At 61.4% G+C, this 57671-nt stretch carries 43 protein-coding genes (2 of these 43 running past the window's edge); 27 read left to right on the top strand and 16 right to left on the bottom strand.

The genetic code is table 11. The features are described from left to right. Both ABV589_RS05875 and dsbG read left to right on the top strand, forming a co-directional pair. Nucleotides 1-166, top strand: partial view of a TlpA disulfide reductase family protein gene (locus tag ABV589_RS05875; RefSeq protein ID WP_003226672.1) — the end only. It extends 704 nt beyond the left edge of the window; 166 of the gene's 870 nt are visible here — the last part of the coding sequence; its start codon lies off the left edge, out of view; its stop codon occupies nt 164-166. Then, nucleotides 142-912, top strand: coding sequence for a thiol:disulfide interchange protein DsbG (gene dsbG / locus ABV589_RS05880; protein WP_367085242.1), 771 nt, complete (start codon nt 142-144; stop codon nt 910-912). The genes ABV589_RS05875 and dsbG overlap by 25 nt, the downstream gene beginning before the upstream one ends. A 63-nt stretch (nt 913-975) precedes the next feature. Here dsbG and ABV589_RS05885 read toward each other — a convergent pair whose 3' ends face one another. Both ABV589_RS05885 and ABV589_RS05890 read right to left on the bottom strand, forming a co-directional pair. Next, the gene (locus tag ABV589_RS05885; protein ID WP_367085243.1) at nt 976-1788 is read right to left on the bottom strand and encodes an alpha/beta fold hydrolase; all 813 of its coding nucleotides are present in this window, start codon (nt 1786-1788) and stop codon (nt 976-978) included. Nucleotides 1789-2016: 228 nt separating this feature from the next. Further along, nucleotides 2017-15015, bottom strand: coding sequence for a non-ribosomal peptide synthetase (locus ABV589_RS05890; RefSeq protein WP_367085244.1), 12999 nt, complete (start codon nt 15013-15015; stop codon nt 2017-2019). Nucleotides 15016-15382: 367 nt separating this feature from the next. On the opposite strand from ABV589_RS05890, the gene ABV589_RS05895 reads away from it, so the two are divergent. Then, nucleotides 15383-15937 (top strand): RNA polymerase factor sigma-70, encoded by a 555-nt coding sequence (locus ABV589_RS05895; RefSeq protein ID WP_003226680.1) that lies wholly within the window; start codon nt 15383-15385, stop codon nt 15935-15937. Between the two features lie 98 nt (nt 15938-16035). Here ABV589_RS05895 and ABV589_RS05900 read toward each other — a convergent pair whose 3' ends face one another. The 3 genes from ABV589_RS05900 to ABV589_RS05910 form a co-directional block, all read right to left on the bottom strand. Further along, nucleotides 16036-17049: a GNAT family N-acetyltransferase gene (locus ABV589_RS05900; RefSeq protein ID WP_367085245.1), complete on the bottom strand. Its 1014-nt coding sequence runs from the start codon at nt 17047-17049 to the stop codon at nt 16036-16038. Nucleotides 17050-17133: 84 nt separating this feature from the next. Beyond that, nucleotides 17134-17931 carry a transporter substrate-binding domain-containing protein gene (locus ABV589_RS05905; RefSeq protein WP_367085246.1) on the bottom strand — a complete coding sequence of 266 codons (798 nt, stop codon included), beginning with the start codon at nt 17929-17931 and terminating at the stop codon, nt 17134-17136. A 92-nt stretch (nt 17932-18023) separates the two neighbouring features. Next, on the bottom strand, nt 18024-18647 hold the full coding sequence (locus ABV589_RS05910; RefSeq protein WP_330206465.1) for a TetR/AcrR family transcriptional regulator: 624 nt from the start codon (nt 18645-18647) through the stop codon (nt 18024-18026). Nucleotides 18648-18830: 183 nt separating this feature from the next. Here ABV589_RS05910 and ABV589_RS05915 point away from each other — a divergent pair, with 183 nt between their 5' ends. The 8 genes from ABV589_RS05915 (at nt 18831) to ABV589_RS05950 (ending at nt 28188) form a co-directional block, all read left to right on the top strand. After that, nucleotides 18831-20621, top strand: coding sequence for an acyclic terpene utilization AtuA family protein (locus ABV589_RS05915; protein WP_367085247.1), 1791 nt, complete (start codon nt 18831-18833; stop codon nt 20619-20621). Nucleotides 20622-20633: 12 nt separating this feature from the next. Beyond that, nucleotides 20634-21503 carry an SDR family oxidoreductase gene (locus ABV589_RS05920; RefSeq protein ID WP_367085248.1) on the top strand — a complete coding sequence of 290 codons (870 nt, stop codon included), beginning with the start codon at nt 20634-20636 and terminating at the stop codon, nt 21501-21503. Between the two features lie 3 nt (nt 21504-21506). Further along, nucleotides 21507-23123 carry a geranyl-CoA carboxylase subunit beta gene (gene atuC, locus ABV589_RS05925; RefSeq protein ID WP_367085249.1) on the top strand — a complete coding sequence of 539 codons (1617 nt, stop codon included), beginning with the start codon at nt 21507-21509 and terminating at the stop codon, nt 23121-23123. Nucleotides 23124-23153: 30 nt separating this feature from the next. Beyond that, a complete protein-coding gene (atuD, locus tag ABV589_RS05930) occupies nt 23154-24311 on the top strand; it encodes a citronellyl-CoA dehydrogenase (protein ID WP_367085250.1) in 1158 nt (385 codons plus the stop codon). Beyond that, nucleotides 24308-25105, top strand: coding sequence for an enoyl-CoA hydratase-related protein (locus ABV589_RS05935; RefSeq protein ID WP_367085251.1), 798 nt, complete (start codon nt 24308-24310; stop codon nt 25103-25105). Before atuD ends, ABV589_RS05935 begins: the two co-directional genes overlap by 4 nt. A 109-nt stretch (nt 25106-25214) precedes the next feature. Then, nucleotides 25215-27176, top strand: coding sequence for an acetyl/propionyl/methylcrotonyl-CoA carboxylase subunit alpha (locus ABV589_RS05940; protein ID WP_367085252.1), 1962 nt, complete (start codon nt 25215-25217; stop codon nt 27174-27176). A 70-nt stretch (nt 27177-27246) separates the two neighbouring features. Then, nucleotides 27247-27789, top strand: coding sequence for an exonuclease domain-containing protein (locus ABV589_RS05945; RefSeq protein ID WP_367085253.1), 543 nt, complete (start codon nt 27247-27249; stop codon nt 27787-27789). A 114-nt stretch (nt 27790-27903) separates the two neighbouring features. After that, nucleotides 27904-28188 (top strand): pyrimidine/purine nucleoside phosphorylase, encoded by a 285-nt coding sequence (locus ABV589_RS05950; RefSeq protein WP_097088279.1) that lies wholly within the window; start codon nt 27904-27906, stop codon nt 28186-28188. Between the two features lie 72 nt (nt 28189-28260). Here the strand turns inward: ABV589_RS05950 and ABV589_RS05955 are convergent, their stop codons facing one another. Both ABV589_RS05955 and ABV589_RS05960 read right to left on the bottom strand, forming a co-directional pair. Continuing rightward, a complete protein-coding gene (locus ABV589_RS05955; protein WP_367085254.1) occupies nt 28261-29067 on the bottom strand; it encodes an MOSC domain-containing protein in 807 nt (268 codons plus the stop codon). A gap of 191 nt (nt 29068-29258) precedes the next feature. Beyond that, on the bottom strand, nt 29259-30194 hold the full coding sequence (locus ABV589_RS05960) for a chemotaxis protein CheV (protein ID WP_003226705.1): 936 nt from the start codon (nt 30192-30194) through the stop codon (nt 29259-29261). Between the two features lie 454 nt (nt 30195-30648). On the opposite strand from ABV589_RS05960, the gene ABV589_RS05965 reads away from it, so the two are divergent. The 3 genes from ABV589_RS05965 to ABV589_RS05975 all read left to right on the top strand — a co-directional run bounded on the left by ABV589_RS05965 (nt 30649) and on the right by ABV589_RS05975 (nt 33161). Beyond that, nucleotides 30649-31119 carry a hypothetical protein gene (locus ABV589_RS05965; RefSeq protein WP_367085255.1) on the top strand — a complete coding sequence of 157 codons (471 nt, stop codon included), beginning with the start codon at nt 30649-30651 and terminating at the stop codon, nt 31117-31119. A 492-nt stretch (nt 31120-31611) separates the two neighbouring features. Beyond that, nucleotides 31612-32505, top strand: a complete 894-nt coding sequence (locus tag ABV589_RS05970) for a sensor histidine kinase (RefSeq protein ID WP_367086174.1) — start codon at nt 31612-31614, stop codon at nt 32503-32505. Next, nucleotides 32502-33161 (top strand): response regulator transcription factor, encoded by a 660-nt coding sequence (locus tag ABV589_RS05975; protein WP_007969079.1) that lies wholly within the window; start codon nt 32502-32504, stop codon nt 33159-33161. Before ABV589_RS05970 ends, ABV589_RS05975 begins: the two co-directional genes overlap by 4 nt. Here ABV589_RS05975 and yegS read toward each other — a convergent pair. Further along, nucleotides 33145-34062, bottom strand: coding sequence for a lipid kinase YegS (gene yegS, locus ABV589_RS05980; protein WP_367085256.1), 918 nt, complete (start codon nt 34060-34062; stop codon nt 33145-33147). The genes ABV589_RS05975 and yegS overlap by 17 nt on opposite strands. A gap of 318 nt (nt 34063-34380) precedes the next feature. On the opposite strand from yegS, the gene ABV589_RS05985 reads away from it, so the two are divergent. Next, the gene (locus tag ABV589_RS05985; RefSeq protein WP_177325744.1) at nt 34381-34689 is read left to right on the top strand and encodes a hypothetical protein; all 309 of its coding nucleotides are present in this window, start codon (nt 34381-34383) and stop codon (nt 34687-34689) included. Nucleotides 34690-34746: 57 nt separating this feature from the next. Here ABV589_RS05985 and glp read toward each other — a convergent pair whose 3' ends face one another. Together glp and moaB are read right to left on the bottom strand one after the other, a co-directional pair. Further along, the gene (gene glp, locus ABV589_RS05990) at nt 34747-35973 is read right to left on the bottom strand and encodes a gephyrin-like molybdotransferase Glp (protein WP_367085257.1); all 1227 of its coding nucleotides are present in this window, start codon (nt 35971-35973) and stop codon (nt 34747-34749) included. Continuing rightward, complete coding sequence (moaB, locus tag ABV589_RS05995; protein WP_003226719.1) at nt 35957-36496, bottom strand: molybdenum cofactor biosynthesis protein B; 540 nt, start codon at nt 36494-36496, stop codon at nt 35957-35959. Before moaB ends, glp begins: the two co-directional genes overlap by 17 nt. Nucleotides 36497-36578: 82 nt before the next feature. On the opposite strand from moaB, the gene mobA reads away from it, so the two are divergent. Further along, complete coding sequence (gene mobA, locus ABV589_RS06000) at nt 36579-37178, top strand: molybdenum cofactor guanylyltransferase MobA (protein WP_367085258.1); 600 nt, start codon at nt 36579-36581, stop codon at nt 37176-37178. A gap of 78 nt (nt 37179-37256) precedes the next feature. Then, complete coding sequence (locus ABV589_RS06005) at nt 37257-37478, top strand: YgdI/YgdR family lipoprotein (protein WP_007908660.1); 222 nt, start codon at nt 37257-37259, stop codon at nt 37476-37478. A 76-nt stretch (nt 37479-37554) separates the two neighbouring features. Here the strand turns inward: ABV589_RS06005 and ABV589_RS06010 are convergent, their stop codons facing one another. The 3 genes from ABV589_RS06010 to ABV589_RS06020 form a co-directional block, all read right to left on the bottom strand. Next, nucleotides 37555-38445 carry a pseudouridine synthase gene (locus ABV589_RS06010; protein WP_367085259.1) on the bottom strand — a complete coding sequence of 297 codons (891 nt, stop codon included), beginning with the start codon at nt 38443-38445 and terminating at the stop codon, nt 37555-37557. 78 nt (nt 38446-38523) lie between these two features. Further along, nucleotides 38524-38841 (bottom strand): transcriptional regulator, encoded by a 318-nt coding sequence (locus ABV589_RS06015; RefSeq protein WP_003226726.1) that lies wholly within the window; start codon nt 38839-38841, stop codon nt 38524-38526. Between the two features lie 167 nt (nt 38842-39008). Beyond that, on the bottom strand, nt 39009-39245 hold the full coding sequence (locus tag ABV589_RS06020) for a glutaredoxin family protein (protein WP_007969085.1): 237 nt from the start codon (nt 39243-39245) through the stop codon (nt 39009-39011). A gap of 201 nt (nt 39246-39446) precedes the next feature. On the opposite strand from ABV589_RS06020, the gene ABV589_RS06025 reads away from it, so the two are divergent. After that, entirely contained in the window at nt 39447-41159 is a 1713-nt protein-coding gene (locus tag ABV589_RS06025; RefSeq protein ID WP_367085260.1) for a monovalent cation:proton antiporter-2 (CPA2) family protein, read from the top strand. Here ABV589_RS06025 and ABV589_RS06030 read toward each other — a convergent pair. Beyond that, on the bottom strand, nt 41156-42364 hold the full coding sequence (locus ABV589_RS06030) for an ammonium transporter (protein ID WP_367085261.1): 1209 nt from the start codon (nt 42362-42364) through the stop codon (nt 41156-41158). The two genes, ABV589_RS06025 and ABV589_RS06030, sit on opposite strands and share 4 nt — an antisense overlap. Nucleotides 42365-42669: 305 nt before the next feature. Here ABV589_RS06030 and ABV589_RS06035 point away from each other — a divergent pair, with 305 nt between their 5' ends. From ABV589_RS06035 to ABV589_RS06070, 8 genes are all read left to right on the top strand, one after another. Further along, nucleotides 42670-42984, top strand: coding sequence for a YqjD family protein (locus tag ABV589_RS06035; RefSeq protein WP_003226733.1), 315 nt, complete (start codon nt 42670-42672; stop codon nt 42982-42984). A gap of 2 nt (nt 42985-42986) precedes the next feature. After that, nucleotides 42987-43373 (top strand): phage holin family protein, encoded by a 387-nt coding sequence (locus tag ABV589_RS06040; protein ID WP_007969088.1) that lies wholly within the window; start codon nt 42987-42989, stop codon nt 43371-43373. Next, a complete protein-coding gene (locus tag ABV589_RS06045) occupies nt 43370-43708 on the top strand; it encodes a hypothetical protein (protein ID WP_027613426.1) in 339 nt (112 codons plus the stop codon). Before ABV589_RS06040 ends, ABV589_RS06045 begins: the two co-directional genes overlap by 4 nt. Nucleotides 43709-43832: 124 nt before the next feature. After that, nucleotides 43833-44996 carry an EAL domain-containing protein gene (locus tag ABV589_RS06050; RefSeq protein ID WP_007969090.1) on the top strand — a complete coding sequence of 388 codons (1164 nt, stop codon included), beginning with the start codon at nt 43833-43835 and terminating at the stop codon, nt 44994-44996. Between the two features lie 76 nt (nt 44997-45072). Beyond that, nucleotides 45073-46401, top strand: a complete 1329-nt coding sequence (locus ABV589_RS06055; RefSeq protein WP_003226741.1) for a deoxyguanosinetriphosphate triphosphohydrolase — start codon at nt 45073-45075, stop codon at nt 46399-46401. Between the two features lie 343 nt (nt 46402-46744). Further along, complete coding sequence (locus tag ABV589_RS06060) at nt 46745-47371, top strand: response regulator transcription factor (protein ID WP_007969092.1); 627 nt, start codon at nt 46745-46747, stop codon at nt 47369-47371. 8 nt (nt 47372-47379) lie between these two features. Next, nucleotides 47380-51024, top strand: a complete 3645-nt coding sequence (locus tag ABV589_RS06065) for a transporter substrate-binding domain-containing protein (RefSeq protein ID WP_367085262.1) — start codon at nt 47380-47382, stop codon at nt 51022-51024. Between the two features lie 48 nt (nt 51025-51072). Further along, nucleotides 51073-54018 (top strand): HD domain-containing phosphohydrolase, encoded by a 2946-nt coding sequence (locus tag ABV589_RS06070; RefSeq protein WP_367085263.1) that lies wholly within the window; start codon nt 51073-51075, stop codon nt 54016-54018. Here ABV589_RS06070 and ABV589_RS06075 read toward each other — a convergent pair whose 3' ends face one another. Continuing rightward, nucleotides 54019-54501 carry a GAF domain-containing protein gene (locus ABV589_RS06075; RefSeq protein ID WP_367085264.1) on the bottom strand — a complete coding sequence of 161 codons (483 nt, stop codon included), beginning with the start codon at nt 54499-54501 and terminating at the stop codon, nt 54019-54021. It lies immediately after the preceding gene. Further along, nucleotides 54498-55388, bottom strand: a complete 891-nt coding sequence (locus tag ABV589_RS06080; protein ID WP_367085265.1) for an ATP-binding protein — start codon at nt 55386-55388, stop codon at nt 54498-54500. The genes ABV589_RS06075 and ABV589_RS06080 overlap by 4 nt, the downstream gene beginning before the upstream one ends. A gap of 166 nt (nt 55389-55554) precedes the next feature. Here ABV589_RS06080 and ABV589_RS06085 point away from each other — a divergent pair, with 166 nt between their 5' ends. Then, nucleotides 55555-57671: the 5' portion of a response regulator gene (locus ABV589_RS06085; protein ID WP_367085266.1), read on the top strand. It continues 205 nt past the right edge of the window; only the first 2117 of its 2322 coding nucleotides appear in the window; its start codon is at nt 55555-55557; the stop codon falls past the right edge of the window.

The raw sequence follows: 57671 nt of genomic DNA on the forward strand, positions 1-57671 counted from the left end.
TACGCTGTTCTACAGCCCTGACGGTCGCTTGTTGAGCAGTCATCTGGGCGAACTGTCGAACGCCAGTCTGGCCCGCGCCTTGGAAAACTTCGACATCCCGAATCCAACCGCCGCACCGGCCACCTCTGCAAGGAAACTGCCATGCCCCGCCTCCGCCACCTGCTGACGCTGACTCTGGGCACTGCCCTGCTGCACCTGCCGTCGGTGCAGGCCGCTGAAGAATTGCCCGCCGCGATCAAGCAGATCGAAGCCAAGGGCGCAAAAATCGTCGGTCAGTTCGACGCCCCGGACGGCTTGCGCGGTTATGCGGCGCAGTACCAGAACCGTGGCATGGCGCTGTACCTGACGCCAGACGGCCAACACGTGCTGCTCGGCAATCTGTACGACGCCGACGGCAAGGATCTGAGCAGCGAGCCATTGCAGAAAATGGTTTATGCGCCGATGGCCAAGGAAATCTGGGGCAAGTTCGAAGCCAGCAACTGGATTCAGGACGGCAACAAGGATGCACCACGCACCGTGTACCTGTTCAGCGATCCGAACTGCCCGTACTGCAACATGTTCTGGGAACAGGCGCGGCCATGGGTCAAGGCCGGCAAAGTGCAGTTGCGGCACATCATGGTCGGGATCATCCGCGAAGACAGTCCGGCGAAATCCGCTGCGCTGCTGGCGGCGAAAGATCCGGCCAAGGCCCTGGAAGATCACGAGAAAGCCGGCAAGGCCAGCACCCTCAAGCCATTGAAAGACATTCCAAAAGCGGTGCAGACCAAACTGGCCGCCAACATGCAGTTGATGGAAGACCTGGAACTGCAGGCGACACCGGCGATTTTCTACATGGATGACAAGGGGGAGCTGCAACAGCAGCAAGGCGCGCCTTCGCCGGAGAAGCTGACGAAGATTCTCGGGCCGAAATAAGCTAGATCAAAAGATCGCAGCCTGCGGCAGCTCCTACAGGGGAATCGCAGGCTGCGATGTTTTTCAATGGCGCTCAGCCAGGAAGGCGAACAGCACCTCAGTAACAAACTGCGGGTTCTCCAGATTGGAAATATGCCCCGCCTCCGGCACCAGCACCCACGGGCAACCGATCAACTCAGCCATTTCCTGTGCTTCCGACGGCGGTCGCGGTTTGTCCTGATCGCCGCACAGCACCAGGGTGGTCGCAGCATTCAACTCGCGCAGACGCGGCAAGAGGTCATCCCGACTGAAGGTGATGCGCCCCATTGGCACGATGCTTTCGCGCAAGCGATCAGCGGTGTAGGCCGCGAGTTTGGCGCGGAAGTCCTGATACAGCGCCGACTGCGGATCGATGCCCGGGCGGAAGAAGATCGGTACCACGATGTCGAGCAATTGTTCGGAAATCTCGCCGCTTTCCTCGATCTGCCTGAACAGCGAGAAGTAGTACTGCCGGGTCGGCTCAGGCTCGACGCCGACGTAAGTGTCGAGCAGCACCAGACCGTTGATCCGTTGCGGTGCCGACAACGCCAGACGCACGCCCCACATGCCGCCGACCGACAGGCCCACCAGCGTGACCCGTTCGATCTGCAGATGATCGAGCAAGGCCTCGACCTGCCGCGCGATGTCATCCAGCGAGGTGGTGCCTGGCGGCAAGCGCCCGGATTCGCCATGGCCCCACAGGTCCAGCGCAATCACCCGATAGTGCGGCGACAATGCAGCGATCTGCGGCGCCCACATGGCCGTGTCCCACAGATAACTGCCCGCCAGCAACACGGCCGGGCCGGTGCCTTGATCAATGTAGTGCAGCGCTTGTCCGTCAACCGTGAAGAAAGGCATCGACCACCCCCCGAGACAAAAAAGAGAACCGGCAGACTGAGCTGCCGGTTCATGATCGTCAACCTTGGAAATGTACGTGAATATGCCGGTTTATTTGTGTTGAATTCACTGACGCCATCGCTGGCAAGCCAGCTCCCACAGGTTCTACGGTGAACACAAAATATGTGGACACATGGATCACTGTGGGAGCTGGCTTGCCAGCGAAGGGGCCGGTACAGACGCCGAAGATTACAAGCCTTCAAGCTCCGCCATCAGATCATTCAAGCGATCCACCTTGTCCTCGGTCATGTCTCCGGCCGCCAGGCCTTCGATGTACTCGGCCAGCTCCTGCACCGTGCTGCACTCGAACATCGCCCGCAGCGGCACATCGCGTTGCAGGGTTTTCTGCACCCGCGAAGCGATCTGCGTCGCCAGCAACGAATGACCGCCCAGCTCGAAGAAGTTGTCGCGCACCCCAACCTTGTCGACCTTGAGCACTTCGGCCCAGATGTCCGCCAGGGTCTGCTCCAGCTCGTTGCGCGGGGCCAGGTAATCCTGACTCTGCAACTGGCCGATCTCCAGCGCCGGCAAGGCCTTGCGGTCGAGTTTGCCGTTGGCGTTGTGCGGCAGTTGATCGAGCCACAACCAGTGCAACGGCACCATGTATTCCGGCAGTTCGCTGCGCAGGCGTTGCTTGATTCGCTCCAGACGCTCGCTCGGGTTGAGCGCCGAATCCGCCGCGACCAGATAGCCGACCAGGTGCTTGCCATTCACGCCTTCCTGCACGCCGACCGCCGCATCGCGGACTTCCGGTTGTTCGTGCAGACGCGCTTCGATTTCACCCAGTTCGATGCGGTAACCGCGAATCTTCACCTGATGGTCAACCCGGCCGACGTACTCCAGCACCCCGTCACTGCGCCGCCGCGCGAGGTCACCGGTGCGATACAGACGCTCGCCCGGCGCACCGAACGGGTTCGGCACAAACACCGGCGCGGTGCGCAACGGATCGCTGACGTAACCGCGACCGACGCCGGTGCCGGCCACGCACAACTCACCCACTGCACCCAACGGCACCAGCTCCAGCGCGCCATCGACCAGGTACAGCAAGTTGTTGTCGGTCGGCGTACCGATCGGCAAGTAACTGCCGCGAGTCGAGGCCATGTCCACCCGGAAGAACGCCACGTCATCCGAGCATTCCGCCGGCCCGTAGGCATTGACCAGACCGATGTCCGGGTAGCGCAGCAGCCATTGGTGCGCCAGTTCCGGCGGCATCGCTTCACCGGTCGGCAGCATCCAGCGCAGGCCGTCGAGGCTCAGGCGATCAGAAGCGAGCATGCCCTGAATCAGCGACGGCACGCTCTCCAGCACGGTGATGCCCTGCGCCTGTACATGCACCAGCAACCCCTGCGGATCGTGGGCGATGGTGTTCGGCACAATGTCCACCCGCGCCCCGAACAGCGGCGCGGCGAGGAACTGCCAGACCGAAATATCGAAGCTTTGCGAAGCGGTCTGCGCGATCACGTCGGCGTCGGTCAGTTGCAGGTACGGCACCTTGCTCAACTGGTTGTTGAGCATGCCGCGCTGCTCGACCATCACGCCTTTCGGCAAGCCGGTGGAACCCGAGGTGTAGATCACGTAGGCCAGGTTGTCCGGGCCGCTGTAAATGCCGAGGTTTTGCGCGGAGGTCGCCAACTCCTGCACCTCTTCCCAGACCAACAGCCGTGGGCGGTTGGCGCAGCTGAACTCATCGAGCAAGGTCTGCGCCTGGTCGCGGCAGGCTTCGCTGCACACCAGCACCGGCGTGCGGCTCAACTCGATGATGCGTTGCAGACGCTGGCTCGGCAGGCCCGGATCCAGCGGCAGGTAACCGGCACCGGCCTTGAAGCTGCCGATGATCATCCCCAGCAGATCAAGATTTCGTTCGGCCAGCAACGCCACCGGTTGATCCAGCTGCACCCCGGCCGCAACCAGTGCATGACCGAGACGGTTGGCATTCTGATTGAGCGCGGCATAGCTCAGTTGCTGATCAAGGCACGTAGCGGCGATGCGCTGCGGATGCGCCGCGACCTGCGCTTCGAACAGCGCCACGTAGCTCTGCTCGAGCGGATAGTCGTGCGCGCTCTGATTGCAACCGTGGAGCAGGAAGTCCTGTTCCTCGGCCCCCAGCAGCGGCAGATCAGCCATGTCGCCATGGAAGCCTTCGACCAACGCCAGCAGCAGGCGCTTGAACTCGCCGAGCATGCGTTCGATGGTCGACTCGTCGAAGTAGCGCTGGTCATACGACAGGTGCAGACCGAGGTCATCGCCCGGGTAGCACACCGCCGTCAGGGGGAAGTTGGTGTGGGTGCGGCCGGAGTCCGAGGTCGCATTGAGGCTCTGCGCACGGTCCAGCACCGAGACTTCCACCGGGGCGTTCTCGAACACGAACAGGCTGTCGAACAGCGGCTGGCCTTTGGGCAATTCGCTCTGCTCCTGGATGTTCACCAGCGGCAGGTATTCGTACTCGCGCAGTTGCATGTTGCTGTCGAGCAGGCCGCTCAACCACTGGCGCACACTGGCGCGCTGATCGTCCGCCGGGATCTGCACCCGCAACGCGATACTGTTGATGAACAGGCCGACGGTGCGTTGCATCTCCGGCATCTCCACCGGACGCCCGGCCACGGTCACGCCGAACAGCACGTCGCGATCACCGCTCAGGCGGCGCAGCACCAAGGCCCACGCGGCTTGAGCGAAGGTGTTGATGGTCAGTTGATGGGCCTGGGCCAGCTCACGTAGACGGGCGCCGTCCTCGACATTCAGTCGCGTGTAGCGGTCGCCAACGATCATGCCGCCGCTTTCGCCAGCGTGTTCACGAAGGAACGGTCGGTCGCTCGGGATCGGCGTGGTGCGTTCGAAACCTTGCAGGTTCTGTTGCCACCACTGCCGCGCCTCGGCCAGGCTCTGGCGTTGCAGCCAGCCGATGTAGTCGCGGTAACGCGGCGGCACCGACAACTGTGCTTCGCGTCCTTCACCAAGGGCGGTGTAGATCTCGAAGAAATCGTTCATCAGCAGCGAACGGCACCAGGCATCGATGAGGATGTGGTGGTTGCTCATCATGAACCAGTAACGCGCTGCGCCGACCTTGATCAGGCGCAGGTGGAACGGTGCCTGATTGAGCAGATCGAACCCGGCCTCGCGCTCGCTTTTCAGCAGCGCCTGCAGCTTCGGTTCTTGCTCGTCCTCGGCAACGGCGCTCCAGTCCAGATACTCGATCGGTGTGCGACCCGGGGTGTGGATCACTTGCAGCATGTCCTCGCCGACGTTCCAGCAGAACGATGCACGCAGCGCTTCATGACGGGCGACCACCGCTTGCCAGGCATGGGCGAAACGCTCGGGATCGAGCTCGCTGTTGATGCGGTAGCGATCCTGCATGTAGTACAGACCGGTGCCCGGTTCGAGCAAGGTGTGCAGCAACATGCCTTCCTGCATCGGCGTCAGCGGGTAGACGTCTTCGATGTGCGCCGCCGGTACCGGCAGTGCATCGAGTTGCGCCTGGGTCAGTTTCGCCAGCGGGAAGTCCGAAGGTGTCAGGCCGCCAGCAGTGTCTTGCAGGCAATGGCCGATCAGGCTTTGCAGCTCGCCGAGGTAGGCGTCGGCCAGATCGTTGATGGTCTGCGCGTCATAACGCTCGGCGCTGAAGGTCCAGCGCAGCAGCAATTCACCGCCGTACACCTGACTGTCGATGCTCAACTCGTTGGGCAACGGCGCCTGCGGATCGTGGGCCGCACCAACCGGCTCATCCAGCGGACGGAACAGCGCATCGCTGGCGAAACTCTGGTCGAACTGGCCGAGGTAGTTGAAGGTCACCGGTGCGTTCGGCAACGCCGCCATGCTGCGCTGGCTGAGGTCATCGGCCAGATAACGCAGCACCCCATAACCGAGACCTTTGTGCGGCACGGCGCGCAGTTGCTCCTTGATCGCCTTGATCGAAGCGCCCTGTCCGGCGGCCTCTTCGATGTTGTGCGGGGTCAGGCGTAATGGATAGGCGCTGGTGAACCAGCCGACGGTGCGGGTCAGGTCGATCTCGTCGAACAGGGTTTCGCGGCCGTGGCCTTCCAGTTGAATCAATGCCGACGGCTGCCCGCTCCAGCGGCACAGCACGCGGGCCAGCGCGGTCAGCAGCAGGTCGTTGACCTGCGTGCGGTAGGCGCGCGGCGCCTGTTGCAGCAGTTGTTGGGTACGCTCGGCATCCAGGCGCACGCTGACGGTTTGCGCGTGACGATTCTGCTGTCCGCCCTGCGGGTTTTCGCAGGGCAGTTCGGCGTTCGGCCCGGCCAGCTGCGTCTGCCACCAGTTCAGTTCTTCACGCAACGATTCGCTGCCGGCGTAGGCCTGCAAACGTGCCGCCCAATCCTTGAAGGCACTGGTTTTCGCCGGCAGTTTCACCGACTGTTCGGCTTCGAGCTGGCGATACACGGTTTGCAGATCGTCGAGCAAAACGCGCCACGACACGCCGTCGACCACCAAGTGATGAATCGCAATGAACAGGCGTTGCTGCCCTTCGGGACCATCCACCAGCAAGGCGCGCAGCAGCGGGCCGTTCTGCAGATCGAGACTGCGCTGGGCATCGGCGAACAGCGCTGCGCACTTGTCCATCGCCGCCACCCGCACTTGCCACAACACCTCGGCGTCGGACACCGGTTGATGCGTTGCCTGCCATTGATCGTTGGCCTGAGTGAAGCGCAGACGCAGGGCGTCGTGCTGTTCGATCACTGCCAGCAGCGCCTGCTCCAGACGATGCGGTTCCAGCGCCACGCTCGGCTCCAGCAGCAACGCCTGGTTCCAGTGCTGCCGCTCAGGAATATCAGTGTCGAAGAACCAGTGCTGAATCGGCGTCATCGCCGACTCACCGACCACCAGTCCCTGCTCGGCAGTGACTTGCTCGCTACGGCTGGCGACAGCGGCCAGGGTCTGCACCGTCTGATGCTGGAACAGATCCCGTGGACTGAAATGAATGCCCTGCTGTCGCGCACGACTGACCACCTGAATCGACAGAATCGAGTCGCCACCGAGTTCAAAGAAGTTGTCGTTGAGACCGACCTGCTCGACGTTAAGCACCTGGCACCAGATCTGTGCCAGAGTCTGCTCCAGCTCATTGCTCGGGGCGACATAGTGCTGACGGTTCAACTCCGGATCCGGTGCCGGCAAGGCGCGGCGGTCGAGTTTGCCGTTGGCGGTCAGCGGCATGCTCGCCAACAGGATCAGGTGCGTCGGCACCATGTAATCCGGCAATTGCGCCTTGAGGTGCGACTTCAGTGCTTCGCGCAATTCGGCTTGTTGCGCTTCGCCTTGTTCGGCGACGTCGCTGACCAGATAGCCGACCAATTGCTTGCCGCTCGGCGCATCCAGCGCCAGCACCACCGCTTCACGGATCGAAGCGTGATCGAGCAGACGGGTTTCGATTTCGCCCAACTCGATACGGAAACCACGGATTTTCACCTGATGGTCGATCCGCCCCAGGTACTCCACCAAACCGTCGGCACGCTGGCGCACCAAGTCGCCGGTGCGGTACATGCGCCCGCCATCGGCGGCAAACGGGTCAGCGACAAAGCGCTCGGCGCTGATGCCCGGACGGTCGTGATACCCCTGCGCCAGACCGGGGCCGCCGACGAACAATTCACCGGTCGCGCCTTGCGGCACCAACGCCAGATCGGCGTCGAGAATGTACGCCAGGCGGTCACCGATCACGCTGCCGATCGGCACGCTGCCCGCGCCCTCTTCCAACACTTCCGGTGCAAGACTGGCGAGCGGCATGACCACGGTTTCAGTCGGGCCATAGGCGTTGAAGAACAGGCTTGGTTTGAACGCTGCGCGAATCCGCTGCAGATGTTCGCCGGTCAACGCCTCGCCGCCGGTGATGATCATCCGCACCGGCAGGATGTCATTTTGCGTGGCGAGGAACTGCGCCAACTGGCTTCCATAACTTGGGGTGAAGCCGAGCACATTGATCCGATGAGTGCGGATCAAGCCGCAGATTTCTTCCGCGTCCCACTGCCCTTGCGCCCGCAGCACCACGTGCGCGCCGCTGAGCAGCGGCACCAGCAGACGTTCGGTGGCGGCGTCGAAGTTGATCGAATAGAAGTGCAGTTCGCAGTCGTCCGGGCGCATGCCGAAACGCTCGATCACCGCCTGGCAATGCATGGCGATTTCACCGTGCGACACCACCACGCCCTTCGGCTTGCCGGTCGAGCCCGAGGTGTAAATCAGATAGGCCTGATGCTGCGGCAGGCTGATAAAGGGCAACTCGCTGACCGGGTAATCCACCAGCGCCGCGCTGTCGTCTTCCAGGCACCAGCGCGCCACGTTCGACGACAGAGCGCCAAGCGCATTGAACATCGCGCGGTCGCTGAGCAGCAGACCGATGCGGCTGTCTTCGATCATGTAATGCAGACGGTCGAGCGGGTATTCCGGGTCCAGCGGCACATAAGCGCCACCCGCCTTGAGAATCGCCAGCAGACCGACGACCATTTCCAGCGAACGCTCCAGCGCCAGACCGACCCGCACTTGCGGGCCGACCCCACGCTCACGCAGGGCCCAGGCCAGACGATTGGCGCGGGCGTCGAGTTCGGCGTAGCTCAGGGTCTGTCCGGCGAAAGTCAGGGCCGGGGCATCTTTGCGCGCCAGCGCCTGCTCGGCGAACAGATGATGGAGGCATTGATCGAGACGACGTTCGCCCGGTTCAACGCCGAGGCTGTCAAGCAACTGCTGTTGCTCAGACGGGTCGAGCAGCGGCAACTGGCTCAAGCGCTGTTGCGGATCGGCGATCAACGCTTCCAGCAGGTTGCGCCAATGCTGGGCCATGCGCGCAATGGTCGGTTCGTCGAACAGATCGGTGCTGTAGGTCAGGCAGCAACCGAGGCGATGGTCGAGGTCGGTGACTTCCAGGTTGAGGTCGAACTTGGTCGCCCGCGCATCGTTGGCCAGGTACTCGACGGTCATCCCGGCGAGCATGCGGCTCTGCTGGAATTCCCAGCGCTGCACGTTGCACATCACTTGGAACAGCGGGTTGTACGCCGCGCTGCGTGGTGGTTGCAGCGCTTCGACCAGATGATCGAACGGCAGGTCCTGATGAGACTGGCCTTCGATCACCGTGTGGCGCACCTGCTCGAACAACTCGCCGACCGACATCTGGCCGTCGAGCTGGCAACGCAGCACCTGAGTGTTGAGGAATGCGCCGATCAGCCCTTCGCTTTCCGGACGAATACGGTTGGCCACCGGTGCGCCGATGCGCAGGTCGGTCTGGCCGCTGTAGCGGTAGAGCAAGGTGGCGAGCGCGGCAGTCATGGTCATGAACAGGGTCAGACCGTTTTGCGCATTGAACGCACGGACGCGAGCGGCGAGATCGTCGCTCAGATCGAAACGGAACAGTTCGCCCTGATGACTTTGCACCGGCGGACGCGGACGGTCGCCGGGCAGTTCCAGCAACGGATGTTCGCGACCGAGTTGCGCGGTCCAGTAGTCGAGCTGGCGCTGACGTTCACCAGACTCCAGCCACTGCCGTTGCCAGACGCTGTAGTCGAGGTACTGCACCGGCAATGCTTCCAGCGGCGAATCGCGGTCATCGACGAACGCTTCGTACAGCGCGCTGAGCTCGCGGGCAAAGATGTCCATCGCCCAGCCTTCGGTGACAATGTGGTGCAGGGTCAGCACGAAGTAGTGTTCGTGCTCGGCGGTCTTCACCAGACAGGCGCGCAGCAGCGGGCCGCTTTCCAGATCGAACGGCAGATGCGCTTCGTCATCGGCGAATTGCTGGACGTTCTGTTCACGCTGGTCAGCCGGCAGTTTCGAGAAATCTTTCCAGCCCATGCGCACGCCAGTCTCGGCATGCACCTGCTGACGGGCCACGCCATCGACGCTTGGGAACGTGGTGCGCAGGGTTTCGTGGCGCAGGATCAACGCCTGCAAGGCCGCCTCGAAATGCTCGACGTGCAACACGCCGCGCAGGCGCGCCATGCCACCGACGTTGTACGCCGGGCTGTCCGGTTCCATCTGCCAGAGGAACCACATGCGCTGTTGCGAATAGGACAGCGGCACCGCCTGGCGGCGGTCGACTTTGGCAATCGGCGGCTGTTGGTTGGTCTGGCCACTGGCCTGGATCAGGCGGATCTGTTCGGCGAAGTCACCGAGCTCGCTGTGCTCGAACAAGGCGCGCAACGGCAGCTCGACGTCACAGGCCTGACGGCTGCGGGAGATGATTTGCGTCGCCAGCAGCGAGTGCCCGCCGAGGGCGAAGAAGTCGTCGCGCAGACCGATCCGTGGCAGACCCAGCACTTCACGCCAGATCGCGGCGATCTGTTGTTCCAGCTCGGTGGCCGGTTCGACGTGCTCACGCACTTGCCACTGCGGCTCAGGCAAGGCACGACGGTCGAGTTTGCCGCTTGGGCTGAGGGGCATTGCGTCCAGGCGCATCAGTTGCGCCGGGACCATGTACTCCGGCAGCTCGGCGGCCAGTGCGGTTTTCAGGCGGGCGATCTGCGCGTCCTGATCTTCGCTCGCATCGACAGCGCTGAAGTAGCCGATCAGTTGCGCGCCGGCTGCGGTTTCCCGTACCAGCACCACGGCCTGGGCGACGCCATTTTGAGCCAGCAGGCGCGCTTCGATTTCTTCCGGTTCAACGCGGAAACCACGCAGTTTGACCTGCTGATCGAGACGTCCGAGGTATTCGATCACGCCGTCAGCGGTCCAGCGTGCACGGTCACCGGTGCGGTACAAACGTGCGCCCTGCTCGCCCAACGGGTCGACTACAAAGCGCTCGGCCGTCAGCGCCGGGCGACCGAGGTAACCCCGGGCCAGACCGATGCCACTGATGCACAGTTCACCCGGCACACCGGCCGGCACGGGATTGAGATCGGCGTCGAGCACGCGGCAAACCACATTGCCCAGCGGCCGACCAATCGGCGAGCGCTCACCATCGGCGCTGGTGCAGTGCCAATGGGTGACGTTGATCGCGGTTTCGGTCGGGCCGTAACGGTTGTGCAGTTGCACCGCCGGCAGTTGCGCCAGGACGCGGTTGCGCAGCTCCGCCGGCAGCGCTTCACCGCCGGAGAACACTCGGCGCAGGCTGGTGCATTCGGCGCTCAGCGGCTCGTCGATGAACAGCGCGAGCAGCGGCGGCACAAAGTGCAGCGTGGTCACACCGTATTCCTGCACCAGTTGCGCGATGCGATGCGGATCACGGTGTTCGCCGGGGCCGGCAATCAGCAGACGCGCGCCAGTGATCAGCGGCCAGAAGCATTCCCACACCGATACGTCGAAACTGATCGGCGCCTTTTGCATCAGCACGTCGGTTTCGTTCAGGCGATAGCTGTTCTGCATCCATTGCAGACGTTCGGCCAACGCGGCGTGGGTGTTGCCGACGCCTTTCGGTTGCCCGGTGGAGCCGGAGGTGTAAATCACGTAGGCGAGATTGTCGCCGTGCAGGTGCAGACCCGGTGCCTGGCTCGGCCAGTTTTCCAGGTGCAACGCGTCCATGGCGATCACGCTGACGCCGGCGCTGGCCGGTAAGCGATCGAGCAATGCGGTCTGGGTCAGTAGCAGTTCGACGCCGCTGTCGCTGAGCATGTAAGCCAAGCGCTCGGCCGGATAATCCGGATCCAGCGGCACATAAGCGCCACCGGCCTTGATGATCGCCAGCAGGCCGATCAGCAGTTGCGGCGAACGCTCGGCGGCAATCGCCACGCACACGTCCGGGCCGACGCCTTTATCGCGCAGATAGTGCGCGAGGCGATTGGCCTGGGCGTGTAATTCGGCGAAGTCGAGATTGCCACCGTCCCACAACAGCGCAGTGCGTTCCGGAGTTTGCCGCGCCTGTTCGTTAAGCAGTTCTGGCAGCCATTGTTGCGCCGGGGTGCACGGGGCGACACTCCATGCCTGTTGCTGCTCGTGCTCACACGGAGTGAGCAATGGCAGGTCGCCGATTGCCTGTTGCGGTTGCTCGCAGACGGCGCGCAGCAGGTTGCTGAAGTGTTCGGCCAGACGCTCGATGGTCGCCGCCTCGAACAGTTCATCGGCGTAGTCGAAGGACAGGGTCAGGCGCCCGTTACGATCTTCTTCACTGTGCAGTTGCAGGTCGAACTTGGCCTCGCGGCTGTGCCACGGCAACTCTTCGGCGAGCAGGCCCGGCAGGCGTTTGAGCCCACTCAAGTCGCGTTGCTGGTGGTTGAACATGACCTGGAACAGACCTTGTTCGCGAGCCTGCGGGAACGCTTCGAGCAGTTGTTCGAACGGCAGATCCTGATGGGCCTGAGCACCCAGTGCAGTCTCGCGGGTTTGTGCCAGCAACTCGATAAACGACAGCCGCGAATCAACCTCGGCACGCAGCACCTGGGTGTTGATGAAGAAGCCGATCAGGCCCTGGGTTTCCAGGCGCGGACGGTTGGCGTTGGGGATGCCGATGCGGATATCGCGCTGACCGCTGTAGCGGTGCAGCAGGCTTTGGAAAGCCGAAAGCAACAGCATGAATGGTGTCGATTGATGTGCCTGCGCAGTCTGCTTGATCGCATCACTGAGGCTGACGCCGAGGCGTACGCTGTGGCGCGCGGCGCTGTGCAATTGCTTGGCCGAACGCGGGTGGTCGGTGGCCAGTTCCAGCACCGGATGTTCGTCGCCCAGTCGGGCTTTCCAGTACGCCAGTTGCCGCTCGCCCTCACCTTGTGCCAGCCATTGGCGCTGCCAGCTGCCGTAGTCGGCGTATTGGGTCGGCAGTGGCGCGAGTTCCGCACGCTGGCCTTGGGATGCCGCAGCGTACAGGCGCGAGAATTCGTCGATCAGCACGTTCAGCGACCAGCCGTCGGCGATGATGTGATGCAGCGTCACCAGCAGCTGATGATCTTCGTCGTCGAGACGCACCAGCGTCACCCACAGCAGCGGGCCTTTTTCCAGGTCGAATTGAGTGCGCGCCTCGTCTTCGCGGATCTGTTGCGCGCGGGCTTCACGCTCGTGCGCCGGCAGGTCGCTGATGTCGATCAGTTGCAGATTGAATTGAGGTGCGGCGTCGACTTGTTGCAGCGCCACACCGTCGCGCTCGAAAAAGCGCGTGCGCAGCGATTCGTGGCGCTCGATCAGTTGCTGGAAGCTGGCGCGCAACGCCTCTTCGTCCAGCTCGCCGCGCAGACGCAGGGCGCCGGGAATGTTGTAGGCGCTGCTGTGCGGGTCGAGTTGCCAGGTGATCCACAGCCGGTTTTGCGCCAGCGATTGCGGCAGTGCTTGCGTGCGCGACAACGCAGTGATTGCGCCTTGGGCGCTGCCGCCGTCCTGTTGCTGCTGTGCCACGGCTGCGGCGAAGGCGGACAGGGTCGGGGCTTCGAACAACAGACGCAGGTTCAGCTCAAGACCCAGTTCTTCGCGTACCTTGGCGATCACCTGAGTTGCCGCAATCGAGTTGCCGCCGAGCAGGAAGAAATGATCGTCGGCGTTGACTTGTCTGACGCTCAGTTGCTCGGCCCAGATCTTGCCGATCAGCGTTTCCAGCTCGGAAGCCGCCAGGGTCGATTCGGTACCTTGCAGCTCGGCGGACGGGAACACCGCGTAGCTGTCGAGGCTGCCATCAGCCAGACGATTGCGGCACGCCGAGCGTTGCAGTTTGCCGCTGGAGGTCTTCGGCAACGCGCCCGGATTGAGCAGCACCACCACGCTCGGTGCCTCTTGGTACGCTTCGGCGACCGCTTGGCGAATGGCTTTGATCAACGCTTCGGGTGGCAGGATTTTCTGCACGCTGCGGCTGATTTCCGCGGCGATGCCGATGCCCTCTTCACCGTCCTGATTGACCGCGAATGCCGCGACACGCCCCTTGCGTACCACCTCCACTTCGTTCTCGACCGTCTTTTCGATGTCCTGCGGATAGAGGTTGTGGCCGCGCACGATGAGCAGGTCTTTCAGGCGCCCGGTGATGAACAGTTCACCGTCGCGGATAAAACCCAGGTCGCCGGTGCGTAACCAGGTGCGACCGGCGTGCTGGACGAAGGTCTTGGCGCTGGCCTCGGGGTTGCGCCAGTAGCCGTGGGCGATGCTCGGGCCGGCGGCCCAGACTTCGCCGACCGCATTGTCATTGAGTTCTTGCAGGCTGTTCGGCTCGACGATCAGCACCGCATGCTCCGGCTGGCTGATGCCGCAACTCATGATCGGGCTGCCGTCGCCCGGCTCGGCGCGGTTTTGCGCCAGCGCCTGATCATCGACGCGCAGCGCAGGAATGCCCGTGCCACGCGGTGTGCCGGCGACGAACAGGGTCGCCTCGGCCAGGCCATAGGAGGCCATGAAGTTGTCTTCGCTGAAGCCGCACGGGGTGAACTTCTCGGCGAAGCGCTCGAGGGTATCGAGACGGATCGGTTCGGAGCCGGAATAGGCCACGCGCCAGCGGCTCAGGTCGAGGCGCTCCAGCGCCGATTCGCTGACCCGCTCGCTGCACAAGCGGTAGGCGAAATCCGGCCCGCCGCTGATGGTGCCGCCGTATTGGCTGATCGCTTCAAGCCAGCGCAACGGGCGACCGAGGAAGTACGCCGGCGACATCAGGATGCACGGCACGCCGCTGAAAATCGGCTGCAGCAATCCGCCGATCAGGCCCATGTCGTGGTACAGCGGCAGCCAGCTGACGATCACGTCGTCGGGGTTCACGTCGATGCCGAAACCGTGGCGGATCAGCAGCTCGTTGGCCACCAGATTGCCGTGGCTGACCTGCACGCCTTTGGGCAGCGCGGTGGAGCCGGAAGTGTATTGCAGGAAAGCGATGTGGTCTTGCGGCAAAGTCGGTTCGACCCAGCGCTCGGCCAGGGTGTTGTCGAGGGTATCGACGCACAGCAACGGTGGCGCGCCGTCGATTTGCTGCAAGGCATCGCGCAGGTCGGCGCTGGTCAGCAGCAGACGCGGTTCGGCATCGGCAATGATCGACAGCAGGCGCTCCTGATGATGACGCCGGGCGGACTCCGGCGGATAGGCCGGCACCGCAATCACCCCGGCATACAGGCAACCGAAGAACGCCGCGACGTAATCCGGACCGCTGGGAAACAGCAGCACCGCGCGATCACCGAACTCAGCCTGGGCCTGCAATGCGCCAGCAATGGTGCGCGCGCGTTGATCCAGTTCGCGGTAACTGAGCACCACGCCCTGCTCCTCGGTTTCGGCGAGAAAGCGCAGGGCCAGGCGATCCGGCGTCTGTGCCGCACGGCGCTGGAGGGCTTGGACCAGAGTGCTGGGGAGTTCGAACGCGTCGGTCATGAGGTTTCCTGCCTGAATTCGGCTTGCTAGTGGAATCGGGTTGCTGCGTCACGCCGGTCGAGGGCGTGCAGGGCGCGGTCTGTGCCGACCGCGCAAGGCTGCGGAATGCTGTCTGGCCGGGGCTCGATACCCGGAACCATTCACCAATGAGAACGGATGACGTCTTGAAATAATTAGTCGACAGGCTGGATCGCCAACGGGGCTGGGGTGTGGCGGTGTGTCGCAGTTCTCGATTCGCACCTTTACAGAGCATTAGTTCTCTTTCTCAATTGACAATCATTATCATTCAACATAATTTGTCGCTCGATGTGTAGGACGGCCTCGTCCCCCGGCGTCCCACTAACCTATTGGCAGCAAGGTGATTTCCATGACGGAACAAGTATCCACAAGCAGGTGCGATTCACCGCTACTTCAGGCTTTTGTCGACAATCGACTGATTCTGGTGAAGATTGCAGCGCGCATTACCGGCTGCCGTTCGCGCGCCGAAGACGTGGTTCAAGATGCGTTCTTCCGCTTGCAGTCGGCCCCGCCGATCACTTCGTCGATCAAGGCGCAATTGAGTTACCTGTTCCAGATCGTGCGCAACCTCGCCATCGATCACTACCGCAAACAGGCGCTGGAGCAGAAATACGCAGGCCCGGAAGAGGAAGGGTTGAATGTGGTCATTCAGGGCGCTTCGCCGGAAACTTCGCACATCAATTTCTCGACGCTGGAACATATCGCCGACGCACTGACCGAACTGCCCAGCCGCACTCGCTACGCGTTCGAGATGTACCGCCTGCACGGGGTGCCGCAAAAGGACATCGCCAAGGAACTCGGCGTCTCGCCGACCCTGGTCAATTTCATGATTCGTGATGCGCTGGTGCACTGCCGCAAGGTGTCGGGCAGTCGCGGGGATGCGGCTTCGATGGGTCGTCGTTAAGCCCGGTTCATCGCAGAAAAAAAGATCGCAGCCTGCGGCAGCTCCTACAGAGGAATACATTTCGTGTAGGAGCTGCCGAAGGCTGCGATCTTTGGCTTTTACGCCAGCTTGCACCGATCAAAAAACCGCTCACGCCCCAGAATCATCAACGCCGCACGCTTGTGCGGAAAGTCGAATTCCTTCTCGCAGTGGAAGCACTGGTTCTGCATGTGGCCGATCATCTTCGCGTTGTCGGCACGCGGTTCGGCGACCACGCGCTGGGTACGCGGATCATCCAGAAACAGATAGTGCACCAGCGCCGACAACCAGCTCGCGACCTTGTGCGGGCCACGGTGATTCTCTTCCCCCACCAGCATGTGAATGCCACGGTCGTAACTGTCGGCGTCGTAGAACGGCGCGATCCGATCTTCCTTGGCCCAGTAGGCTTCGAAATAGGCAAACGGTTGATCATCGAAACAGCCGATCAGCGTCAGGGTGTGCGGATCGGCGTCGAGCTTGCTGAGGTATTCGCGATGCTGCTCAAGACTGCCCTCCTCCTGCCAGAAACTGGCGACTCGCGGACTGTTCTGCCAGCGATTGAATCGCGCCAGATCCTGCTCGATCTCCAGCGTACGCAGGGAAATCCACGCCCCGAGACGCGCATCGAAGCGTCGATAGACTTCACCGCGCGGCTTGACCGGACGCAGCGGATGGCGCTTGCCCTGGCTGATCACCATTTGTTGCGGATAACTGCCGCTCAGCGATGTACCGAGCCATGGCTGCGGCAGTTGCCAGAACAAGGTGCGCTCGCAACGGTATTCGCCGGCCACGTCGGTGCCAGCCAGCAAGCCGCTGCGCAAGGCTTCGGTGGGCGGCTGATCCAGTTGCCAGAGCAATTGCTGACGCTCCGGCTCACGGGCGAACAACCAGTAGCAGGCAGCCCATAGCGCCAGGCCCGGCGGCAGGGCAAAACGCTCATCGAGCTGAATCGGTCCGGTGCCGTCACGATTCAGACGCAGGCGAATCAGCGGTTGCCCGTCCAGGCTCAGGCTCAGACGGCTTTCAGTAGCATCGGCTACCAGTTCACTGCCCGAAGGCAAGGCCAGGGCAGTCAGGTCATTCAGATTGGACATGGGTCGGGCTCACGATAATCGGCGACAGTTCAACGATGGGACGTGAGCCAAGAGCGGAAATTTAGCCGCCGGGGCGAAAATTGCTCAGGAGTGCGGCACCGGCACCACGGCTATTTTGTACGGATCGAAGATCTTCAGCATCTGGCCGTTGTCGCGCAAACCCTGCAGCAACTTGCTGAACGCCTCGCCGGTGATCGGTGCGTTCGGGCGCAGAATCGCGTAATGGTGGTAGATCTGATCGATGCGCTGCGACACCAGCAGCTCGTCTTTGACCTTTTCGTTGCGCTTCAGATAATCGAACAGGTACGAGCGCGTCACCAGGGCTATGTCGGCCCGCCCGCGCAGGACCATCAGCAAGTTGCTGTCGTGGGAATAGGTCAGCGAGGCATTGAACGTATCAGCCAGGTATTTGGGATCGGCATTGAAGTTGGCGAACTCATAGTGATATCCACTGTACAGCGCCAGGCGCTTGCCCTTCAGATCGGCGAAATAGTTCTCCTGGCGAGCTTCTTTGCGTTGCGCGACGAAAATCTCGGCATCTTCCAGCCCCATATCGACCGTGGTGTGTGGAATGTCCTTCCAGCCCCACTCCGGGTTTTCGAAAATCGCCATGTCGGTGCGACCTTCCTTCAGGTCGCCGAAGCGCCGGGGAATCGAAGTCGGTACCAGGACAAACTGATACTCCGTCTGCAACGCATTCAGCGCTTCGACCAATTCCGGCAGCAGACCGGTGTCGGCACCGCTTTCCGGGCGGATGGTGTAAGGCGGAAAGTGCGCGGCGCCCACTCGAACCAGTTGCGCTGCCTGCGCGGGCAACACCCAAAATACCGTCAGCGCTACGAGCAAAAGCCCTGCGGTCGTCCGAATTGGCGAAGACTTCAAAACACCCCACTCCCCGAAAAAATACCGATCAATGCATTCAAGCTAGGCGGTTTCGCCCAGTTAGCCAGTTTCCTGACCTGTTGGAACGTGGGTTAACGCTCTTCGAGCACCAGAATCAGTGCTTCATCGGCCAACTGATCAAGGCTCAGGCTGCCGCCGGCACGAAACCAGGTGGTGGTCCAGGACAGCGCGCCAGTGAGAAAACGTCGGGTAACGAATACATCGCCACGGATAAAACCCGCCTCCTTGGCTTCGCCCAGCACCTGCAACCAGAGGTCTTCATAGACATCGCGCAGGGCCAGCACCCGGGCCTGACCTTCTTCGGACAGCGAACGCCATTCATAGACCAGCACCGCCATGGCTTCGCCGCTGCCGCCCATGATCGACTGCAACTCGCAGCGGATCAGCGCCAGCACCCGCTCGCGCACGTTACTGGCTTCGGCCAACGCGGCGCGCATCAACGCGGTGTTGTAACGGATGGTTTCTTCCATCACCGCCCGAAGGATTTCATCCTTGCTTTTGAAGTGATGAAAAATGCTCCCGGATTGGATCCCCACCGCCCCCGCCAGGTCACGCACCGTGGTGCGCTCGTAGCCTTTGTTGCGGAACAGGTGAGCCGCCACTTGCAGCAGTTTGCCGCGGGCGCTGTCAGGGTCGGTCAACTGGCCCTGGTCAACCAGTTCGCGCATGACCCTCAGGGCTTTTTGCTCGTCCACCCGTTCTCTCCTACAGTCGATCAGTCTGTTGCCCCCTGAACACGCAGGGTTGCGCGCAATTTAAGCCCGGGACCGCAACCAAGCAAGCGCTTGGGCAGAAGATATTTCAGCTGTTTACAAACCAAGCGCTTGCTTGGTAGCCTCCAGACACTTCTGTCGCAGGTCCCTGAGTCGGAGATAAAAATGCCAACCACCGTCCGCATCGGATGCGCCAGCGCATTCTGGGGTGACACCAGTACCGCCGCCGCACAACTTGTGGCCGGCGGACAGCTGGATTATCTGGTGTTCGATTACCTGGCCGAAATCACCCTGTCGATCATGGCCGGCGCCCGTATGAAGGACCCGCAGGCAGGGTTCGCCGGGGACTTCGTTGAGGTGCTCGCGCCGCTGCTGCCGCAACTGGCCGAGCAGAAGATTCGCGTGATCAGCAATGCCGGCGGGATCAATCCGAAAGCCTGTGCCGCCGCCCTGCAGGCTGCCTGCGACAAGGCCGGGGTCAGCCTGAAAATCGCCGTGTTGCTCGGCGATGACCTGCAACCGCAATTCAAGCAACTCACCGCCCTGGGCATCCACGAAATGTTCAACGGCGCGCCGCTGCCGCCGATGTGCGTCTCCACCAACGCCTACCTCGGCGCGCCGGGCATCGTCGAGGCTCTGCGCCTGGGCGCCGACATCGTCATTACCGGCCGGGTGGTCGACAGCGCGGTGGTCAGCGCGGCGCTGGTGCATGAGTTCGGCTGGGTCTGGCACGACTACGACAAACTGGCCCAGGCCGCGCTGGCCGGGCACATCATCGAATGCGGCGCGCAATGCACCGGGGGCAATTTCACCGACTGGCGCGACGTGCCGGATTACGAACACATCGGTTTTCCCATCGTCGAAGTCAGCGCCGACGGCCAGTTCATCGTCAGCAAACCCGAAGGCTCCGGCGGGCTGGTGACGCCGCTGACGGTTGGCGAGCAGATGCTTTATGAAATCGGTGATCCGCAGGCCTATCTGTTGCCGGATGTGGTCTGCGATTTCACTCAAGTGAAACTGCAGCAACAGGGCAAAAACGCCGTGCATGTCCACGGTGCCAAAGGCTTGCCTCCGAGTGACAAATACAAGGTCAGCGCAACTTACCCGGACGGTTTCCGCTGCACCGCCAGTTGCCTGATCGCCGGCATCGATGCGGTGGACAAGGCGCGGCGCGTGAGCCAGGCAATCATCGACAAGACCTCGGAAATGTTCAGCCAGCGCGGCTGGCCGCCCTACAGCGAAGTCAATATCGAACTGCTCGGCAGCGAAGCCACTTACGGCCCTCACGGCCAGCGTCGCGACAGCCGCGAGGTGGTGATCAAACTCGCCGTGCGCCATTCGCTGAAACCGGCGCTGATCCTGTTCTCCCGGGAAATCGCCCAGGCCGCCACCGGCATGGCGCCGGGGCTGACCGGCATCGTCGGCGGACGGCCGACGGTTTACCCGCTGATCCGCCTGTTCTCTTTCCTGATTGAAAAAACGGCCTGCGCCCTGCACATCGACATGGCCGGTGAACAACATCCCTGCGCCCTCCCCGCGCAGATGCCGCTTGACAGCCATGACCTGCCAATCCCCGAGCAGCCACCCAAACCCCAGGGCCGCGCCGACGCCAGTGTGCCATTGGTCAAACTGGCGGTGGCGCGTTCCGGCGACAAGGGCAACCACAGCAACATCGGCGTCTTGCCGCGCCGCCCGGAATACCTGCCATGGATCGCCGAAGCGCTGACGCCGGCGGTGATCGTCGACTGGATGCGCCATGTACTGGACCCGATTCACGGTCGGGTCGAACGCTGGTATCTGCCCGGCACCCACAGCCTGAATTTTCTGCTGGAGAACGCCCTCGGTGGCGGTGGTGTGGCAAGTCTGCGTATCGATCCACAGGGCAAAGCCTTCGCCCAGCAACTGCTGGAAATCCAGATCCCGGTGCCGCAGAGCATCGCCGAACAACTCGACTAGAGGTTGGGCTTCATGGCTTACGCATCGATTTTCAAAGCCGATCTGTTCAGCGGCCAGACCATCATCGTCACCGGTGGCGGCAGCGGCATCGGCCGCTGCACCGCGCATGAACTGGCTGCGCTCGGCGCCACTGTGCTGCTGGTCGGGCGCAAGCCGGAAAAACTGCAAAAGGTCGCCGCCGAAATCGCCGAAGACGGTGGCAGCGCTCACTGGCAAGCCTGCGACATCCGTGACGAAGACGCGGTAAAGGCACTGATTGCCGAACTGATCGCCGAACACGGGCCGATCCACGGTCTGGTCAACAATGCCGGCGGCCAGTACCCGTCGCCACTGGCCTCGATCAATCAGAAAGGTTTCGAAACCGTGTTGCGCACCAATCTGGTCGGCGGCTTCCTGATGGCCCGAGAAGTGTTCAACCAGTCGATGAGCAAGCACGGCGGTAGCATCGTCAACATGCTCGCCGACATGTGGGGCGGCATGCCCGGCATGGGCCACTCGGGCGCGGCACGCTCGGGGATGGACAACTTCACCAAGACCGCCGCGTTCGAGTGGGGTTACGCCGGGGTGCGGGTCAATGCGGTGGCGCCGGGCTGGATCGCGTCCAGCGGCATGGACACTTATGAAGGCGCGTTCAAAGCGGTGATTCCGATGCTGCGCGAACACGTACCGCTCAAGCGCATTGGCACCGAATCGGAAGTCAGTGCGGCGATCGTTTTCCTGCTCAGTCCAGCGGCGGCGTTCATCAGCGGCAGCACCTTGAAAATCGATGGCGCCGCCAGTCTTGGCAGCCGCGCATGGCCGTTGCACAAGGCGAGCCACAGCGAGTCGTTCAACGGTTTCCATCGGGCGTACCTGCCCGACGTGCTCAAGGACAAGGAGTAAGCCATGCCGCAGATCCAGTCCCAACTCGATCCGCACAGTGAAGCTTTCGCCCGCAATTGCGCGGCGATGCTCGCGGCCATCGAGCATGTCCAGCAACTGGAACAGAACCTGCTGAACAAGGCTGCCGAAGCCAAGACGAAATTCGACAAGCGCGGGCAACTGCTGCCCCGTGAACGCCTGAACCTGCTGCTCGACCCCGGTGCACCGTTCCTTGAACTGGCGAGCCTGGCCGGTTACAAACTGCACGACGACAAGGATGGCAGCGCTGCCGGTGGCGGTCTGATCGCCGGCATCGGTTACGTGTCGGGAATACGGGCGATGGTGGTGGCCAATAACAGCGCGATCAAGGGCGGCACGATCTCTCCCACCGGACTGAAAAAGTCCCTGCGCCTGCAACAGATCGCCCTGGAAAACAAACTGCCGGTGATCACCCTCGCCGAAAGCGGTGGCGCCAACCTCAACTACGCTGCCGAAATTTTCGTCGAAGGTGCGCGCAGCTTTGCCAATCAGGCGCGGATGTCGGCCATGGGTCTGCCGCAAATCACCGTAGTGCACGGCTCGGCGACGGCGGGCGGCGCCTATCAACCGGGGCTGTCGGATTACGTGGTGGTGGTGCGCGGCAAAGCCAAGCTGTTCCTCGCCGGGCCGCCGCTGCTCAAAGCCGCGACCGGCGAAGTCGCCACCGACGAGGAGCTGGGCGGCGCCGAGATGCACGCGCAGGTCGCCGGCACCGCCGAGTACCTGGCCGAGAACGATGCCGATGGCGTGCGCCTGGTCCGCGAGATCTTGCGCATGCTGCCGTGGAACGAGCAACTGCCGTGGCTGCCGGAGCCGCAATACAAGGCGCCGCTGTACCCGATCGACGAGCTGCTCGGGCTGATTCCCGATGACCCGAAAAAACCCTACGACGTGCGCGAAATCATTGCGCGGATTGCCGACGAATCGGAGTTCCTCGAATTCAAGGGCGAGTTCGATCAGCAAACCATCTGCGGCCAGTTGAAAATCCAGGGCCGCGCCTGTGGCCTGATCGGCAACAACGGCCCGATCACGCCGGCCGGGGCGAGCAAGGCCGCGCAGTTCATTCAACTGTGCGATCAGAGCCAGACGCCGCTGCTGTTCTTCCACAACACCACCGGGTTCATGGTCGGCACCGAGTCCGAGCAGCAAGGCGTGATCAAACACGGCTCGAAACTGATTCAAGCGGTGGCCAATGCGCGAGTGCCTAAACTGACGATTGTCGTCGGTGGCTCCTACGGTGCCGGCAACTATGCGATGTGCGGGCGCGGTCTCGATCCACGCTTCATTTTTGCCTGGCCCAACAGCCGCACCGCGGTGATGGGCGGCGCGCAGGCCGGCAAGGTGCTGCGCATCGTCACCGAGGCCAAACAGCTCAAGGAAGGCCTGGTGCCGGATCCGAAGATGCTCGACATGCTCGAACAGGTCACCGCGCAGAAACTCGACAGCCAGTCCACCGCGCTGTACGGCAGCGCCAACCTGTGGGACGACGGCCTGATCGACCCACGCGATACGCGCACCCTGCTCGGTTATCTGCTGGATATCTGCCACGAAGCCGACATCCGCACGCTGCAACCCAACAGCTTCGGCGTCAGCCGCTTCTGACTGCCACGGATCCCCAGGAGAACAATAAAAATGATCTTCACCCCGGAACACGAAGCACTGCGCCGCACCGTCCGCCAATTCGTCGAGCACGAAATCAACCCGCACGTCGAGGAATGGGAAAAGGCCGGGCGCTTTCCGATCCACGAGATTTTCCGCAAGGCCGGCGACCTTGGTCTGCTGGGGATTTCCAAACCGGAAAAATTCGGCGGCATGGGCCTCGACTACAGCTATTCGGTTGTCGCCGCCGAGGAGTTCGGCACCATTCATTGCGGCGGCATTCCGATGTCGATCGGCGTGCAGACCGACATGTGCACCCCGGCGCTGGCGCGCTTCGGCTCCGATGAATTGCGCGACGAGTTCCTCCGTCCCGCGATTAGCGGCGAGCAGGTTGGTTGCATCGGCGTCTCGGAAGTCGGTGCCGGCTCCGACGTCGCCGGGCTCAAGACCACCGCGCGAAAGGACGGCGATGACTACGTGATCAACGGCAGCAAGATGTGGATCACCAACTCGCCCAGCGCCGACTTCATCTGCCTGCTGGCCAATACCTCGGACGACAAGCCACACATCAACAAGTCGCTGATCATGGTGCCGATGAACACCCCGGGGATCAGCCTCAGCTCGCACCTGGACAAGCTCGGCATGCGCAGCTCGGAAACCGCCCAGGTGTTTTTCGACAACGTGCGTGTGCCGCAGCGCAACCGCATCGGCCACGAAGGCGCCGGGTTCATGATGCAGATGCTGCAGTTCCAGGAAGAACGCCTGTTCGGCGCGGCGAACATGATCAAGGGCCTGGAATATTGCGTCGACAGCACCATCGAGTACTGCAAGGAGCGCAAGACTTTCGGCAATGCGCTGATCGACAATCAGGTGATCCACTTCCGTCTCGCCGAATTGCAGACCGAAATCGAATGCCTGCGAGCGCTGGTCTATCAGGCCACCGAGCAATATGTGAAAGGTCAGGACGTCACGCGCCTGGCGTCGATGGCCAAACTCAAGGCCGGCCGTCTCGGCCGTGAAGTCAGCGACAGTTGCCTGCAATATTGGGGCGGCATGGGCTTCATGTGGGACAACCCGGTGGCCCGCGCCTATCGCGACGTGCGGCTGGTATCGATTGGCGGCGGCGCCGACGAAATCATGCTGGGGATCATCTGCAAACTGATGGGCATCCTGCCGGGGAAAAAGAAATGAGCCCCCTGCCCGATTGCCAGACCTTACTGCTGGAACAGCACGGCGGCGTGCTGCACATCACCCTCAATCGCCCGGACAGCCGCAATGCGATGAGCCTGCAGATGGTCAGCGAACTGCGTGCGGTGCTGGCGGCAGTGCGTGATGACCGCGGTGTTCGCGCTCTGGTCCTCAGCGGTGCCGGTGGGCATTTCTGTGCGGGTGGCGACATCAAGGACATGGCCAATGCCCGTGCCCAAGGGGCCGACGCTTACCGCGAGTTGAACCGCGCCTTTGGAGCCCTGCTGCAAGAAGCTCAGGGCGCACCACAAGTGCTGATCACCGTTTTACAGGGCGCAGTGCTCGGTGGTGGTTTCGGGCTGGCATGTGTCAGCGATATCGCGATGGCCGATCATCAGGCGCAGTTCGGTCTGCCGGAAACCAGCCTCGGTTTGCTGCCAGCGCAGATCGCTCCGTTCGTGGTGCAGCGCATCGGCCTGACCGAGACTCGCCGTCTGGCACTGACCGCCGCGCGCTTCGATGGCCATCAGGCGCGGCGGCTGGGACTGGTGCATTTTGTCGAGCAGGATCCGCAGGCATTGGCAGAACGACTCGACGAAGTGCTCGACCACGTTCTGTGCTGCGCGCCCGAGGCGAATGCGGCGACCAAAAAATTGCTGCTCGCCAGTGCCGGGCAGCCCTCGAATGAATTGCTGGATGATGCGGCGCGTTGGTTCAGCGAAGCGGTGACCGGTGCCGAAGGGATCGAGGGCACCATGGCCTTCGTGCAAAAGCGTAAACCGACGTGGGCGCCTTAACAGCTTCGCGATCGGGCTCGCTCCCACAGACGGAAAGCGTTCCAAATGTGGGAGCGAGCTTGCTCGCGAAGAGGCCAGCACCTACACCGCAAATTCCGAGGGAACAGCCATGCCCGCCATCCACAAAATCCTGATCGCCAACCGCGGTGAAATCGCCTGCCGCATCCAGCGCACCGCCCAGGCCCTCGGCTACCGCACCGTCGCCGTGTTCAGCGATGCCGACGCCGATGCCCTGCACGTGCAAATGGCTGATCAAGCCGTGAACATCGGCCCGGCTCCAGTGCAGCAGTCTTACCTGAACATCCCGGCGATCCTCGACGCCGCCCGGCGCAGCGGTGCAGATGCGATCCACCCCGGCTATGGCTTCCTCTCGGAGAATGCCGGATTCGCCCGCGCCTGCGCTGAGGCCGGCCTGACTTTTATCGGCCCGAGCGCCGAGGCGATTGAACTGATGGGCAGCAAACGCCTGTCGAAAATCGCCATGCTCGACGCTGGTGTTCCCTGCATCGCCGGCTATCAAGGTGCCGCGCAGGACGACGCAACGTTGTTGCGCGAAGCCGAGCGCATCGGCTACCCGTTGATGATCAAGGCCAGTGCCGGCGGCGGCGGGCGTGGCATGCGTCTGGTGCACAGCAGCGAAGATTTACCAGCGCAATTGCGCACCGCCCGCTCCGAAGCGCTGAACGGTTTCGGCAGCGACGAACTGATCCTCGAACAGGCGCTGATCGAACCACGCCACGTCGAGGTGCAACTGTTCGGCGACTGCCACGGCAACCTGATCTACCTCGGCGAGCGCGACTGCTCGGTGCAGCGCCGCCATCAGAAAGTCATCGAGGAAGCCCCCTGCCCGGTGATGACCCACGAGTTGCGCCAGGCCATGGGCGAAGCGGCATTGAAGGCTGGCCGCGCGGTGAATTACGTCGGTGCCGGCACCGTCGAGTTTCTGCTCGATGCCCGAGGGCAATTCTACTTTCTGGAAATGAACACGCGTCTGCAGGTCGAACATCCGGTGACCGAACTGATCACCGGGCAGGATCTGGTCGCCTGGCAACTGGCCGTCGCCGAAGGCCAGCCGCTGCCGCTGACTCAGAATCAGGTCACGCTGAACGGCCACGCCATGGAAGTGCGCTTGTATGCCGAAGATCCGACGCAGAATTTCCTGCCGCAGACCGGTCGTGTACAGGCCTGGGAACCGGCAGTCAGTCCGGGCGCGCGGATCGATCACGGCTTGGGCGAAGGTCAGTGGGTCAGCCCGTTCTACGATCCGATGCTCGGCAAACTGATCGCCCACGGCGCCACCCGCGAAGAGGCGCGCCGCAAGCTGTTGCGCGCGGTGCAGGACAGCGTGCTGCTCGGCGTCCAGAGCAACCAGCGTTTGCTGGTCAGCCTGCTGCAACATCCGCAGTTCATCAGCGGTGAATTCAGCACCGCGTTCATCGCGCAGCATTTCACTGACCATCCCTGCCTGCAGACTTACGCACCCGGCGCCGAAGAACTGGCGATTGCCGCCGTGCTGTTCTATCAGGCCGGCGCACAGGCGCATCGTGCGCCGCTCAAAGGCTGGCGCAACAATGTCGGCGTACCCCTCGATTACCGCCTCGGGCTTGAACAGCAGGACTGGAGCGTGCAACTGCACACGGGCGGCGATAACCGCTTCACCGTGAACGTGATGCAACGCGCACTGGCGCTGACCGTCATCGAGTGCGACGAGCGCGCGGTGACGCTGGAAGTCGACGGCCTGCGCCAACGTCACGCCTACCGGATCGATGGCGAAGAACTCTGGCTGTTCACCCACCCCGGCAACCTGCGCCTGGAGGATCGAACTCATGCGCTGATCAGCAGTCAGAGCAGCGTCAGCTCAGGGACACTGAAGGCGCCGATGGACGGTGCCATCGTCGACGTGCTGGTCAGCGAAGGCAGTCCGGTCAGCAAGGGTCAGTTGCTGGTGGTGCTGGAGGCAATGAAAATGGAGCACCCGCTCAAGGCCGGCATCGACGGCGTGCTCAAGCGGGTGCAGGTCAAGGTCGGCGATCAGGTAAAAAATCGTCAGGTTCTGTTGCAGGTCGAGTGAGTCGCCAGGCGCAAACGCAAGGTTTGACTACGCTCTGATCTATCAGGACGCGTAAATCAGGAAACCTGCGATGCCCCATTGGCTGGTCATTGATCTGGAAGCCACCACAGATGAAGGTGGCTGGCCGGTTACGGAAATGGAAATCATCGAAATCGGCGCGACGCTGGTCGATCGCGCCGGTCGCGAGCAGGATCACTTTCAGCGGTTCGTCAAACCGACCCGGCGGCCGTTGCTGACGCCGTTTTGCCGTGAACTCACGCACATCACCCAGGCCAACATCGATGCCGCACAGCCATTGAGCGAAGTCTGGCCGGCGTTTGAACGCTGGCTTGGGCAACATCAGACGCGCCTCGAAGGCTGGGCCAGTTGGGGCGATTACGACCGCAAGCAGTTGCTCCAGGAATGGCAGCGCCTGCAACTCGACAGTCTGCTCAGCCGGGTACCGCACATGAACCTCAAACAGCGCTTCGCCAAAGCCCGCCGCCTGGAGCGGCCACTGGGCCTGAACGGTGCGTTGCAACTGGCCGGCATGCAGTTCAGCGGTCAACAGCACCGGGCCCTGGAAGATGCGCGCAATACCGCGCGGTTGCTGCCGTTGGTCTTGCCACTCTGAAGTCAGGGCGAGAACCCGCCGGACACGCTCCGGGCAGGTGACGGCGCCGGGAGCCTTGTGCATACTGGCCAGCCTTTTTTAACCCTTTTTTGCCCTTTTCGAGAGGAATCGCCCATGTTCAAAGTCAACGAGTACTTCGACGGCACCGTCAAGTCGATCGCTTTTGGCACCGCTGAAGGTCCGGCGACCATCGGCGTCATGGCCCCGGGCGAATACGAATTCGGCACCGCTCAGCGCGAGATCATGCACGTGGTTTCCGGCGCGCTGACTGTCAAATTGCCGGACAGCAGCGACTGGGAAACTTTCGCCGCCGGCAGCCAGTTCAACGTTCCGGCCAACAGCAAGTTCCAGCTGAAAGTCGCCGTTGAGACTGCTTACCTGTGCGAATACCGCGGCTAAGCCCACGGTTTTTCCCGGTGCAAAAAAATGCCCGTGTCCATGGACACGGGCATTTTTCATTTCTGGCCTCGGTTATTCGAGAATTTCCACCGGCATTCCGACTTCCAGACGACCATTGCTGTCGTTGACCAGGTTCTGGCCGAACATCGCGCCATCGGCTTGGGCGCGGTATTTCTGCAAGGTCGCCAGTGGCTCGCGATCGGCACTGCGTTTACCGGTCTGCGGATCGATGGTGGTCAGGATGCAGCGCGAGCAAGGCTTGACCACCCGGAACTCGACATCGCCGATGCGAATGCGCTTCCAGCCATCTTCGGCGAACGCCGTACTGCCCTCGATCACCAGATTCGGCCGAAAGCGCAACATCTCCAGCGGTCGTCCGACCTTTTGCACCAGATCCTCAAGTGACGCCTCGCCGATCAGCAGCAACGGGAAACCGTCGGCGAATGCCACCTGATCATCCTCGCGGCCGTAACCGGCCTGCGTCATACGCGCGCGATCCAGGGGAACCTGCACCAGACGGGTCGGCTTGCCGATGAAATCGCTGACCCAGCGGGCCGCTGCATCACCGGCATCCGGCACGCGCAAGGTGTCACGCCAGATGGTCACGCCGCGCAGCTCGGCATCGTCCTCCGGCAACGGAATATCCAGCGCGGCGTGGTCGGGCGCACTGAGGGTCAGACCGCCCTGCGCATTCCACAGCGCCGACAGCTGGCTCATTTTCGCCTCAGCCCTTTGGGTCAGGAAGCGGCCGCTGACCTCGTCCACGAGCATCCAGCGTCGGTCACCTTCAAGGCCGAGTTTGTCCAGGCCAATCGATTGCAGAATCTCGGGCTTGCCGGATTTCAACGGGTAACGATAAAGCGCGCTCAGCCGCAGCATGTCCAGCTTCCTGATGGGCAAAAATGCCACCCTATACGAGCTTTATCGGCGAATCAAAGCCTGAGTTCGAGCACTGCACGACAAGGTAGGAGCTGCGGCACGCTGCGATCTTTTGACTTTGGCTTTAAAGATCAAAAGATCGCAGCCTCGTTTCACTCGACAGCTCCTACAGGGGCGGCGTGGCTTTGTGGTCAGGCTGGCACTTCATCGAGCATCAGACGCTGACGCACCACATCGACCAGTTTGTCCGGCTGGAACTTGGAGAGGAAGTTGTCGCAACCGACCTTCTTCACCATCGAGTCGTTGAAGCTGCCGGACAGCGAGGTGTGCAACACCACGTACAGACCGCGCAGGCGCGGGTCGTTGCGAATTTCGGTGGTCAGGCGATAACCGTCCATTTCCGGCATCTCCGCGTCGGTAAACACCATCAGCAGCTTGTCGGTCATGTTCACGCCGGTATCGGCCCAGGCCTTGAGCATGTTCAGTGCCTTCAGGCCATCACTGGCGATGTGCATCTTCACCCCGAGCTGGCCGAGGGTGTCGCGCAGTTGCGAAAGCGCCACGTTGGAGTCGTCCACCAGCAGCACTTCGCGGCCACGGGCACGCTCCAGCACCGGATCGTCAAGCTTGTCGCGCGAGACCTTGGCGTTGTACGGGACGATTTCGGCGAGGACTTTCTCGACGTCGATGATTTCCACCAGTTGATCGTCGACCTTGCTGATCGCGGTGAGGTAATGCTGGCGTCCGGCGCTGGTTGGCGGCGGCAGGATGGCTTCCCAGTTCATGTTGACGATGCGGTCGACACCACCGACAAGGAAGGCCTGCACCGAACGGTTGTACTCGGTGACGATGATGGTGCTGTTCGGACCCGGCACCAGCGGACGCATGCCGATCGCCTGGGACAGGTCGATCACCGGCAGCGTCTGCCCACGCAGGTTGACCACGCCGCAGACAAACGGGTGACGCTGCGGCATCAGGGTCAGCTTCGGCAACTGCAGAACTTCCTGAACCTTGAACACGTTGATCGCGAACAATTGGCGTCCGGCCAGGCGAAACATGAGAATTTCCAGGCGATTCTCACCCACCAGTTGCGTGCGTTGGTCTACCGTGTCGAGAATGCCGGCCATCAATGACTCCTGGGCTTGTTCTGATGAATTCACTATTGAGGGGTTATCGGCTGTTTATGGCGATTCTTGATCCCCAAAAAATTCACCATCAAAATGCCACATACGGGCATTGATGTCACATTAACATCATGGTTTACTGGCCCGGTGTTTTCATCTGCTACATTCTCTTCTGGCGCGACCACGGTTTGCGCCACAGGTTCCCGCGCGTAAGGGAATCCCCTAGTAACAATCAGGCCCAACCTGATGTTCGCAATATCCAATAGCCATTAATGTGACGCCATTCTCATTGCATGAACGGAGTCAGGCTATTGTGTGCGATCGCAGGTCAGTGGAACCCCACCCTCTGGAAAACCTCAGCCAGTGCACTTGCACGGCGGGGCGCGATCTCCCGACGGTGCATGATCGTCGACACACACGGCATTCCCTCATCAGACATGACGCTGTGGAGATAAGCATGCCAATCGACCGTAAAGACTGGGCACAACGCTTTCCCGAATTTCTCGTCGAAGCTGAAACGCTCCTGGCCAAGTCCGAAGAATGCCTGAGCCATCTGCAACTGATCAGCAACGACAAGGACGCCATCGACTGCATGCGCAGCACTCTGCTCAAACTTGCGAGCCGGGCTGAAGCACTGGCACTGGAGGCGATCTCCGAATTCTCCCTGCATATTCACAGCCTGCTCGATCACGCGCCGGATCCTGTCGATCTGCATGCACAGGCCCTGGATGCGCTCAAAGACTGCTTCACCCTGATGGCCTGGCAGATCGAACTGGTCGATCACAACACCGGCCAGTTGAGCCTGGACACCAGCGAGCAGACCTCCCTGATCGAAGCCTTCGCATTCCAGGTCGGTCAGAGCGAATTTCGGCCGCCACTGGCGACTCGAACGCTACCACTCATGTCTTATTCGGAACGTCAGGCCTGATTCAGGGCTGGCCCTGAACACGTCAAGGTCATTGATCCGACGCGCAGAATGTCGCAAATGAATAGTTCATACCTGCCAGCGACAATTCGAATTAAATAATCACACCTGACACCAGCGGAAATTTTCCCGCGGCCTCAGGGTTTACCTGTGTCCGAGTAATGATCAACTTCGAGTAACATCGATATCTGTCGAACACAATAAAGCGCCTTTTTTCCATTATGGAACCCACGTCCAACATGGCGTCTTTCCTGACTCATTGGACATATATGGCAAACGCGACCAACGGTATCTTAAGTGGTATTATGCCGGCCATTAGTTGCTTTCAATTAATGGCACAGTGATTCACTGACAGTCACCCACCGAAGTTGGCGGTCAAACATCGTTCACTGAACCTGGTTAAAACCAACAACATAATTGACAGCATTTTCAGACAGAGATCGGCCCGCCACCGGCCGGTCTACCCGCAGCGAACATCCATTGGCTCCATCCGTTATGTACGCCAGCCTCAAGTCAATCACCACATGGCCACCGTCCCGGGAAAATGCACGCCGGTTCACACTCGTATTGTGTGTCACCGCCACCGTCGGCTGCCTGCTGACCTATGGTTTTTCGGCACCACTTTCACTGGGGCTGTTGCTGCTGAATATCGCCGCCACCGCTTGCGTCTGGGTGCAATATCGACTGTCGCGCAAATCGATCAAGTTCCAGCCTCAGGAACTCGCCGACCGTTTGCTGGAAGTCCAGGAAAACGAACGCCACCGTCTCAGCCGGGAACTGCACGACGACATCGGGCAGTTACTGACAGCGGCCAAGCTGCAAAGCGAATGGCTGAAAAAACGCCTGCCACCCGACTTGCAAGCGCAATGCTCGACACTCTGCGACACCCTTGAAGAAACCCTCAACAAGGTGCGCGACGTTTCCGCCATTCTCAATCCGCGCCAACTGACCAGTCTCGGGCTGGAGGCCAGCCTGCGAGCGCACCTGCTCAAGACCCTGGCGAACACGTCGGTGCACTGGAGCCTCGATTGCCAGCAGCGGCTCAACGGTATTCCGGAAGAAATGGCGGTCGCCGCCTTTCGCATTGCTCAGGAAGCGGTCACCAACATTCTGCGCCACGCACAGGCCAGCAACCTGCTGATCCGCGTGCAACGCCTGCCAAAAGGTCTGACGCTGCTGATCAGCGACGATGGCCAAGGCTTTGCGCCTGCCGCGGATCCGGGTCGCGAAGGACAACGCGGGATGGCCGGGATGGCCGAAAGGATCGAACAGTTGGGCGGCACGCTGAACGTCATCAGCGAGCCGGGCAAAGGCACTCAAATCGAAGCACTGTTCCCCTGGGCGCCCCGTGCACTCGAACGGGCCAGTACGAATAAGGTTATGCGTTGACTTGTAACTTACTTCTGGTGGATGACCACTCGCTGATCAGGGCCGGCGTGCGCGCTCTGGTGCTCGACATTCCCGGTTACGCGGTCGTTGGCGAAGCCAGCGATGGCTCGCAGTTGCTCGAAATGGTCGAGCAACTGGCGCCCGACATCGTGCTGCTGGATATCTCGATGAAGGAAACCGGTGGCCTGGAAGCCCTGCAACGGCTCAAGCGGGTGCGCCCGCAAAGCAAGGTGCTGATTCTGTCGATGCACACCGATCCGGCGTTGATCATGCAGGCGCTGGAGTCCGGCGCACATGGTTATCTGCTCAAGGACACCACGGCCACCGAGCTGGAACATGCCCTCGAAGCCCTGCGCAACAACGAGCGCTACCTGAGCCCGGCGATCGCCCACACCGTGATCAATCAGGCGCTGACCCGCACGCAGAAAAACCAGCCGGAAGTGGCCGACTCTCACAACCTGACGGCCCGTCAGCTGGAAATCCTGCGGTTGATCGTACGCGGCAAATCCACCCGCGAGATCGCCAACGGCCTGGGCCTGAGCATCAAGACCGTCGAAACCCACCGCTCGCAGATCATGAAGCGCCTGCAGATCTACGATGTGGCGGGCCTGGTGCTGTTCGCGGTGCGCGAGCAGATCATCAGCCTGGACGATTGATCGAGCGGTTACCGCCCAACAGCGGCGAATGCTCGGGCAAGTGCACCCGCAAGGCTCCCGGACGCGCCTCGAAGCGCAGGCTGTCGCCCTCCAGCGGCTCGCCGTCAAGATTGATGCTCAGGCCTTCGGCGACCTTGATTTCGACCCAGGGCAGGCGGGCCCGGACAAACATATTGTCGAGGCCGAAACCGTCGCTTAGCAGGGTCTTCAGTGTCCCCACCAACTCCTGCGGAGCCGGCAGAATGCTGATATCCAGCAGGCCATCATCGGCCAGTGCCTGCGGACACAACTCATGTCCGCCACCCGCCTGGCGGCCGTTGCCGATCCCCAGCGCCAGCAGCTCGCCACTCCAGTGAAAGTCCGGCCCCTGCAGTTCGCCGTAGGCCGCGTGCAACTCACTGAAGCGCGACAGACCGGTGAACAGATAGGCGGCCCCACCGAGCACTTTTTTCAGTTCCTCCGACGTATTGGCCGTGACCTGGCTACCGAAACCGCCGGTCGCCATGTTGAGGAAAATCTGTCCGCCGACAGCGCCCAGATCAATGTCACGCGGCGGTACATCCAGAAGCTCAAGCGCCTCGGCCGGCTCCAGCGGGATCCCCGCCGCACGGGAAAAGTCGTTGGCCGTGCCCAGCGGCAACAGCACCAGACTGGCCTTGTGCGCATGCGCGGCAAGGGCTTCAGCAATATCGCGCAAGGTGCCATCACCGCCCCCGGCGATGATCTGCCGATAGCCACCCGCCAGTGCCTCTTCCACCAGGCGCTGAGCGTCACCGGCCTCCCAGGTCAGACGTACCGCCAACTCCCAGCCTTGTTTGCGTTTCGCTTCGACGGCGGCGCGAACCGCCTCGTTGAGTGCCTGCTTGCCATGCAGAATCAACAGCGCCCTGCGTTCACTCATAACGGTTACTCCCCACGATTGAATCGGTATGAAACATCTTGACCACTGGCGCACGCAAAAAAGCCGCAATAATTCCATTTAATTCAGGCGACTGGTCTCTCGCGTCCTACACGGCGGTATTTTTTCTTACAACATGTGAGGAATCGGCTCAATTGACCGGGCCCGCTCATTGATTCACCGTGTGCAGGCGGTATCAATTTTCGATTTAACAACACAAGGATGTGCAGGTAATGAGTGGATACACCCTCGGAGCTAGTAACAGCTGGAAGGACGGGAAGGCCGACGCGCTTACATTTACAACCGCCAATGGACATTCCGATGCTCAGCCATGAAGCCAGAGTTCACACCAGTTCGGTCCCCCCGCTCAATGAAAGTCGCGCCAGTCACAAATCCGATTTCAAGAAAAGCGCCAGAACCGCTGGAGAAGTTGATATGGAACCGCGTGTGACCGAGCTGGAAACCCACCTCAAATACATTCGTCGCGATATGGACGAAGTGCGTGGTGATGTAAAGACCATCAAGCACCGTCTCGCCTATTCGGCAGGTGCAACGGCAGTGGTGTTGGGATTGCTGGGGTGGGTTGCCAATAGCCGGTTCGACCAGCTGGTCACGCTGATGAGCCATTGACAGAGAAATGCAGGCATCGACGCAGTATCGGTCGAGCCTGCAGTTACCAGCCGCGCGTCAGCCGAGCAGGTCACTCAGTGGAATGAATCCAACCTCATCACCCTTTACCAGCGTACGGCCCTCCAGCACTTCCACCAGGCCATCCGCCCAGGCCGCGCTGCGCAGCACGCCGGAGCTTTGATTGCGGTAGATAATTGCCCGCCCCTGCTCAAGACGACCGCGCAGATATTCGCGACGATTGCCGGCAACGGGCCAGACAAAATCTGCCGGAACCGTAAACTTCAGAGGTTCGACATCCTGTACACCCTGACGCCGCAACAAGTAAGGCCGCGTGAGCAGAGCAAAGGTCACCAGTGTCGAAGCGGGGTTACCCGGCAAACCGATGACCGGCACCTTGCGAAAATGACCGAATGTCAGCGGCTTGCCCGGTTTGATGGCCAGTTTCCACAGCGCCAGCTCGCCCTCTTCCCGCAACGCGATGCCAAGAAAATCCGCTTCACCGACCGATACGCCTCCGGTCGAGAGAATCAGGTCGACACTCTGCAAGTCGCCCAGACGTGCCCGTGTGGTCGCCAGATCGTCCGGGAGAATACCGGCATCAATCACTTCACAACCCAGGCGCTGCAACCAACTGCACAACACCACCCGGTTGCTGTTGTAAATCTGCCCCGCTCCCAACGGCTGGCCCGGCTCGACCAGCTCATCGCCGGTGGACAGCACCGCCACTCGGACCTTGCGCACCACATTCAGCCCGGCACATCCCAGCGACGCCGCCAGACCTTGTTCGATCGGTCCCAGCCGGGTACCTGCAGCCAGAATCAACTCACCCACGATGGTTTCCTGGCCCTGCGGACGAATGTTCTGGCCAACGCTCATGGTTTCAATGAAACGCACACTGCCGTCGGCTTGAACCTCGGCGTTCTCCTGCATTTCCACGCAATCGGCTCCGGCGGGCACTGGCGCGCCGGTGAAGATTCGCGCGCAAGTGCCGGGCTTCAAGGGTACAGGCGCCTGCCCGGCAAAGACTTTCTGGCTGACCGGCAGCGGTTCGCCGGTCCAGTCGGCCAGATTCAGGGCATAACCATCCATGGCGCTGTTTGGCCAGGGCGGCAGATCCAGGGTCGAAACCAGGTCTTCGGCGAGCACCCGCCCTTGCACCTCGGCCAATGGCAGAAACTCGCGCTCGACAATCGGCGTGGCCTCGGCCATTTGCAACAGACGGGCCAGCGCTTCCTCGACAGGCATCAGGCTGCCGGTCTTGCCCGGCTTACCCACGGGATTCACAAGGCGCCGCCTGTTTCAAGTGAGGAACGAAGTTGCACGGGCGATGCCGTGAATCCAGCTGTTCGGCCAGAATCCCGTCCCAACCGGTGCGCACCGCATTGGTCGAACCTGGCAGGCAGCACACCAGCGTGCCATTGGCCAGACCGGCCAGTGCCCGCGACTGCACAGTCGAGGTGCCGATATCGGCCACCGAAATCTGCCTGAACAGCTCACCAAAACCGTCGACCTGTTTGTCGAGCAGGCAAGCGACTGCCTCCGGCGTGCTGTCACGTCCGGTGAAGCCTGTGCCACCGGTAATCAGCACAACCTGCACCACGTCCTCGGCAATCCAGTGGGCAACTTGCGCGCGAATCTTGTAGAGATCATCTTTGAGCAAGACCCGCTCGGCCAGACGGTGACCGGCAGCCGTCAGGCGGTCGACGAAGACCTGGCCTGAGGTGTCGGTTTCCAGGGTTCGGGTATCGCTGACAGTCAGCACCGCAATGTTCAGCGGCGCAAAAGGTACATCGGCCTTGGCTTTCATCAGGCTCGTCCAGTTGTAGGAGAAACAGCTCGGTGTTATATCACAGCGCCTGAATTTTTCGCCGCCCTGCCGGAGAACTGCCATGACCAAAAGTACACTGCTCCCTTGTTCCATTCTGCTCCTGGCGGGCGGACGCGGCCAGCGCATGGGCGGCCAGGACAAGGGGCTGATCGAATGGCAGGGCGAGCCGCTGATTGCGCACTTGCACAGCAAGGTGCGGCCGCTGACCGACGACCTGATCATCTCCTGCAATCGCAATCGCGAGCGTTATGCAGCGTACGCCGATCAACTGGTGAGCGATGAACAGAGCGATTTCCCCGGTCCGTTGGCGGGGATTCTTGCCGGCCTCAGGGCCGCCCGTCTGTCACACTTGCTGGTCTTGCCCTGCGACGTTCCGCGAATTGACGCAGCGCTATTGCGGGACATGCGTGAAACCGCCAGCCAGTTTCCTGAAAAACCTTTAATGTTGCGTCACGACGACCACTGGGAACCCCTGCTTTGCGTGATCCCTGTCGCGCTTCTGCCCATGTTCGAAAACGCCTGGAGCGCCGGTGAACGGAGCCCCGGAAGGGTCATGCGCAACCTCGGTGCGACTGCCCTGCAATGCCCGGACAATGACCCGCGACTGGCCAACCTGAACACCCCCGAACTGTTAAATACACATAACACTGTGTCAGACTGACAGCATTCAAGGAACTCTCACGCCTTGTACACGTCTCAAGCTCAGTAACCAAAAGTATTCCCATTCGGAGACACACTCATGACTCAACGGACCCTCGCCACTTTCATGCTCGCACTGGGCCTGGCTACCCTCGCTGGTTGCTCGTCGCCAACAGTGATCACCTTGAATGACGGTCGCGAAATCCAGGCCGTCGACACCCCGAAATACGATGACGATTCGGGCTTCTACGAGTTCAAGCAACTGGACGGCAAAGAGACCCGCATCAACAAGGATCAGGTTCGTACCGTTAAAGAGCTGTAATCTTTACGTCGACACCGGATACAGAAAAGCCCGCATTGATGCGGGCTTTTTCATGGGCGCTGCAAAGTGAGTGGCGTCACCATTGCAAGGTGATCTGGCTCTCGAATTCGCGCTCCTCGCCGGTCACCGGGTCGATAAAGCGCAACCCCTGCGCCAGCAGCTTGAGCGGATTGGCGTAATCATCCTCAACGTCTTTCAACACATCCGGGTAGAACGGATCGTTGCAGATACTCGCCCCCAGCGCGGTCATGTGTACGCGTAGCTGATGCTTCTTGCCAGTCACCGGATACAGGCCGTAGCGCCACAGATCACCGTTCTTTTCCCGGACTTCCACAGCCGTTTCAGTATTGGCGACGCCTGGCCCTTCCTGCATGCGGAAGAACGGTTCGCCATCGATCAGACGGCTTCTGTGTACAAGGGGAAATTCCAGCTCCGGCAGCGCAGGGGCGATCGCCTCATAACGTTTATCGATCTGCCGCGTAGGGAACAGCGACTGATAAGCGGAGCGGGTTTGTGGGTTAGCCGAAAAGATCACCAAGCCTGCCGTGTGCCGGTCAATGCGGTGCAGTGGCACCAGATGCGGATTATCGAGGCGGCGGATCAGACGACGCAGCAATGTTTGCTCAACGTATTCACCGGCCGGTGTCACCGGCAGGAAATGCGGCTTGTCCGCCACCACCAGATGCTCGTCCGCATACAGGATCGACTCATGCACCGGGATCGGCTTTTCATCCGGCACTTCACGGAAGTAATGAATACGCAGCCCTTCCTTGTACGGCAGATCCAGCGCAATCGGCTGTCCCTGCCCATCCAGCACCCGGCCCCGGGCGATCCGGTCCAGCCATTGCTCGCGACTGATCGCACTGAAATGCTCACACAGGCAATCCAGTACGGTAAGCCAGGCCCCCGGCGGCAGGTAAAGGGTGCTGGCCTGATTCTGCGCAGCGGAAAACGTTGGTGTGGACATACGGAAATCGAACCCTCAATGCAGGACGGCATTATCCAACACTGAGCGCAACGAACCTAGTGCGGAATCCGGCCCGTCTCAGGCCGGAATCGATTTGAGCGCCGCAGCCTCGGTGAACTCCTTGAGCCAGCGCAGCACATCGACCGCCTCCCAGCGTCCCGGGTCATACAAGGCGTACAACAAGCCCTGATAACCGACCACATCCAGTTGCTTGTGATAACCGGCACGCTGGAACAGCGCTTCGATCTCGGCAAAACAGGTGTTGAAATGCAGTTTGTTGAAAGGCGTCTTGCCCTCCGTGACCAGCCCGTCCAGGCGCAACTCGAGGACCGCCTCGCGCACCACGTCAACCGACATCCGGTTCACGCTGTTCTTCAACTGTTCGACATTGACCACGGTTCGTCCCTCTGACTGCCGGATTCACCTGCTCAAGTCATCAAAAGCAGCAGGCGCATCCAATTACTGTATGCACATACAGTAACCGAATAATCCGCAAAGTGCCAAGGGAAGGATGCGCGCTCGCGACCGGCGGAAAGCAATGCCGCATCACCGAAGAAACAAGCTCAGCGCAGGAAGGCCACCACCTGATCGGCACTGAAAGGCCAGCTCAGCTCCGCGCCGGTGTCAACTCGGCGCAGCACCGGAATTCGCAGGCTGTAAGCCTCGAACCAGGACTCATCGTCGGCAATATCCACCAGTTCGACCAGCAGACCGTGCTCGACAAAAGGCATCAACTCGGCCTCTGCCACCTCACACAAATGGCATCCCAAGGTGCCGAACAACTGACATTCAGGAGGCATGATCGCTCAACCGGAAAAGTGAGCGTTCATTCTAGGCCTGCCTCGAAAACCCGTCGAGCGACAGCTGCCCAAAGACCCAGGCATGGCCGGAAACTCGCAAAACCCTGACGCAAATCAGCCCGCAAAAAAGCCAATCAGGCGATGCTCCCGGACTTTTTGCCTCTACGCTTGAGAAGCCTGAGCCTGACATCGGAGTGTCTTGTGTTTGCCAACCTGTTGATCATCCTCGCCTCATCCCTGGTGATGATTGCCCTGTTCCGCCGACTGCGCTTGCCGCCGGTGCTGGGCTATCTCTGCGTGGGCCTGATGGTGGGGCCGACCGCTTTCAACTGGGTCAACGAGAGCGAACACCTGCCGGATGTGGCCGAGATGGGCGTGGTATTCCTGCTGTTCTCGCTGGGCCTGGAGTTTTCCCTGTCGAAAATGATCGCACTGCGTCAGGTGGTGTTTCGCCTGGGCAGTCAGCAGGTATTGCTCAGTACCGGAGTGCTCGGGCTGGTGCTGATTCTGCTGGGTATGCCGCTGGCCCCGGCGCTGTTGCTTGGCGCCGGGCTGTCGCTGTCGTCGACGGCAATTGTCACCAAGGAGTTGAGCAGCCTGGGCGAAGTGTTCAGCAGTCACGGGCAGAACGCGGTCGGGGTCTTGCTGTTTCAGGACGTGGTCGCGGTGTTGCTGCTGACCCTGGTGCCGGTGTTCGCCGGGAGCAGCGCGCAAGCCTGGTACTGGGCCTTGCCGCTGACGCTGGTGAAGACCGTGGTGCTGTTTTTCGGTCTGCTGCTGGCCAGCCGCTGGTTGCTGCCACGGCTGTTCCATGAAGTGGCCGCCTCGCGCTCGGCGGAACTGTTCGTGCTGCTGGCGCTGGTGATTGTGCTATTGACCGCCTGGCTGACGCACCTGCTGGGCCTGTCCCCTGCCCTTGGCGCATTTCTGGCCGGGATGCTGCTCGGCGAGAGCCACTATCGCCATCAGATCGAGGCCGATATCCGGCCGTTTCGCGACATCCTGCTCGGGGTGTTTTTCGTCAGCATCGGCATGCTGATCGACCTGCAACTGTTCGTCAGTCACAGCCTGTTGATTCTCGGCCTGAGCCTCGGCCTGATGCTGATCAAAGGCATTGTCGTCGCGCTACTGGTGAAGTGGCGCGGCAGCGATCACGAAACTGCCTGGCGCAGCGGCCTGGCCCTGGCGCAGGGCGGGGAGTTCTGCTTCGCGTTGATGGCGCAGATGCAACAGAACCAGATGCTGCCTGCCGAGTTGGGCGCCCTGCTGCTCGCGGCCACCTTCTGTTCGATGCTGCTGACGCCAATGCTGTTGCGCGCCGCGCCGCGCATTGCCGCGGGCCTGCACCGCAAGCCGAATCAGGAGGCGCAAATCGAGGAAATCAGCGCCCTCAACGCCGGGCTGGATCAGCACGTGGTGATCTGTGGCTACGGCCGTGTCGGCCAATCCATCGGCCGCTTCATGCGCAATGCCAAGCAGCCTTATATCGCGCTGGACAACGATCCGGTGCGCGTGCAGGAAGCCGCGTCCGGCGAAAGCGAGGTGCATTACGGCGACTCGTCGCGCGGCGACCTGCTGACCGCGGTCGGATTGTTGCGCGCGCGGCTGCTGGTGATTGCCGTGGATCAGAGCGATGTCAGCCTGCGGATCCTCAAGGAAGCGCGCCGGCTTCATGCGCGGATACCGATCCTGGTGCGCACCCGCGACGACAGCCAATGGGCCGAACTCAAGGCCGCCGGCGCCACCGAAGTGGTGCCGGAGCTATTGGAATCGAGCCTGATGCTCGCCTCCCACGCCTTGATCATGCTCGGGCTGCCGGCGCATCAGGTGCAGGAGAAGATCGATCAAGTGCGCATCGACCGCTATCGCCTGTTGCATGGGTTCTATCCAGGTGCCGAAGACAAGGAAGCCTAGTCCTGACTGACCGCGCCGATCTTGTGCAGCGAAAGGTCGGCGCCGTAATACTCTTGCTCCTGACTCAGGCGCAGGCCGTGCAAGGCCTTGATCAAACCGTAGACGGCGAATCCGCCGATCAGCGCGACAACCACACCGAGCGTAGTGCCGATCAACTGACTGATCACGCTGACACCGCCCAGACCGCCGAGCGCAGTCTGGCCGAAGATGCCGCACGCGATCCCGCCCCACACCCCGCACAAACCATGCAACGGCCACACGCCCAGAACATCGTCGATGCGCCATTTGACTTGCGCGGCGGTAAAGCACCAGACGAACAGCGCACCGGCAATCGCGCCAGTGACCAGCGCACCCACCGGGTGCATCAGGTCGGAACCGGCACAGATCGCCACCAGCCCGGCCAGCGGGCCGTTGTGCAGGAAGCCCGGGTCATTGCGCCCGACGATCAACGCCGCCACCGTGCCACCGACCATGGCCATCAACGAGTTGACCGCCACCAGACCGCTGACGCCTTGCAAGGTCTGCGCGCTCATCACGTTGAAGCCGAACCAGCCGACAATCAGAATCCACGAACCCAGCGCCAGAAACGGAATGCTCGACGGCGCGAACGCCACCAGACGCCCGTCGCGATAACGACCGATACGCGGGCCGAGCAGCAATACCGCCGCCAGCGCCAGCCAGCCGCCCATCGCATGCACCACCACCGATCCGGCGAAATCATGGAACGCCGCGCCAAAGCGCGCCGTCAGCCAGGCTTGCAGACCGTAGTTGCCGTTCCAGATCATGCCCTCGAAAAACGGGTAGATGAATGCCACGATCAGCGCCGTCGCACACAGCTGCGGAACGAATCGCGCACGCTCGGCAATCCCGCCGGAAATGATCGCCGGGATCGCCGCAGCAAAGGTCAGCAGAAAGAAAAACTTCACCAGACCATAACCGTGATCGGCACTCAGCACCGCCGCCGGTTGCATGAAGGTCACCCCGTAGGAGATCCAATAGCCTATAAAGAAATAGGCCAGGGTCGAAACGGCAAAGTCACTGAGAATTTTCGACAGCGCGTTAACCTGATTTTTCTGACGAACCGTGCCGACTTCAAGGAAGGCGAAACCGGCGTGCATCGCCAGCACCATCACCGCACCGATCAGAATGAACAACGTGTTGGAGCTGTGAACCAGCGTGTCCACAGCGCTTTGCAGATTTTCCATAAAGAGGCAGACCTGAAGGCTAAAAAGGCACCAAACCGGTTCGTGCGGACAATTCATGCACCAAGTTGCGACCGCTCGGTCCGCGCAGTGAAGCTGCGATGAACCGCTTTGGCGCACAAGGTTGATGTCGTGACACTAACCAGGATTATTTGAGTTAAGGTTTTGCTGCATGCACGCCCGCCAACAGCGCACGGGGGCAACAGGACGCACCACGACATAGCAAAAGCTGTACCAGTCATTTGTACTGAACCTTCGCGCAAGGCTCATACTCGAACGCTTCAGACGTCACTTACGGAGATCCACCCATGGCCAGCATCAAGGCAAAGACTGCTCAAGAAATCCTGATGAACGACTTCCAGACTCTGGTCGCCGACACCGAGCGGTTGCTCGAACACACTGCGTCCCTGGCGGGCGATCAGGCCGATGAGCTGCGTGATCAGATCCACGACAGCCTGCTGCGCGCCCGGGAAACCCTCAAGCTGACCGAAGACACCCTGCGTGATCGCGGTCAGGCTGCCGTCACCGCCACCGAAGACTATGTGTCGGCCAACCCTTGGCAATCGGTGGGCATCGCTGCCGGGGTAGGCTTTCTGATTGGCCTGCTGGCCACGCGGCGCTGATCATGTCGATCGGCGAATCCGGCCTGGGGTCGGGCACTACTTCCTCCACGCGGCGTCTGGGCGCCGCTGTTCTCGGCTTGCTGCACAGCCATGTCGAACTCTTCGGCATCGAATTGCAGGAGCAGAAAGCACGCACCGTCAGCCTGTTGTTGTTCGCTGGCCTGGCGCTGGTGTTTGCCCTGCTGTTGCTGGTCGGTCTGTCGACGCTGGTGCTGATCGTGTTCTGGGATACCTATCGTCTGGCCGCGATCATCGGCCTGTGCGTGTTCTACACCCTGGCGGCCGCTTTCTGCGGGTTGCGCCTCAAGGCAGCAGTCTTCGATGAATCCTCGCCCTTCCACGGCACGCTGGAAGAATTGGCCAATGATCGGGAGCGCCTGCTGCCATGAGCCTGCCTGAACTGCCACACAACAGCTCGCGCCGGGAAATGCGCAAGGCGCTGATCCGCCTGCGCATGGAAATGCATCGTCAGGAAATCCGCCACGAAGCCGGGCAAGTGCTGCAACCCTTGCAGCGCATGCGCGGCATGACGCAAAACCTGCAAGGCGGCTTCGGCATCAAACACGCGCCGCTGTGGGGCGTGGCCGCCGTCACCCTGCTGGGTTTCATCACCGGCAAGGGCGCAAAAAGCGGCGGTGTCGGCGGCCTGACACGACTGATTCGGCTAGGCACCAGCCTCGGCCCGCTGATCAAACTGGTGATGCAGAGTTCGGGCAAACGCTAAGCCGGCGCATCTGGCTGCATTCTTGCAATATCCGCGGGATTGAACCTCTTCACCAAGAGGTTCAATCCCGCGCGCCTACCCGGTCGGCGGGTTCATCCAGAACAACAACGACTAAGGAGGCCCCGTGATCGACGGGCAACCGCTCGCCTGCTTTCAGCCTTTCATCGATACCGCTACCGGACGTATCGCAGGCGTCGAAGCATTGGGTCGCCTGCGCCAGCCCGACGGCCAACTGGCCTCGGTCGGGCCGTTGTTCGCCGACCCGCGCACACCTGCCATCGGCCTGCGCCGCCTCGACCGCCAGATTCGCGACAACGCCCTGAGTCGACTGCATGAAGCCCCCGCCGAGTGGTTTCTCAGCCTGAACATGTCGCCGCGCTGGATCAGCCGCCTGCGCGCCGATCAGCCATTGCCCAGCCTCAAACAAATGCTCCGACACGGCGTCGATCCGCAACGCATTGTGTTCGAGATCACTGAACTGGGTGGCAACAGTCAGCGTCTGGCCGAGGTGGTGGCGCGCTACCGCGAGGCCGGCGCGCGGATCGCCATCGATGACTTCGGCGCCGGTTATTCGCAGCTCGATCGGGTGCTGGCGTTACAGCCGGACATTCTCAAACTCGACATGCGCCTGTTCCAGGCTGCCGCATTGGGCGGGCCGAGCAGTGACGTGGTCAAGGCACTGGCGCAGATGGCCGAGAAAACCGGTTGCTGGATCATTGCCGAAGGCGTGGAAACCGAAGCCCAGCTCAATTTCGCCCTGGAATGCGGCTCGCGCTTCGTTCAGGGCTTCCTGTTCGCCCGGGCGCAGGAGGCGTTCTATCCAACCGATGCCTTCGTGCAGCGCTTCGCTGAACTGCGCCAGCGTTACGTGCGGCAGAAACTGGCCGAACGCGGGCGCTTGATGCAGATGCGTCAGCAGCTCGGCGAACTGATGGCGATCCTCCAGACCTGGGCTCAGGCCCACGCGCCGCTGAGTGCGCTGCCGCAACTGGAGGCTTTTCCGTGGTTGCTGCGGTTCTACCAGTGCGACCGCCATGGCACCCAACTCACACCCAACCTTGAGTGGCGGCATAACCGTTGGGTCGCCGACAACCGCTACCTGGGCCACAACTGGTCATGGCGTCCGTACTTCTATCATTTGCTCGCCGAAGGCTGGGAAGAACGACGCCTGACCCTGTCCAGTACCTATCGCGACGCGACGAGCAACCAGTATTGCCTGACCGCCGGCCAGTTCTTCGATAACGGCGAACGCCTGCTGCTGATCGATATCGATGCCGCGGGTTTGTAGTTCCGCTTGCAGGGGCGTGGCTGAACCGGGAAGCTAGGGCAACAGTCATCCCAGTCACCGACGGAGAGAACCAGCCTTGGATTGGCAGACCCTGCTCAACCGCGAACGCCTTGGAAAACCGCTGCATAGCCCGCAAGAGCTGGGCCGCAGCCCGTTCCACAAAGACCACGACCGCATCATCTTCTCCGGCGCCTTCCGCCGTCTGGGCCGCAAGACCCAGGTGCATCCAGTATCGAGTAACGACCACATCCATACCCGTCTGACCCATTCGCTGGAAGTCAGCTGCGTCGGGCGTTCGCTGGGCATGCGCGTCGGTGAAACCTTGCGCAGCGCCCTGCCCGACTGGTGCGACCCGAGCGATCTGGGCATGGTCGTGCAATCGGCCTGCCTGGCCCATGACATCGGCAATCCGCCGTTCGGCCACTCCGGTGAAGACGCGATTCGTCACTGGTTCCAGCAGGCAGCCGGGCGCGGCTGGCTCGACGGCATGAGCGAAGCCGAGCGCGGTGACTTCCTCAATTTCGAAGGCAACGCGCAAGGCTTCCGGGTGCTGACTCAGCTTGAGTATCACCAGTTCGACGGCGGCACCCGCCTCACCTACGCCACCCTCGGCACCTATCTGAAATATCCGTGGACCGCACGTCACGCCGACTCGCTGGGTTACAAGAAACACAAGTTCGGCTGCTACCAGAGCGAATTGCCGCTGCTGGAGCAGATCGCCCACAAGCTCGGCCTGCCGCAACTCGAGGACCAACGCTGGGCGCGCCACCCGTTGGTGTACCTGATGGAGGCGGCCGACGACATCTGCTATGCGCTGATCGACCTAGAAGATGGCCTGGAAATGGAGCTGCTGGAGTACGCTGAGGTTGAATCACTGCTGCTCGGTCTGGTCGGTGACGATCTGCCGGAAACCTATCGCCAGCTCGGCCCGCAGGATTCGCGTCGACGCAAACTGGCGATCCTGCGCGGCAAGGCCATCGAGCACCTGACCAACGCCGCCGCCCGGGCATTCGTTGAGCAACAGGATGCGCTGCTGGCCGGCACCCTGCACGGCGACCTGGTTGAACACATGCACGGCCCGGCCAAACGCTGCGTGCTCAACGCCAAGGACATCGCCCGCAAGAAGATCTTCCAGGACAAGCGCAAGACGCTGCATGAAATCGGCGCCTATACCACGCTGGAAATTCTCCTCAACGCGTTCTGCGGCGCCGCGCTGGAGCAACATGGCGGTCGCACGCCGTCGTTCAAGAGCCGCCGTATCCTCGACCTGCTGGGCAACAATGCACCGGATCCCCACGGGCCGTTGCACACCTCGTTCCTGCGCATGATCGACTTCATTGCCGGGATGACCGACAGCTACGCCAGTGACATGGCGCTGGAAATGACCGGGCGCTCCAGTCACTGACAGAACCTTCTTCAACCGGGTCAGTGCGGCACCCGGTTGAAGGATGATCCATGAAAGCGGCTCAGCGGTATTCGACAGCCGCGCCGACCAAACGTAATCCGTTTAACGACGACAGAACGCAAACAAACGCTGTTTTCTCAATAATCTAACAGCAACTTAAAACATTCAGATAAACAAATAATCTAAACACTTCCTTACGCGACACAGAGTTTTGTCGTAGTCAATTTCCCTTTAGTGTGTAGGACTTATCCTATATTGCTGCTAGAGCCCTGTGAGTTCATGCGATCGCTCTTTTATCTGAGCTAAGGTGCGCGCTTTATTCGCGCACGTATGGGATTTGATTATGAACTCCGTTTTTATTGTCGATGATCACCCCGTCATCCGACTTGCCGTTCGAATGCTCCTCGAGCATGAAGGTTACAAGGTCGTCGGCGAAACCGATAACGGGGTCGATGCCATGCAGATGGTTCGCGAATGCATGCCCGACCTGATCATCCTCGATATCAGCATCCCCAAACTCGACGGCCTGGAAGTCCTCGCCCGCTTCAATGCCATGGGCACTCCGCTCAAGACCCTGGTACTGACGGCGCAATGCCCGACGCTGTTCGGCATTCGCTGCATGCAGTCCGGCGCATCCGGTTATGTGTGCAAGGAAGAAGACTTGAGCGAACTGGTCAGCGCCATAAAAGCGGTACTTTCCGGTTACAACTATTTTCCCAGTCAGGCATTGAATCCGGTACGCAGTGACGATGTGCGTTACGCCGAGCTGGAATTGTTCAAAGCCGTCAATGACCGCGAACTCATGGTCCTGCAGTTATTTGCCCAAGGGCGCACCAACAAGGAAATTGCCAAGGGCATGTTCCTCAGTAACAAAACCGTCAGCACTTATAAAAAACGCTTGATGCAGAAACTGAAAGCCAGGTCCCTGGTGGAACTTATCGAGATGGCCAAGCGCAACGCGCTAGTGTGAGAGCCTGAATGCCCAGTCGTCTAAAGATCTATCTCGCCATATTGTATGCGAGCCTGTGCCTGCCCTCTCAGGCATATGCCGACCTCGTCACAGCGCAGGATTATGTGCTGCGCAGCCGTTCGAGCCACGAAGCGCTGTCCATGTCTCTGCAGCCCGCGCAACGGCAATGGTTACAGACTCGCCACGAACTGGTACTGGGCACTTCCGCACCGGATTATCCGCCGTTCGACATGACCGCCAGCGGTCGCGATTACGAAGGTTTTACCGCCGACTACGCCGGCCTGCTCGGACAGGCCGTGGGCTTGCCAGTCCGGGTCAAGCGCTTTGCCTCACGGGAAGCTGCGGTACGCGCGCTGGTAGCGGGGCAGGTCGATATGCTCGGTACCGCCAACGGTTTCGAGGCCAGTAACGCCGACATCCTGCTTTCTATCCCCTACGCCATCGACCAGCCGGTACTGGTCACCCGCGAAGACGAAACCCGCACGCTCACCGAGGGCCTGGCCGGACTGCGCCTGAGCATGGTCTATCACTATCTGCCGCAGGACGAAGTCAAGGCGCTCTACCCCAAAGCCATCCTGACGTCCTACCCGTCCTATCAAAACGCAATCAACGCAGTGGCTTTCGATCAGGCCGACGTGTTTCTGGGCGATACCATTTCCACCCACTACATGATCAACAAGGGCTATCTGAACAACATCCGCATGGCCAATTTCGGCAAACAGGAAGCCCATGGTTTCAGCTTTGCCGTGCACGCCGATAACCCGCAACTGCTGGCCATCATCAACACCGCACTGCTGGCCATACCCGCCAGTGAACGGGACAGCATCGCCAAGCGCTGGAGCGCCGGCAGCGACATCCTGCTGACCGACCAGAAACTGCAATTGACCCACCACGAAGAACAGTGGCTCAAACAGCATCCGGTGCTGCGCGTGGTGGTGAACGAGGCGTTCGCGCCGCTGACATTCTTTGACAGCGACGGCAATCTACGCGGCATCACCGCAGACCTGCTCCAACTGCTGCGCCTGCGTACCGGCATGCGTTTCGAACTGGTGCGCAGCCGCAGCGACGCTGACATGGTCGAGCAGATCAATCAGCACCGGGCCGATCTGATCGCGGCGTTGCTGCCCAGCCCGCAACGGGAAAAGACCCTGCAATTCAGCCGTCCCTATCTGGAAAACTCCTTCGTCCTGCTGACCCGCAAATCCACTGAGAGCCCGACCCATCCTGCGCAGCTCAAGGACAAATACCTGGCGATTGCCCAAGGCAGTCCCATGGCCGCCTACCTGCGCCGCGAGTTCCCCGATATCCATCTGACCGAAACCTCCGACACCTTCGGCGCCGCGACCTTGCTCGCCGAAGGCAAGGCCGATGGTGCCGTCGCCTCGCTGGTGATCGCCAACTATCTGATTTCGTCGCGGATCTTCGAGCATCAGTTGCAGATCACCACCACCCTTGGTACCCGGCAGGCGGCCTTTTCGCTGGCCACGGCCCGTGACAACAGCGAACTCGGATCGATCCTCGACAAGGCCCTGCTGAGCATCAGCCCCGAAGAGCTGGGGGTCATCAACAGCCGCTGGCGCGGTTTTTCCAATGCCGCGCAAAGCAACTGGCATCACTATCAGCGTCTGTTTTACCAACTGATCGGCGCAGCCTGTCTGCTGCTGTTGTTGTCCCTGCTCTGGAACGCCTACATGCGGCGCCAGATCAAGCAACGCCAGGCCGCCGAGCGGGCACTCAACGATCAGTTCGAGTTCATGCGCTCACTGGTCAACGGCACACCTCATCCGATCTACGTGCGCGATCGCCGAGGCTTGCTGCAAAGCTGCAACGACAGCTACCTCGAAGCCTTCAACGCGAAACGCGAAGACGTGATCGGCAAGAGTGTCATGCAAGGCACCCTGAGCAATGCCTTCGAAGCCCGGGCCTTCGAGGCGGATTACCAGCGGGTTGTGGCCGAGGGGACGCCGCTGCTGCTCGACCGTCCGTTGCACATCGGTGGCCGGCGTCTGACGATCTATCACTGGATCCTGCCTTACCGCGACTCCAGCGGCGATGTACAAGGGATCATCGGTGGCTGGATCGATATCAGTGATCGCCGCCAGTTGTTCGATGAACTGCGCACAGCCAAGGAACAGGCGGACAACGCCAACCGGGCGAAAAGTACTTTTCTGGCGACCATGAGCCACGAAATCCGTACGCCGATGAATGCCATCATCGGCATGCTCGAATTGACGCTCGAACGCATGACCGATCAGGCGCCGGATCGCTCGTCCATCGAAACCGCCTACTGTTCGGCCAAGGATCTGCTGGGGCTGATCGGCGACATCCTCGATATCGCCCGGATCGAGTCCGGACGCCTGAGCCTGGCGCCCGAGCGGATCAACCTGGTCGACACCGTCGCTTCGGTGGTGAGGATCTTCGACGGCCTTGCGCGGCAGAAAAACCTCGCCCTGCCCCTGACCGTCAATCCTCCAGGGCTCGAAGTCGATGTGGAACTGGATCCGCTGCGCTTCAAGCAGATCCTGTCGAACCTGATCAGCAATGCCATCAAGTTCACCCAGAGCGGGCAGGTGCGGGTCACACTGGACGTGCTGCCTAATGCCGCCGGCAAGTGTTCGCTCGTTCAATTGACGATCCACGACACCGGCGTCGGCATCAGCATTGAAGATCAACAACGTCTGTTCGAGCCGTTCGCCCAGGCTGACGGCGGCCGCCAGCAGGCCCGCAGCGGCGCCGGACTGGGGCTGGTGATCAGCCGCAACCTCTGTGAAATGATGGGCGGTCAGTTGCAATTGAGTAGTCAGCCGGGGATCGGCACCCAGGTCTGCCTGTCGCTGCCGCTGCAAACGCTGCCATGCAGGGTGGCCACGGCGAAAACCGAATCGCCGATCCGCGTGTCAGGTGCGCCGCTGAATATTCTGGTGGTCGACGACCATCCCGCCAATCGCCTGCTGATGTGCCAGCAACTGGAGTTCCTCGGGCATCGCTTCAGCCTTGCCGAAGAAGGTCGCAGCGGATTGGCGAAGTGGCAGGCCGGTGAATTCGACCTGGTCATCGCCGACTGCAACATGCCGTTGATGAACGGCTACGAATTGGCGGCGGCCATCCGCCAGGAAGAACAACGCACAGGCCGTCCTCCTTGCAAGGTCCTTGGCTTCACGGCCAACGCGCAGCCCGAGGAAGTGCAACGCTGCAAACTGGCGGGCATGAATGACTGCCTGTTCAAACCTCTGAGCCTCAGCGCGCTGAGCCAGTGGGTCAACGGGCTGCAACCGGCAACACCGCAACCCGCGTTCAATCTCGAGGGCTTGCATCAACTGACCGGCGGTAATCCGCTTCAAGCCCGGCGCCTGCTCACGCAATTGCTCAAGAGCAGCCGCCTCGATCGCGAGGAGCTGCTGGCCCTGGCGCCGCACAATGATCGCGAGGCACTGGCGGTGGTGGCGCACAAGATCAAGGGCGCCGCCCGGATCGCCCAGGCTTCGCGTCTGATCGTCTGCTGCGATGCGCTGGAACACGCCTGCCAGCAGACCACGTCGGTGCCGGCCATCGTGCGCTGCATCGAGGCCACCGACGCGGCGATGGTCGAACTGGAGCAGGCGTTGCAGCAACAATTGGAACCGTTCGCTGAAAGCACAATGACCGAGCCTTAACTATGCTTGAACGCTGAGCAGTGTGTTTACTTCAATGGAGAGTCAGCAATGCCCAGCCCACTGCGCCCGGATCAACGCCGGTTCCCGTTGCACGTGCACATCAGCGTCATGTTCACCTTTCTGCTGTTGCTGACAGGCGTGGTGCTGGGGCTGTTCAATTATCGGCAGACCACCCGGATCATCCTGTCGAGCAGTGAAAACCTGTTCAATCGCATCGAACAGGACGTGCGCCTGGACCTGCATTCAACCTACGAACCGATCCGTCATCTGCTGAGCCTGCTGGCCGACAATCAGGCCGCCGGGGCCTCGAACCTGCAGCAGCGTCTGGCGTTGCTCAAGCCGTTCAGTCAGTCACTCAAGGACAACACCGATCTCGCTTCGCTGTATCTGGGCTACGGCAACGGCGACTTCTTCATGGTCCGGCCGTTGCGCACCAGCGCTCTGAAAACCCTGCTCAAGGCGCCGCCGACGGCGGCCTATCAGGTCTGGAGCATCGAGCACGATGCCGGCGGCGCTGCGTCGTCGCAGTCGCTATTCTTCGACCAGGCGCTGACGCCCGTCGGGCGCCAGGACAATCCTGACGACCGCTACGATCCGCGCACTCGCAACTGGTACACCAACGCCCTGCAGCAGGGTGATCAGATCACTACCGAGCCCTATGTGTTCTTCTCCACGCACAACGTGGGCACTACTTTGGCCCGACGCAGCAGCGCAACCAGCGTGATCGGTGCCGACCTGACGCTGGAAGCACTCTCGGCCACCTTGCTCAAACACGTGGTCACCCCCTCCACCGAAATCGTGTTGTTCGATGCCGATGGCAACGCCGTGGCCTACCCGGACAGCCGCCGGCTGATTGTCGACGACAGCAGCGCACGCCTGGCCAAGGCCGCCGACCTGAGCCCGACTCTGCACGCGTTACTGTCCACCACGCATCAGGGCAAACGGCTGAACGTCGATGGCCGCCACTGGATCGTCGCCCGCAGCCATTTGCAGGAGGGTGGGCCGAGAGGTCTGCAAATGGCCCTGGTGGTGCCAGAGGACGAGTTGCTGGCCGACGCCTACCGCATGCGCTGGCAGGGTGCACTGATCACCCTGGCGACCTTGCTGCTGTGCCTGCCACTGGGTTGGCTGACCTCACGGATTCTGGTCAAGCCGCTGCATGCGCTGGTCAAGGAAGCCGACGCGATCCGCAGCTTCGATTTCAACTTTCCGGTCACCCGCCGCTCGCCGGTGCTGGAGGTCGACCAGTTGAGCCTGTCGATGGCCCGCATGAAGGACACGCTCGCCAGTTTCTTCCGCATCACCGACAGTCTGTGCGCCGAAACCCGCTTCGCCCCGCTGCTGCAACGGGTGCTGTTCGAGACCGTTCAGATTGCCCAGGCGCAGGCTGGGTTGATCTACCTGCGCGAAAGCGATGGCAACCGGATGGCGCCTTACGGACTGATCATTGATGGCGCCTCGCACGAGCCGGGCGAGTTCGCTGTACTGGGCCGGGATCTCTTGGCCGATCAAGGGCCGGCGTGGTTCCAGCAACTGATCAACGCTGACAACGTGGTCAGCAGCCTTGGCTTCGAACAGGCCGGGGACTTGCAGAAAGTCTTGCTGGCAATGGCGTCGCCGCGCATCCACCTGATTGGAATCCGCCTGCGCAACCGCCACAACGAAACCATCGGCCTGCTGCTTTTGCTGATCAACGACAGCGGCAGCGCTCAGGATCTGGAGAAACTGCGTCCGGACCGCATCGCCTTCCTGCAAGCAGTCTCTGGCGCGGCGGCGGTGAGTATCGAAAGTCAGCGCCTGCAGGCGAAGCAGAAGCAGTTGCTCGACGCGTTCATTCAGTTGCTGGCCGGCGCCATCGACGCCAAGAGCCCCTACACCGGCGGCCACTGCCAGCGCGTGCCGGAGCTGACCTTGATGCTCGCGCAGGCCGCTGCCGCCAGTCAGGCGCCGGCGTTCCAGAGCTATCAGCCCAGCGAAGACGAATGGGAAGCCCTGCACATCGCGGCCTGGCTGCACGATTGCGGCAAAGTCACGACGCCGGAGTATGTCGTCGACAAGGCGACCAAACTGGAAACCCTCAACGATCGCATCCACGAAATCCGCACCCGTTTCGAAGTGCTCAAGCGCGATGCCTGGATCAGTTACTGGCAGGCGCTGGCGCTGGGCGGCAACGAGGTGCAACTGAGCGAACTGCGTGACGCCACGCTGACGCAACTGGACGATGACTTTGCCTTCGTTGCCCGCTGCAATCTGGGTGGTGAAGCCATGGCACCCGCTGATCTGCAGCGCCTTGAGCGCATCGCCGAGCGCCGCTGGACGCGCACTCTCGATGATCGTCTGGGCGTGTCATGGGAGGAACACCGCCGTCAGGCGCAAACGCCGGCGCCGAATCTGCCGGTCAGCGAGCCACTGCTGGCGGACAAGCCAGAACATCTGATCCAGCGTGCCGACAGCGAGCTGATTCCGGAAGACAATCCGTGGGGGTTCAAACTGGATGTGCCGCGCTATAAATACAATCGCGGCGAGCTGTATAACCTGAGCATTACCCGAGGCACGCTGACTCGCGAGGAGCGCTACATCATCAATCACCACATGGTGCAGACGATCCTGATGCTCAGCCACCTGCCCTTCCCCGGGCACCTGGACAGCGTCGCGGAAATCGCCGGCGGTCATCACGAAAAAATGGACGGCAGCGGTTATCCCAAACGCCTGAAGCGCGAGGACATGAGCCTGCCGGCGAGGATGATGGCGATTGCCGATATCTTCGAGGCGCTGACAGCGGCGGATCGACCGTACAAGAAGGCCAAATCCTTGAGCGAAGCCTTGGGGATCATGGCCACCATGTCCCGCGAGGCGCACATCGACCCCGAGCTGTTTGCACTGTTCATCAACGACGAAGTGTACATGCAGTACGCCGCACGGTTTCTCGATCCGCGCCAGATCGATGCGGTGGATCCGGCCAGCCTGTTGCGCAAGGCTGGCCTGAGCGCCTGATCAGCAGTCGGTCAGACGCAGGAAGATCGCCGCCAGTTGCTCGATACCGGCCTGATCGTCGGTACCGAAACGCGCCGGTTTCGGGCTGTCGAGATCGAGTACGCCGATCAACCGACCGTCCTTGACCAATGGCACTACCAGCTCGCTGTTGGAGGCGCTGTCGCAAGCGATATGACCGGGGAACGCATGCACGTCTTCAACGCGCTGGGTCTGCCGACTGGCCGCTGCCGCGCCACACACACCGCGACCGAACGGAATGCGCACACAGGCGATCTGCCCCTGAAACGGGCCAAGCACCAGCTCCTCGTTGCGATTGAGGTAGAAACCGGCCCAGTTCAAATCGTCGAGCTGGTTGAACAGGAACGCCGAAAACTGCGCGGCATTGGCGATGAAGTCGCGCTCGTCCGCCAGCAGCGATTCCAGTTGTGCGGCCAACATGCCATAGCCTTCGAGGCCCTGGCCGCTTTGTTGCAAATCAATCATGCCTTGTGCTCCAGCAATTTCAGTCCCACCCAGTAACGGGCGAATTGGTACGCGCAACGTCCGTTGCGATTGCCGCGCCCGGTGGCCCAGCGCACGGCGAGGATGTCCAGTGCTTCGTCGCGCTGCCAGCTCAAGCCGGCCTTGGCCGCCAACTGGCCGATCCAGTGTTCGACGACGTTGAGGAAATGTTCCTGGGTAAACGGATAAAACGACAGCCACAGACCGAAACGGTCCGACAAGGCGATCTTGTCTTCCACCGCCTCACTCGGATGCAGTTCGCCGTCGACGCGCTTCCAGTTTTCGTTGTCGCTTACCTTTTCCGGCACCAAGTGACGGCGGTTGGAAGTGGCGTACAGCAGAACGTTTTCCGGAGCCTGTTCGAGCGAGCCGTCGAGCACGCTTTTCAGCACGCGGTAATCGCCTTCGCCGGACTCGAACGACAGGTCATCGCAGAACAGCACGAAGCGCTGCGGCAGTTTGGCGATCTGCTCGACCACGCGCGGCAGGTCGGCCAGATGGTCGCGCTCGATTTCGATCAAACGCAGGCCGGCCTTGGCGTGTTCGGCCAGCAACGCCCGCACCAGCGAGGATTTTCCGGTGCCGCGCGAGCCCCAGAGCAGCGCATGGTTGGCCGGCATGCCGTCGAGAAACTGTTGAGTGTTGCGGCCCAGTTGTTCCAACTGACGGTCGACACCGATCAAGTCGGACAGGCGCATGTCGAGGCTGACTTCCAGCGGCAACAAATAGCCACTGCGCCCGTCACGCTGCCAGCGCGCGGCCAGGCAGGTTTCCCAGTCGATCAGCGGACGCGGTGCCGGCAGCAAGGGTTCGATCCGCGCGAGAACCGACTCGGCACGTTCAAGAAAAGCATTCAATCGGGAATCCACGTCTTCTCCTCGGGCACGTTCAAAGTGATGATGGTGCTTCAGCGACGACAATCAGATCAACAAACCCCGCTCAGGCCTTGTTACAAGGCGATTCGGGAACCTCGGTATCCATACATGATCGACTATGCTTGAGCAGCGAAGGGAAACGGAAGTGGTTCAACACCCCATGGATATCAAATTCACCCACCGGCTGTCTTACAAGCAAGCCAGATTCACTGTGCTGGTCGGGTTCATTCTGGGCACGCTGCTCAGCCTGCTGCAGATCGGCATCGATTATGCCAGCGAAGACGCCTCCATCAACCGTGAAATCCTGTCTTTGCTGGAAATCAGCCACAATCCGGCGTCGCGTATCGCCTACAACATCGACGCGGAACTGGCGCAGGAACTGACCCTGGGCCTGTTGCGTTCGCCGGCGATCATCTCGGCGCAATTGACCGACAACAACGGCAATGTCCTGGCCAACGTCAAACGCCCGGAGCTGCAAAGCGGTTATCGGGTGATCAGCGACTTCCTGTTCGGCGCCAAGCGCCAGTTCGAAGACCGCCTGTACCTCGATCACCTGCCCGAAGAATCGCTGGGCACGCTGAGTCTTGAAGTCGACACCTACGCGTTCGGCAGCCGCTTCCTGCGCCGCGCCGAAGTCACCCTGCTCAACGGCTTTGCCCGCAGCCTGATTCTCACCGGGATCCTGCTGGCGCTGTTCTACGTGATGCTGACCAAGCCACTGGTGCGCCTGATCCGGGAACTTAGCGCGCGTGACGCACGCAGTGCGGAACCGACGACCCTGGAATGTCCGGCCGGCCACGCCAATGACGAGATCGGCGTACTGGTCAAAGTCGCCAACCAGCAGTTCGACAACATCGCCACGGAAATCCAGCAACGCCGCAACGCGGAAAACCGCCTGACCGACTACCTCGGGCAACTGGAACACATCGTCTCGGCCCGCACCGCCGAGCTCAAGGCCATCAATACCCGGCTCAGCCAATCCAACGAGGAACTGGAGGTGGCCCGCAGCACCGCACTGGACATGGCCGAAGCGCGCTCGGCATTCCTCGCCAACATGAGCCACGAGATTCGCACCCCGCTCAATGGCCTGCTGGGAATGATCGCCCTGTCCCTCGACGGACCGCTGAACGCCGAGCAACAGCAACAGCTGTCGATTGCCCATGACTCGGGCAAGGTGCTGGTGGAGCTGCTCAACGATATTCTCGACCTGTCCAAATTCGATGCGGGGCAACTGGAGCTGGAACACATTCCGTTCGACCTCGGCTCGCTGATCGAGGACACCGCCAACCTGCTGTCGCAGAACGCCGCGCCCAGCGTCGAACTGACCTGCCTGATCGATCCACACTTTCCGGCGCTGGTGCTGGGGGATCCGACCCGGGTACGGCAGATTGTCAGCAACCTGTTGTCCAATGCCCTGAAGTTCACCCGCTTCGGCCGGGTCGATGTGCGTTTGTCAGCGCATAACGACGGGGTGCGCATCGAGGTCTGTGACACCGGCATCGGCATCGCCCAGGAAGCCCAGGTGAAAATCTTCCAGCCGTTCACCCAGGCCGGTGCCGGCATCACGCGGCAGTACGGCGGCACCGGCCTCGGCCTGGCACTGACCTACAACCTGTGCGAGGCCATGCAAGGCCGGCTGACCATCAGTTCCGAGGCCGGTTTCGGCAGCCAGTTCTGTGCCGATCTGCCATTGCCGTGTCACACCCGGGCGGTCATGCCCCCGCCGCTGCACGGCAAGGTACTGGCGATCACCGCTGCCAGCAGCGGCTTGGCGGAACTGCTGAAGACATTGTTGCCGGTGTGGGGCGTGACTTATGAACAGCGCACGATGGACGACCCGTTGCTGGGCCTGTCACCCGATCTGCTGATCACCGATTGCCCGGAATGCCTGTTCAGTCTGCGCCCGACCCTCAGCGCGCCAATTCTCGTTGTCACCGCTTATGGCAGTTTCATGCCCAGCGAAGAGGCCGCCGCGCTGGCGCCATTGCAGCAACAGGCCCGACCACTGGCGCGCAACGCGCTGTATCAGATCCTGCGGCGCATCCTGCTGGCGGACGTCACCATGATCAACGATACGCAGCTCGAGAGCCTGCCGGTTCGGCGGCGCGCAAAGGTGCTGCTGGTGGAAGACAACCCGGTCAACCAACTGGTGGCCAAAGGCATGCTCGGCAAGCTCGGTTGCGATGTGGTGGTCGCTGCCCACGGCGCCGAAGCGCTGGATCAACTGGAGCACGATGAATTCGATCTGGTACTTATGGATTGCAACATGCCGGTGAT

The sequence above is a fragment of the Pseudomonas sp. HOU2 genome, assembly GCF_040729435.1.
Taxonomy (GTDB): domain Bacteria; phylum Pseudomonadota; class Gammaproteobacteria; order Pseudomonadales; family Pseudomonadaceae; genus Aquipseudomonas.

Bases quoted from the DNA above. Each gene is read 5' to 3' on its own strand.
- ABV589_RS05955 (WP_367085254.1), bottom strand. From the start codon at position 29,067: ATGCTGCGGCTGAGCGCGCTTTATCGTTACCCGTTGAAATCCGGCAAG.
- ABV589_RS05885 (WP_367085243.1), bottom strand. From the start codon at position 1,788: ATGCCTTTCTTCACGGTTGACGGACAAGCGCTGCACTACATTGATCAA.
- ABV589_RS05920 (WP_367085248.1), top strand. From the start codon at position 20,634: ATGGCTTACGCATCGATTTTCAAAGCCGATCTGTTCAGCGGCCAGACC.
- ABV589_RS06045 (WP_027613426.1), top strand. From the start codon at position 43,370: ATGAGCCTGCCTGAACTGCCACACAACAGCTCGCGCCGGGAAATGCGC.
- atuD (WP_367085250.1), top strand. From the start codon at position 23,154: ATGATCTTCACCCCGGAACACGAAGCACTGCGCCGCACCGTCCGCCAA.
- ABV589_RS05915 (WP_367085247.1), top strand. From the start codon at position 18,831: ATGCCAACCACCGTCCGCATCGGATGCGCCAGCGCATTCTGGGGTGAC.
- moaB (WP_003226719.1), bottom strand. From the start codon at position 36,496: ATGAAAGCCAAGGCCGATGTACCTTTTGCGCCGCTGAACATTGCGGTG.
- ABV589_RS06020 (WP_007969085.1), bottom strand. From the start codon at position 39,245: ATGCCTCCTGAATGTCAGTTGTTCGGCACCTTGGGATGCCATTTGTGT.
- ABV589_RS06060 (WP_007969092.1), top strand. From the start codon at position 46,745: ATGAACTCCGTTTTTATTGTCGATGATCACCCCGTCATCCGACTTGCC.
- ABV589_RS05935 (WP_367085251.1), top strand. From the start codon at position 24,308: ATGAGCCCCCTGCCCGATTGCCAGACCTTACTGCTGGAACAGCACGGC.
- ABV589_RS05985 (WP_177325744.1), top strand. From the start codon at position 34,381: ATGCTCAGCCATGAAGCCAGAGTTCACACCAGTTCGGTCCCCCCGCTC.
- dsbG (WP_367085242.1), top strand. From the start codon at position 142: ATGCCCCGCCTCCGCCACCTGCTGACGCTGACTCTGGGCACTGCCCTG.
- ABV589_RS06035 (WP_003226733.1), top strand. From the start codon at position 42,670: ATGGCCAGCATCAAGGCAAAGACTGCTCAAGAAATCCTGATGAACGAC.
- ABV589_RS05970 (WP_367086174.1), top strand. From the start codon at position 31,612: ATGTACGCCAGCCTCAAGTCAATCACCACATGGCCACCGTCCCGGGAA.
- ABV589_RS05940 (WP_367085252.1), top strand. From the start codon at position 25,215: ATGCCCGCCATCCACAAAATCCTGATCGCCAACCGCGGTGAAATCGCC.
- yegS (WP_367085256.1), bottom strand. From the start codon at position 34,062: ATGAGTGAACGCAGGGCGCTGTTGATTCTGCATGGCAAGCAGGCACTC.
- ABV589_RS05895 (WP_003226680.1), top strand. From the start codon at position 15,383: ATGACGGAACAAGTATCCACAAGCAGGTGCGATTCACCGCTACTTCAG.
- ABV589_RS06070 (WP_367085263.1), top strand. From the start codon at position 51,073: ATGCCCAGCCCACTGCGCCCGGATCAACGCCGGTTCCCGTTGCACGTG.
- ABV589_RS05965 (WP_367085255.1), top strand. From the start codon at position 30,649: ATGCCAATCGACCGTAAAGACTGGGCACAACGCTTTCCCGAATTTCTC.
- ABV589_RS06030 (WP_367085261.1), bottom strand. From the start codon at position 42,364: ATGGAAAATCTGCAAAGCGCTGTGGACACGCTGGTTCACAGCTCCAAC.
- ABV589_RS05960 (WP_003226705.1), bottom strand. From the start codon at position 30,194: ATGGCCGGCATTCTCGACACGGTAGACCAACGCACGCAACTGGTGGGT.
- ABV589_RS06010 (WP_367085259.1), bottom strand. From the start codon at position 38,445: ATGTCCACACCAACGTTTTCCGCTGCGCAGAATCAGGCCAGCACCCTT.
- atuC (WP_367085249.1), top strand. From the start codon at position 21,507: ATGCCGCAGATCCAGTCCCAACTCGATCCGCACAGTGAAGCTTTCGCC.
- ABV589_RS05945 (WP_367085253.1), top strand. From the start codon at position 27,247: ATGCCCCATTGGCTGGTCATTGATCTGGAAGCCACCACAGATGAAGGT.
- ABV589_RS05900 (WP_367085245.1), bottom strand. From the start codon at position 17,049: ATGTCCAATCTGAATGACCTGACTGCCCTGGCCTTGCCTTCGGGCAGT.
- ABV589_RS06040 (WP_007969088.1), top strand. From the start codon at position 42,987: ATGTCGATCGGCGAATCCGGCCTGGGGTCGGGCACTACTTCCTCCACG.
- ABV589_RS05890 (WP_367085244.1), bottom strand. From the start codon at position 15,015: ATGACCGACGCGTTCGAACTCCCCAGCACTCTGGTCCAAGCCCTCCAG.
- ABV589_RS06075 (WP_367085264.1), bottom strand. From the start codon at position 54,501: ATGATTGATTTGCAACAAAGCGGCCAGGGCCTCGAAGGCTATGGCATG.
- ABV589_RS05950 (WP_097088279.1), top strand. From the start codon at position 27,904: ATGTTCAAAGTCAACGAGTACTTCGACGGCACCGTCAAGTCGATCGCT.
- ABV589_RS06065 (WP_367085262.1), top strand. From the start codon at position 47,380: ATGCCCAGTCGTCTAAAGATCTATCTCGCCATATTGTATGCGAGCCTG.
- mobA (WP_367085258.1), top strand. From the start codon at position 36,579: ATGACCAAAAGTACACTGCTCCCTTGTTCCATTCTGCTCCTGGCGGGC.
- ABV589_RS06005 (WP_007908660.1), top strand. From the start codon at position 37,257: ATGACTCAACGGACCCTCGCCACTTTCATGCTCGCACTGGGCCTGGCT.